We start from the raw sequence: 57,671 nt of genomic DNA on the forward strand, positions 1-57,671 counted from the left end.
AAGTCTTTATCGGTTAAGTTAACCCAGTTAGATGACCAGCATATTGAAATGCTGACGCATGTAATGCGATGATTTAGACTACAGATCGAAATAGCTTGTGCTGTTTGTTTTGTTTTTATATGTAACTTTTAATATAAATGACCATTTAAAATTGAAATGCAGCACATGTAACTTATGCTTTCGGTGTATGGTGATATAAATATTCTTTTTGGGGTAGATCGCTGATCAAAATAGATAAAGCGAAAGATCAACCTATGATCTTCGGTGGTGTGTTGTGGTAATTTAGTGTGTTAATATTGACCAGTATATAGGCTTGCATAAGAACAAGCTGTTCCCACCATATAATTGAAAGCTTTAGTGAATGAAACAACAATTTTTATTAGAAGGTCACCGAGCAGTAAACAGTTTGCTTCGAAAGCTTGCCCTTGGGTTGGATCGCAAAGAATTAAATCGTAAGATCATTCAACTCACCGAGCAGATTTTTGGTCAAAGGATGGCCTCTATCCTATTGCTAAACCCCGAATCGAATACATTACATTTAGAATATGCTCCAAACTTGCCTGATTTTTATAACCAGCAGATAGAAGGGGTGGGGGTTGGTGCCGGAATTGGTTCTTGTGGCGAAGCGGCGGCACTTAAGAAAGCTGTCATGGTCTCCAATATTAATGCACACCCGAATTGGACTCCTTTCTTAGCCTTAACCAATCAGGCCAATCTTCATGCATGTTGGTCAGTGCCAATCATCTCTTCACATGGTCACGTATTAGGTACCTTCGCAATTTACAGTCAGTACATCTCTGAACCTCATGAGTTTGAACTTGAGATCTTAGAGTTATTGGCTTCTCTGTATTCAGTCGCGCTTGAGAAGTATGAGTTAGAGAATCAACTCAACTTTTTTGCCAATCGGGACTCCCTAACACACAGTTTGAATCGCCGAGCATTGCTGAGAGAAGCCGAGCAGGTGTTAACTAACCGCTGTTTTACTGAAAAAGTGATGGCATGCCTGTTTGTTGATGTCGATAAATTTAAGTCAATAAACGATACGTTTGGCCACAGCTTTGGTGATGATGTGTTGTTAGCCGTTGCAAAAGTGCTTGATGAGGCAACGACTGCCTGTGCCAAGATAGGGCGCTATGGGGGCGATGAGTTTGTCGTGTTCTCTTGCTTCGATGATCAAGAAAGTGTGCTGAACTTTTATCTAAGCTTAGAAAGAACCTTGGAACAAGCGCTCTATATCGATGGCACTCAGTTTTCTGTCAGCGTTGGACTTTCTTATGATAAAGATCCTGAGTCATTGGAAGGCTTGATCGCACAAGCTGATAAGAACATGTACCAAATCAAGCAAGCTAAGTCTTAGCAGTAGTAGATTGTAAAAAAAGTAGTGAATTAGGAAATGCTAATGAGTGAAAATATCTGCCCTAAGTGCCAATCAGAGCTAGGTTGGGATGGAAAGTATCACTGTGAAAGTTGTCAGGCACACTTTACTAAGGTTGGGTTTTGCCCTGAGTGCAGCAGCCAACTTGAGAAGCTTCAAGCCTGTGGTGCAGCGAGCTATTTTTGTAATGGTGAGTGTAATGAGCTTAAATCTAAATCGAGAGTAAAGTTCGTATTTCAGCCTGCTGAATAGACTTAAGCCGAATCGCTTAAACGACTATCTGTAATGTTATATCAGAGACTCAATACCAAAGTGTTGGGTCTTTTTTGTATCTAATGAACCTAGAGCTCGCTCTTAGCGACTCTTGTGGTCACTTGCGACTCAATAACACCGTCTTCAACTTGGGTGGTGATCACTTCGCCCACTTCGACGTCGTTAATCGATGACAGGGTCTTGCTCGATGCTGAATGGGTAATACTGTAGCCACGTTTTAGGGTTGCTAATGGACTTACTGTTTCTAACTTCTCGGCAGCCATGGCTAGTTGGTGGCGAGTAGTTAGTAGTGTTTTATCCATTGCATCCAATAGCTTTTGCTCTGAACGTTGCAGATGCAGTTTTTGTTCACCAAGGCGTTTCACTGGTGAGTTCAGCTGAAGCTGGTGCTGTTTGCGCTCAACACGCTGTGCATGCTGCTTTAGGTATTGAGTCATACCACGACGCAAACGCATGTCTAAGTCATCAAGCTGCTGACTCTGCTTTTGCAGTTGGTAGCTCGGGTGTTGTTTCTCTAAGCGGTATTTCAACGTCTGAGTTGATTGCGCTTGTTTGATTAACACATGACGAATCGCACTCACTAAACGAGCACGTTTAGACGCATAAGCTTGCTCTTTATGATTGTTGTCACGGCTAACTAATTCAGCGGCTGCTGATGGCGTTGGAGCACGCATATCTGCGACGAAATCCGCGATAGTGACATCGATTTCATGCCCAACGGCACTGATAATCGGGATCTGGCTTGCTGCAATGGTGCGAGCTACGATCTCATTATTAAAGCACCATAGATCTTCCAAAGAACCGCCGCCTCGGCCAACGATCAATACATCACACTCATTGCGTTCATTGGCACGCCCAATCGCTTGAGCAATTTGAATCGCCGCTTCTTCGCCCTGAACCATGGTTGGGTAAACCACAACAGGCAATGAAGGATCGCGTCTTTTCAGTACATCGAGAATATCGAAGAGGGCTGCGCCTGTTTTAGAGGTGATAACGCCAACGCATTTAGGATGTTCTGGAAGAATTTGTTTACTGGACTGAGCAAATAAACCTTCCGCTGCCAAGTTCATCTTAAGTTTTTCAAACTCTTGCTGAAGCTTGCCGTCACCTTCTGGCTGCATGCTTTCGATGATGAGTTGATAATCACCGCGTGGCTCATAAAGAGATAGGCGCGCTTTAACTAGCACTTGATTACCGTTCTGAGGCTTAAAAGTCACACGACGGTTATTGCCACGAAACATAGCGCACTTAACTTGAGCGCGAGAGTCTTTAAGCGTGAGGTACCAGTGACCAGAGACAGGTGCAGAGAAATTTGAGATTTCACCAACGAGCCAGACTATTCCCATTTCGTTTTCTAATAGGAGACGAACCTCTGAATTGAGGCGAGAAACAGTAAAGATGTTTGGATTGGTCATAGAAGCGCTATCTATCCTTGAAGGAAGGTCTTTCTCTTGGAATCTCACTGGGCGTGAGTATGGAAGATAGCGGCAATATAATACATAGCAAGGGGGTAAATGCAAATTAAAAGTATAAAAATGTGTAGCCAAGCGATTTCGTTGGCCGTATAATCCGTCCGCAATATCTAATCCAAATGCAGCTTGATTTTCCTTAATTGGCTGCCCTCATTAGGCGAAACGATGAGATTGGATTGTTTCTTTTTACTCCTATTATTGTGAGATATTGCAAATGCTAAGAATTGCCAAAGAAGCGCTGACATTCGACGACGTACTGCTAGTGCCAGCACACTCCACCGTTCTCCCTAATACAGCTGATCTTCGCACTCAGTTGACGAAGAATATTTCCCTAAACATCCCAATGATCTCTGCATCGATGGATACTGTGACAGAAGCTCGCCTAGCGATTGCACTGGCGCAAGAAGGCGGAATAGGCTTCATTCATAAGAACATGTCTATTGAACAGCAAGCTGAAATGGTTCGCCAGGTTAAAATTTACGAAGCAGGTGTGGTTTCTCACCCTGTTACTGTAAACCCTGACGCGACAATCGCTGATGTTGTAGCTCTTACTCAAAAACACGGCTTCGCCGGTTTCCCTGTTGTTACTGAAACAAACGAACTTGTTGGTATTATTACTGGCCGTGACGTTCGCTTTGTGACTGACCTTTCTAAGAAAGTTGACGTAGTAATGACGCCTAAAGCTCGCCTTGCTTCTGTTAAAGAAGGTGCAACTCGTGAAGAAGTTCAAGAGAAAATGCACGAAGCGCGTGTTGAAAAAGTTCTTGTTGTAAATGATGACTTCCAACTTACGGGAATGATCACTGCAAAAGATTTCCACAAAGCAGAACGTAAACCAAACGCTTGTAAAGATGAGCGCGGCAGCCTACGTGTAGGTGCAGCTGTTGGTGCTGGTGCTGGTAACGAAGAGCGCGTTGCTGCTCTAGTTGAAGCTGGCGTAGACGTTCTACTTATCGACTCTTCACACGGTCACTCTGAAGGCGTACTTAACCGTATCCGCGATACGCGTGCTGCATACCCTGACCTACAAATTATCGGTGGTAACGTAGCAACTGGCGCTGGCGCTCGTGCTCTTATCGAAGCGGGTGTTAGTGCGGTTAAAGTAGGTATCGGCCCGGGTTCAATCTGTACGACTCGCATCGTTACTGGTGTTGGTGTTCCTCAAGTAACAGCAATTGCAGACGCAGCTGAAGTAGCAAACGAATACGGTATTCCAGTAATCGCAGATGGCGGCATCCGCTTCTCTGGCGATATCTGTAAAGCTATCGTTGCTGGCGCATCTTGTGTGATGGTTGGTTCAATGTTCGCGGGTACTGAAGAAGCACCGGGTGAAGTTATCCTTTACAACGGTCGTTCTTACAAGTCTTACCGTGGTATGGGTTCTCTTGGCGCTATGTCTCAAGGTTCTTCTGACCGTTACTTCCAATCTGATAACGCTGCAGACAAGCTTGTTCCAGAAGGTATTGAAGGTCGTATCGCATACAAAGGTCGTCTAAAAGAGATCGTTCACCAACAGATGGGCGGTTTACGCTCAAGCATGGGCCTAACGGGTTCTGCAACTGTTGAAGACATGCGTACTAAAGCTGAGTTTGTTCGTATCTCTGGTGCGGGCATGAAAGAATCTCACGTACACGATGTTCAAATCACGAAAGAAGCACCTAACTACCGTTTAGGTTAATAATACGTCCAAACGTTTGAATAATGTGCTGATTTAGTCGGCACATTATTTTATCTACCGTCTGTTTTGTTAAAAGTCCGACTTTCTCAAAACACGTGGTTAAAGATAACCAACGAAAACGTTTGCTTTATTTCTTGAAGAGTTAATCAGAGGTGAGTAAACTCGCCTCCGTTTTATCACATAGCCAATAAGACTGCTTACAATGACTAAAAATATTCATGACCAACGTATTCTAATTCTGGACTTCGGTTCTCAATACACACAGCTAGTAGCTCGTCGTATTCGTGAGATCGGTGTTTACTGTGAACTTTGGAGCTGGGACGTAGAAGAAGCGGATATTCGTGAATTCAATCCAGACGGTATCATCCTATCTGGTGGCCCTGAAAGTGTAACGGAAGATAATTCTCCACGTGCACCTCAGTACGTATTTGATTCAGGTGTTCCTGTCTTCGGTATCTGCTACGGCATGCAAACGATGGCTGAGCAACTTGGCGGTAAAGTAGCAACGTCTACTGAGCGTGAGTTCGGCTACGCGGCTGTACAAGTGACGGGTGAATCTGCACTTTTCGCCGACCTTGAGACAACTCAAGATGTTTGGATGAGCCATGGTGACAAAGTGGTTGAAATCCCTGCTGATTTCACAAAAATCGCAGAGACAGATACTTGCCCATACGCTGCAATGGCAAACGAAGAGAAGAAATACTACGGTGTTCAATTCCACCCAGAAGTAACGCACACTAAAAACGGCCTAAAAATGCTTGAGAACTTCGTTCTTAACGCGTGTGGTTGTGAAGGTCTGTGGACTTCAGCATCTATCATTGAAGATGCAGTTGCACGTATTAAAGAGCAAGTAGGTGACGACGAAGTTATCCTTGGCCTTTCTGGTGGTGTTGATTCATCAGTAGTCGCAATGCTTGCTCACCGCGCTATCGGCGACAAACTAACATGTGTATTTGTAGATAACGGCCTTCTTCGTTTAAACGAAGGTGAGCAGGTTATGGAGATGTTTGGTGACCAATTCGGCCTAAACATCATTAAAGTTGATGCGGAAGATCGTTTCCTTGACGCTCTGGAAGGCGAAGCTGAACCAGAAGCGAAACGTAAGATCATCGGTCACGTATTCGTAGATATCTTCGACGAAGAGTCTAAGAAACTGAAGAATGCTAAATGGCTTGCTCAGGGTACTATCTACCCAGACGTAATCGAGTCTGCAGCATCTAAGACAGGTAAAGCACACGTAATCAAATCTCACCACAACGTTGGTGGCCTTCCTGATGATATGGAAATGGGCCTTGTTGAGCCTCTACGTGAGCTGTTTAAAGATGAAGTACGTAAGATCGGCCTAGAGCTTGGTCTTCCATACAACATGCTTTACCGCCACCCATTCCCAGGTCCAGGTCTAGGTGTTCGTGTACTTGGTGAAGTGAAGAAAGAGTACTGTGATTTACTGCGTCGTGCTGATGCTATCTTCATTGAAGAGCTTCACGCTGCTGACCTTTACCACAAAGTATCTCAAGCATTCACGGTATTCCTACCTGTACGTTCAGTTGGCGTAATGGGCGATGGCCGTAAGTACGATTGGGTTGTATCTCTACGTGCAGTAGAAACTATCGACTTCATGACTGCTCACTGGGCACACTTACCATACGACTTCCTAGGTAAGGTATCTAACCGTATTATCAACGAAGTTAACGGCATTTCACGTGTTGTTTACGATATTTCTGGTAAACCACCAGCAACTATCGAGTGGGAATAATCTCTTAGAGATTTAACCAGTTTTGATTAAGATCTTAAGCCTCGAACTCAGTTCGAGGCTTTTTTCTTTCTGACTCAGGGTATTAAAAGCTTATAGCTGACAACTAGACACCAAATCAGTTGGAAACTAGATATCACCTCAAGAAACAATGAGACGTTTTGTTGTGTTGAAGGATACATAAAAGTGTCACTCGCACTTTTTATAAATTCACATGGTAACGACTGGCTCATTTCCCATGCGCCGCATACTCTTTGATGGACTTATTAAGGACAGATAAGAGAATCCATCATGTTAAAAATCAAATATTTGGCGACAGTCGTTGGCTGCACTTTAGCAGCACACAGTTACGCGTCTTTGAACATTCAACCTGATCCGCAAAACCCGAATGGCTACCTTGTTGAAAAGTCTGCACTGCAAGCTGCTGAACAAGCGAAAACATCCGATCCTATGTATGCGATCTGGTCACAAGCATTACAAACTCGTCCCAATAGTATTGTTGAAGCTATTGAACCGGGTTTAGCCTCGAATCCTGAAAATGTGAAACGAGTCGAGCGTGTATTCCCTCAATCTGAATGGGACTTCCTCACTCAGATGGCTGCGGCAGAATACACGTACACTCGCTTCTTACGGGCGATTGGTAAATTCCCAGCCTTCTGTGGAGAGTACACTGATGGCCGAGACTCAGACGCCATCTGTAAAAAATCCATCATCACGGCCTTTGCTCATTTCGCTCAAGAAACAGGCGGGCACATCGCAATAGATAACACCTCTGATAACCCATTAGCTCTAGAAGAGTGGCAGCAAGCGCTGGTGCATGTTCGAGAAATGGGTTGGTCAGAAGGTCAAGAGGGTTACACCACCGGTTGTGGTCAGAACGATTGGCAGAATGCACGTTGGCCTTGTGCGGCAGGGCAGGGTTACTTTGGACGTGGTGCTAAACAGCTTTCTTACCATTTTAACTACGGTGCGTTCTCGGAAGTTATGTTCGATGGTGATGCGACGGTTCTATTGAATAACCCAGGTTTGGTTGCTGATTCATGGTTGAATTTGGCTTCTGCTATCTGGTTCTTCCTTACACCTCAAGCTCCTAAACCTGCCATGCTGCACGTTATTGACCGCACTTGGACACCCTCTCAGCGTGAGTTGGATGCGGGAATTGGCTATGGGTTTGGTACCACAATCAACGTAATTAATGGTGGTATCGAGTGTGGTGAGCAGAACAAAGACAAAGGCCAACCGGTTAACCGAATTCGTTATTGGGAAGGATTAGCTGCGCATTATCTGATCCCTGTAGAAGCGGATGAAGCCAATACATGTTGGCAGCAAACGCCTTATGGAAGCTTGAACTTGAATGGTGCGACTGATGTGTTGTACACCAACTGGGATGGTAACTGGAAATACTACGCAGACCGCCCAGAAGGCTATTCATTTGAGTGTGAGCTTGTTGGTTTCCAAACCGCTTATTCAGCCTTGGTGGCCGGAGATTATGAGAAGTGTGTGACCAATTTTTATGGATCACATGCGAGTTGGCCTGAAGTGAAAGTGGTCGATAAGCTTGATCCGGTTGACCCTGGTACTAATCCCGGTGGCAACGGTTGGAGTGCGACCAAGGTTTACAATGCTGGCGATCAAGTCACTCACAACGGCGCGACTTACCAAGCTAAATGGTGGACTCAAGGGGATGATCCTGCCAATGACGGCCCTTGGAAATTTGTAGCGGGTGAACCAACACCACCCGTAGTGACAGATCCATCGCCAGTTGTCCCTGCACCTGTCGATCCTGCTCCGGTAGACCCAACACCGGTTGAACCACCTGTGACTGAGCCGCCTGTCGTTGTTGATCCATCGGTGTTTATCACATGGCAAGCGGGTGTTAGCCAAGTGAGCAATGGCGACAAGGTGACACATAATGGCAAGTGCTTCGTAGCTAAAAACGGTCCTGGTGTCTGGGAAAGCCCTGTTCAATCGAACTGGTTCTGGGATGAAATTAGCTGTAAATAATTAAACTAAGCAAGCCTCTGTTATAAGAGGCTTGCTTGTTCAGTGACAGTTATACGACACTTCCCTTACTTTCTATTACAGTAGTGCTTTCCATTTATCGATAAACTGTGTTCGTGAATAATTCTATTACAGGGCAATTAAAATGAAGTTAAAGCTATCTATTCTTGCGTTATTGGTAACTGGAGTTACTGGGTGTAACAGTACGCCGCAGTCAGGTCTCGAGCAAAGTTTGGGCTGGGGTAATTATGGCAGTTTGAGTTTTGAAACGAGCTCTGAAGGTATTGTTGCTCAGCGTTATCAAGTATTAAAAAGTCCTGTAGGCCAAATCACGTCTATAGAGGAGCAAGGTAACCAAATTCATGTTATTCAAACACTTGAAGGCGCTTTAATTAAAGGTGTCGATAGTACAGGCATTATGAATTACGAAGGCTGTATGGAGTCTGTTGGGGAAGTTGATGCTGCTGTTAATGCATACCCGTCAATCGTTCAATTCTTATTAAAGCAAGCTGCGCCTCAAGGTCCTAATTCTGTATCAACATCATTACCTTTCACTGTCTCAGAATCAGCCAATAACGCTCAAATTTACATTGGTGAAGCAACTTCTGTAGAAATTGAAGGTGAAAGCTATCCTATCGGTCCTATGATCGAACTTTCTGCGCCGTGGGGGGCATCTGGCCAAATCACATCTGTAGATGCGACAACCTTTGAATTTTCATATTTTACGACCAACGATGGCCACAAAGATACGGTTGATATCCGTGGTGCATGGAGCCAAAGTATGGGCCCGATGGATAAGTTTAACCAAGAACCTTCGGGAGAGTGGTTAGCGTGTGTAAAGCCCGAGGTTCAAGCGGTCTTGATGGAACAAAGCCCTAAACGAGTTGGCGAGATACTTGAAATCATCACGAAAGCCGAACTGGCGAACGATGCAATCTAAGATTGCGATTTAGCGATCTATCTTTTTATGCCGTTCGGATTAAAATTTGCGTACAAATTTTATTAACTTTTTTTAAAGGCGCGCAAAATGTCAACAAAACTGGCGAACCCGGCACCACTTGGCCTAATGGGTTTCGGTATGACTACTATACTTCTTAATATCCATAACGCAGGTTTCTTTCCAATCGATTCAATGATTCTTGCTATGGGTATTTTTTACGGTGGTCTAAGCCAAGTTATCGTGGGCACAATGTGTTTCAAACGTGGTGACACGTTCGGTACAACTGCGTTTACTTCTTACGGTCTATTCTGGTTATCTTTGGTTGGTTTAATCGTAATGCCTTACATGGGCCTACCAGCAAGTCCAGCAGCGTTTATGGGTTGGTACCTACTACTATGGGGCATCTTCACTGGCTTCATGTTCATTGGTTCTCTATGCTACCCAGTAGCGAAACAAGTAGTATTCGGTTCACTTACTATTTTGTTCTTCCTACTTGCCGCTCGTGATTTCACAGGCAGCGAACTGATCGGTACTATCGCTGGTTTTGAAGGTATCTTCTGTGGTGCGTCAGCTATCTACTTTGCAATGGCACAAGTAATCAACAACGAATATGGCCGCACAGTACTGCCAATCGGTGAGAAAAAAGCGCCTCAAATGGCAACACAAGAAATCGCTGCTTAATGCTCTAACTTGGGAACAGTTAGTTTGTTATAAGCCGTTTATTGGTTATGAACAAAACAAAAGGGGTTAGCCGAAATGGCTAACCCCTTTTTTATGCGTTATTAATAGCGCGAGTTAAAGCTATCTATTTATTAAAGCAATCTGTTTGCTAAGGTAAGCTTAAGCTGAAGGTTGCTCTACAGGTTTACTGTCTGCAACTTCAGATTCAGGAGACTTACCTGTTTTACGCTTGTACTTCTCTTCCCAGTAAGTTGCCCCTTTAATGCCTAGTTTTACAGGGTTGAATGTGTACTCAGTCACACCTTGTTTCTGTTGTTCTTCGTAGTCTGCTAAAGCCTTAAGCGCAGGCTTAGACATGAAGAAGATGATCAGAATACCAACGATGTTTAACCATGCCATCAAACCAACACCCACATCACCCATTGCCCATGCAAGGTTTGCTGTTTTAACGGTGCCATAGAAAACGGCACTAATAAGAACAAGCTTAAGTACGAACATCATGCCAGGGATCTTGATGGTACGACGTAGGTAAGCAATATTTGTTTCTGCGATGTAGTAGTAAGCAAGAATCGTTGTAAATGCGAAGAAGAACAGAGCAAATGCGATGAATGGCTTGCCAATGCCTGGCAGTGCACTTTCAATAGCAAGCTGTGTAAATACGGGACCATTCGCACCGATGTTTGCTGCTAGGTTCTGAACAAGGAAGACACCTTCAGCGCCGCCGTGAACGTTGTAAGCACCAGTGATGATGATCATGAACGCTGTAGCAGAACATACTAGAAGAGTATCAATGTAGATAGAGAACGCTTGAACCAAACCTTGCTGAGCTGGGTGATCAACACTTGCCGCAGCTGCCGCGTGAGGACCAGTACCTTGACCCGCTTCGTTTGAGTAAACACCACGTTTAACACCCCAACCGATTGCAGCACCAAAGCCTGCCATAGGAGTGAATGCATCACCCAGAATCATTCCGAAAACAACAGGAACTTGGCTGATGTTTAGTAGGATGATAACGAATGCGATGATGATGTAAGCCAACGCCATGAATGGAACGACAATTTGTGTGAAGTTCGCGATACGTTTAACACCACCAAAGATGATGAAAGCAAGGATGATAGCAACAACAGTACCAGTGAAAATTTTAGCGAAACTGAATGTACCGATAGCTGTTTCAATCATATCACCTGAGCCAAATGCAGCTTCTACAGCATTACCTATACTGTTTGACTGAACACCTGGAAGCAAAATGCCACATGCAAAAATAGTCGCGATAGCGAAGATCCATGCGTACCACTTCTGACCCATTGCTTTTTCAATGTAGTAAGCCGGACCACCACGGAACTGGCCTTCATCTTCTTCTTTATAGATTTGCGCCAGCGTAGATTCTGCGTAAGCAGTCGCCGCGCCAAAGAAAGCTACCACCCACATCCAGAATACGGCACCTGGGCCACCGAAACCGATAGCGGCAGCAACACCTGCAATGTTACCTGTACCTACACGGCCAGACAGCGAAACGGCAAGAGCTTGGAAAGACGAGATGCCTTTTGATGAGCTTTTACCCGAAAGTAGCAAGCGCCACATTTCAAAGAAGTGACGGATTTGAACAAATCGAGTCATGATGGAGTAGAACAAACCTGCACCTAAACATAGGTAGATAAGTACTGGGCTCCAGATTATTCCATTCAAAAAATCAACGAACGACTGCATGAGTATTTTCCCTGTTAGTTTTGCTTATGATTGTTTTTCGAACAACACAATACTTCACTTGTAACCCGAGTGTTAAATTATTTAACTGCGCATTGGGATTACTGTGACATAAAGCAAGTTATAGAGGGTGTTTGTTAATGCTTAGTGCTAATTCGATAATCGTTCCATTTAACTTGTTATGCAACAGATTGTTGCGGCTGGTGTTTTGCAAAGTGAATAAATAGTGATTAATACAAAAGGGTGGGGAGGTGCGCAGAAGAAGGGTAGGTGTGCACAAGAGACGAAATTGCGTAAAACAGCGGTTAAAGCCACTTAGCATGAACGGCTGATATATGAGTGGTGAGATGGATTTGATTGGAATATATCACCTGCATCGAGTGATCTCGCAGGCCTAAGAAACTGTGCCTTTGAAGGCTCGATAATTCTGGCCTTCATGTTTACTGAGTGAAAGTAGCTAGTTTGATGCCTGTTTCAAACAACCACGAACCCTCGCGCCTGTAATTCTTTAGCGAACTCAGACTGAGTATTTGGCTCACCGTGAATCAAATGCACCTCTTTTGGTGGAGTCGCTATGCCCTCTATAAATCGATTGAGATCCTCTTTATCGGCATGAGCAGAATAGCCAGATATGCCATGAATTTGAGCATTAACCTCAACGTCTTTGTTATCAATAGAAACCTGCATTTCGCCTTGTTGCAGCTCTCGTCCGAGCGTTCCGTGTGCTTGATAGCCCGCTAAAATCACATCCGTCCGTTTATCTGGAAGCAAAGCCGATAAGTAGTTCATGATCCTGCCGCCCTGACACATCCCAGAAGCTGCAACCACAATCGCGGGTTCACCTGTCGACTTGAGACGGTTAACGATTTTCTTGTGCATTCTATGTCCATCAACCGTAATGCACTGCTCAAAAGCGAGTGGGTGACGTTTCAGTTCAAGACGCTGCTTTGCTTCTTGCCCCCATAACTCTTTAAAGCGTCGGTATGAACGCGTCACTTTTTGAGCCATCGGAGAATCGAGAATAATAGGAATATCGCTACTGAGTTGATGCTCAAAGATCAGGTGTTCGATATCAAACAGCAATTCCTGAGTTCTGCCGATACTAAAAGCCGGGATTAGAATAACGCCGCCATCGAGTAACGAACGATCAATGATTGATTTGAGGCGTTCAGAGCGTGAAGCAATATCGTCGTGCGTGCTAGTGCCGTAAGTCGACTCAATAAACAGATAGTCGGCTTGTTGTGGTGGTTTAGGATCCGGCAGCAGTGGCGTGTTACTAGGGCCCAAGTCACCTGAAAAGACCACTACCTCTTGGTTGGGTAACTTAATCTCTATATAGGCCGAACCTAAGATATGCCCTGCAGGTTGAAAACGGGCATACAGAGTATTTGGCCTATGATGATCCTTTCCGTTGTTTTGCTGTTTAGACGTGATTGGAAACCATTCCACGTAAGGCTTGGGAGCAATTAACGAATGAATCTTTTTGAGTATCAGCTTCGACTGTTTATTGCTGAGCCCTTGCAGTTTTAAGCCATCTTCAATCATTAAAGGAGCGAGCTCTGCGGTGGCTTGCGTGCAATAAATTGGCTGGTTAAATCCACTGGCGAGTAACCAAGGTAATCGGCCAATATGATCAATGTGAGTATGAGTCAGCAGCAGAGCGTTAAGGTGGGACGTTTCAAATTCAATATCAAGAGGGCGGGTGTCTTCTCCTTGAAAAAGGCCACAATCGATGAGAACCGCTTGGCCTGAATCTCTTAATTCGTGACAAGATCCTGTAACGGTATGTTTGCCGCCATGGTGAATCACTTCCATCGTTTACTCCCATTACTCTATAAAGCCATTAACGCCTGTTTTTATTGTGCGGATAAGCGCCAGCAAGTAAAACAAGAACAATGAGAGTTGCGATCGTTGAGTGTCTTTTTAAGTAACTGAGCAATGACTCTGTGGGTTCGTTGCGAGTTAGTTCTTGTTCCTTCTGTAACTACCTTGTTAGCGCGCGGAAGAACCGTCTGAATCCAGTTCTGGGTTTTTCTGTGCCTCTATACGAGCCACTTCGGCATCAAGCTCTGCTATTTTTTCAGCCATAATTGCGTGACAGCGATTGGCCAGCTCTCTAGCGTCGCTGATCTTGTATCCAGACACATCGATAGGTTTGAGCATCTCGGTGATCACAATGCCATTATTAACTCGGTTGAGGTCAATCTTATTGTGTGTGGTGCTGGTACACATCGGGGTGATAGGTACGCCAGCTTCAATCGCCATTCGAAAAGCGCCCGTTTTGAATGGCAGTAGTCCACGCCCTTTACTGCGCGTTCCTTCAGGGTAAACCCAAACAGACAGATCTCGCTGGTGAATCGCTTCCGCCACTTGCTTGATGGTATCGCGTGCTTTGGACTTGTCTTCGCGGTTAATTAAAATATTACCGGTGATCCAATACAGCAGGCCAAAGAAGGGCACGTACAACAAATCGCGTTTGCCTAAAGAAACCGTGCGAGGCCTTAACATCCCTGGGGCGGTCACAAAGTCCAACACGCTTTGGTGGTTAGATATGTAGACGCTCTTTTCTGGTGTCGGCGCATTATCTAGGCCTCTCTGTAGGATCTTTACCCCAACGAGTTTTTGTAATTGGTTGAACCAACGGCAAAAAACGTACACATGCTTTGGGTTTTTGGGGCTAAACAAGCAGTAACCAAAAGCACATAGAGTGGTGAAAATAATAAACACCGTCGCCAAAATAATACGAAGAACAGCAAGCACAATTCACTCCTTACTCACGACAAGATTGCAGTGATTAAATAGTTTTAGATGCTTGAAGTTTTCACTCTATTTAACCGAATTGCAACAATTAACTGTTTTAGGGGGCTGTTTTTAGATCTTTATATAAAACAAGGACTAACGATGGGTGTTTGACGCAGTTATCGAGCTTACACGTGTTCACCAGTAGGTAGGCATGTTCACCAATACTGTTTATTTGGATCCGACTTTTCTACCCATTCAGGATCTTGGCGTGATTCTAAATAGAGCTGTAGGCCGTTATAAGACATGAAAGCAGCAGGGCCACCAAGATGTTCGAAATAGTCAAAATAATCATCTTCGAGTGCGCAAAGGTGAGCTAAATCTATAACGTTATTCATCATTGCCCATTGAATAGCGAAAACCGGAGCCGTCGAACCTGAAATGCTGACCTCTTCGACATTTGGGTTGAACAGTGAATTGGCTTGCTCAAGCTGTATCTCTTCTTGTTCAGACTCTTGCTGTAACACCTCTTCGATGATCTCTGAACGTTTGGTATTAGAGACATTCTTGTTCAGCTTGGCGATTCGAAGTGCGTAGCTAAAACGGTCTGTTGAAACAATGTCGACAAGCTGCGACAACAGCTCTTTGTCTACGCCCGCAGCCTTGGTGAAATAGTCGATACATGAATTGATTGATGCGTAACGAGTACCGTCAAACTCAAAGCCACTGGTTTCGTCGTATACCTCAAGTGGGATGTCATCAACCGACAAAGGCCAGCCTCTATAATCGACTCGTTGTTTGGCTATTTGATACATTTTCCAAGCACTACGGCCAAATCCGCCAAGCGTCGAGCCTGAAAAATCAGAATCAATAAGCTCTTGTTCCGTCCAGTTTTCACCGATGCCTAGGTGCTTTGCGTACTTATCGATGAGTGCGTGTTTTATCTGATCGCGCACCGCCCAAATTGAAGTCAGACTCTTGGAATAGTTAATTCTCGCACACTCCTTGCAAGCCGGCAGTGCTATCGGTGAATAGTCTATCTTGGCAATAGCTTGTGCAGTCTTAGGGAATTCAACAACATCATTGGAAGGTTCACCACAAAACCAACAGGTGTGGCGCAGGTTGAACGGGGTATCTATGTGTGAGTATGTGGTCATTAGTCTTTATCAGCTAGGTACTTGAGGCGAGTTAATCATCTTCAAACAATTATCTCTGTTCGCACGTCAGCTTGCACCTTGTTTGTTTTTGTTTTGCTGACGAAACTGATTCGTGATGTGACTCGCCTGACGATCTCATTAGGTGGATATTGATATAAAACAGTCACTAACGATAAATATTGATTGGTGTGGCTGAACTTACATGACTTGCTAGCAATCGCCTAAGCTCCCCATTACTATTGAGATAGACTCCTAACCCCAATAGCGCATATGTCCTCATCGATTCCTTTTTACGATAAAAATGCTCACACACTTTGTGAACAGTACAACTCAGTGACGTTCGAGACGGTACATAAAAGCTGGCAAGCTTATTGGCCTTTAGAGGGCGATAAAGTACTAGATGTTGGTGCAGGAAGTGGTCGTGATGCGCTATGGATGCACAAAGCCGGAGCTGATGTTATTGCGATAGAACCAAGTGCTTCATTACGCGAACAAGGCTCGAAATATACAAGCCCAAGTGTTAGCTGGATTGATGATTCACTTCCCTCGCTTAGCCGCACTGAAAACCTCGGAATACGTTTTGATTTGATATTGGTGAGCGCGGTTTGGATGCATCTTGCTCCGTCTCATCGAGAGCGTGCATTTAGAAAGTTGTCTAACTTGCTGGCTCCAAATGGCAAGTTGGTGATTACTTTGCGTCATGGGGAGTTTAAAGACAGTCGACAAGGCTATGAAGTCTCAGTTGAAGAGCTCGAGCGTTTATCAAAAAACAGCGCCTTGTTGGTTCGTCATGTTGATGATAGCCAAGATACATTGAACCGCAGTGAAGTGTGGTGGCAAACCGTGGTGATGACATTACCAGATGATGGCTCCGGCGACTTGAACAAGGTGCGCCACATTATTGTGAATGACAACAAGTCGGCCACATACAAGCTGGCCTTATTAAGAACTTTACTGAGAATTGCGGATGCTCATTCAGGCGCTGTGATTGATCGAACGGATGGGAAAATTTCTCTACCAGTGGGCTTAGTTGCTCTGTATTGGGTAAGGCAGTTTAAGCGTTTGATTGATATCGATATAGAAGGCGCTGGGATTCAGCAAAATAGCAACACGAGTAAAGGCCTCGGATTTGTAAAAGAGGATGGTTGGAATAAACTCAAACACCTCAGTGCTGATGATCTAGCGATAGGCACTATGTTTCTCGGCGATGAAGCCAAGGCACTACAGAAGCTGTTTTCACAAACGATCAGCACCATTAAATCAGGGCCTGTGACTTTTATTTATCAAGGCTCGAAAGACAACCGACTATTCGATATATACCCACCTCAGAAACGACGGAAGAGCCGAGAATCACTGGTCATTGATAGTGAGTTCTTAGAAAGCTTTGGCTATTTCACTCTCGATGAAAGCCTGTGGGAGTGCTTTAGAATCTACCACTCTTGGATTGAACCGCTGGTGGTGAATCAATGGGTCATGGAGATGCAGCGTTTCGAGTTGAACCGACAGCGAAGTATCTCACTACAGACGTATCACGACTGCTTGGTATGGATCGATCAAAACCACGATACTCGCGATGTGCGTAAACGTGTCGAACAACTTAGATCTGAACGTGCCGATATTGTCAGTGTCTGGAGTGGAAAATCATTAAAAAATGAGTATCACGTTGATCACTGCTTGCCTTTTGCTTATTGGCCGAATAACGACAAGTGGAACCTCTTTCCGACCACAAGCAAAGAGAACCTAAGCAAAAGTGACAAAGTTCCTACGGCTGAAAAACTTCGAGCGTCTAAGTTTCGTATTCTCGAATGGTGGCAATTGGCGTGGAACGATTCGGCTCATTTTGAACAACAATTCTTTTCTGAAGCAGCACTTTCTCTACCCAATATTCCACCACAGTGTCGAGACTTCGAAGAGGTGTTCGATGCAATGGGTTTACAGGTACGTGGCGTGAAAAGCAGACTGTTAATTAATGAGTGGCACTGATCATTAAGTGGCTAGTTATCCCAAATAGCCCTCAACAAACTAATCATCGAGAACACAATGAAATACATCGGAATTGATGGCTGCAAGGCAGGTTGGATCGCTTGGATTGTCTCTGGCAATGAGCCACCTGAGTTCAAGGTGGTAAAGACCCTAGATGAGTTGCTTGACGATCTTACGGGAGCAACAACGTTAATCGATATGCCTATTGGTTTTAGCGATTCACAGACTCCGGATAGATTATGCGATAAAGCAGCAAGGCGCTTTCTCACCAGTAAGCGTGGCTCTTCCGTTTTTCCTGTTCCGTGCCGAGAGGCGGTTTACCAAACCGATTACATTGCGGGATGTAATGCCAATGTGGAGCAGCTTGATAAGAAGTTTTCTAAACAGACTTGGGGAATTGTGCCCAAGATCCGCGAGCTTGATGAGCTCATTGAAACTCATCCCAATCTTTCTATCAGGGAATCACATCCTGAAGTTGTGTTTGCAGCATTGAAAGGTGAACCGCTGACGTTTTCAAAACGAACACAAGAAGGCAAAGAGGAAAGGCTTTCTATTATTCAGCAACTTGCCCCTCAGTGGTGTGACGGCTTGTCGTTGTCCATTTCAAATACCAAGCGTAAAGACGTCGCGATAGATGATATTTACGATGCTTTTGTACTGATGTTGATCGCCTATTACGCTCCGCAATTATCGACCTTACCTGAACTTTCTGATGTTGGTGGAGAAGCTGACAAGGATCAGAACGGACGAGTTCGAGAGATTGTCTATTGGGACAAAACGCACTAACAAAGCGTGCGCTCAACTTGGCCTAATATGCTATTTTCCAACTTCTGCTACTTTTCACTCTTACTATTTTTGAGTCTTTTATATGAAACGTTTTATTGTCGGCTGGCTGGCCACTGTGCTCAGTGCTGCGAGTTATGCCCAGGTTGCCTCTATATCTCAATGGCAATGCGACATGATGAAAAAGAACAATGTCTTGAGTAGTGGTGCGCCCGTTGGTTGTGAGCGGCTATCCAAAGTGGATTTCGCTTTCATTAATTTCAAAGGGGAAACGCAACAGGGCAATATGATCGTGCTTGATGTTATTGCGCCAGCTGTTGAACAAATCTTTTCAGAGCTTAAACAGCGCAATTTTCCTCTTCATTCCGCTCGCCTAATGCGTGAGTTTAAAGGTGACGATAGCGCCTCAATGGACGCGAACAACAGTAGCGCGTTTAACGCTCGTCCTATTACAGGCGGAGGAGGTTGGTCGAAACATGCCTATGGTGTGGCAATCGACATCAACCCAGTTCAAAATCCTTTCTTAGAGTTCGATAGCAAGGGACGAATCACGGTAAAGCCTTCACAATCAGCGGCTCGCTATGTGAACCGTACTCGTTTTCGCGCGCGTGATGAAATTGAACGCCGAGGCATGGCAGAAGATGTGATTGAGCTGTTTGCTCATCACGGATTTATGATCTGGGGAGGGGATTGGAATAGCCCAATCGATACTCAGCATTTTGAGGTCGGCTCAAGAAAGTTCGTTAACCAACTGCTCTCTAAACCACAACCTGAAGCCAAAGTGTTATTTGAGCGCTACGTCGAATCTTATCGACAGTGCTCTATCAAAAATAAAGGCGAGAACGCAGAAAAAGCTCGAGCTATCTGTGCAAAGAAAACAGTCGGCACTTTTTAGTGCTATGTTTATCTAGAACCGTTTGTGTTTTAGCAAGTTAAACTCGCTTCAGGTGTGTTTTGAATCGCTAAGGTCAGCGCTTGTCGTTGGCCTTTTTGGTATTTATTTTTTCAATAGAACACCACATATTGAAAAGGTTATCGGGTATCCAATGGTCAATAATCGATAAGCGAATGCTGCGCAAAGTCATCGGTTTGTCATCGAAAAACTCATAGCGTTAACGTTATGTGAGAACCATTGCTGGTGGGGGAACTATTTGCCGAATCGCCAGTATTATTAGTGAACTGATCACAACGGACCAACTAATGAAAAAGATACCTTTGGCTCTAACTCTTTTAAGCACTCTACTTTTTTCACAATATTCTTTGGCTACAGACACTTCACACACCACTCAAAATCCGACCTACGAACTCGATGGTAAGGCGGTATTAGGGCGTACAGAGAATGTATACCTATCTAGCGTTCAAGGGCTAAAAGACGTTCCTTTCATTGGTAAAATCGATACCGGTGCAGAAACCACTTCTATGCATGCGGAAGACATTCATGTGAAGAGCTCTAATGCCGACTACAAAAACCTCAAAGACAAAGAGTTGATGGCGGCGTTAACCGAAGACCTGTTGAACAATTCCGATGTTGATTACGATGATTGGGATGGCAGTACCTTTGCAAAATATGAAGCTGTGGTCTCTTTCAAGGTTCAAAACCCACGTACGGGTGACATGGTATTAATTAAAGCACCTTTAGAGCGTGTCAGCATAATACGCAGCCGCACCAGCAGCACGCCTTTGCTTCGCCCTACTGTCAAAATGTCGCTGACCATTGCGGATCAAGAGTTAAAAACAGACGTTAACCTGACGGACAGAAGTCACTTCTCTGCGCCAGTATTGATCGGCAAAACCTTCCTTGCGGATAACGCACTGGTGTTTGCTGGTTACGACTATTTGCAGGAGCAGGAAAACGCGACGGTTGTTGGCCGAAAAGAGGTGATGTCTATCTCGGGAATGGCGATGAACGTGACCTTCTCATTAAAAAATCGCTACAGCATTCTTCATGCGAAAGACATCGATGTAGATAAGAAGAACAGTGAAGTGACGTTTGATATGTTCGACAACGATGGTGAGCAGAAAGAGATGACACTGCCATTAGTTCGTATGTTAAGTGTAGGTGGTAAAAAAAGACCTTTGGTGTATGTGCCGGTTCAACTCGATGAAAACACAACCAAAGACGTTCTGGTGTACCTGCGCGACCGTTCGAATAGCAGCTCACAGCTCAGATTGGGCACTGATACAGCAAGTGAGCTTTTTATGATTGACACCAGTGCTGAGAATATTCTTTCTGAAGGATCTGAGAATTTCAGCGAGGTCGCGAAGAAGACTGAGCCACTGATTATCTCACCGGAAGAAGATATCACATTAGATGGTTTCCCTATGAAGGCTGTTGCTTCATTTACTGTCAACACGCCTTTGTTGAAGGTCGACAGTTTTGAAATGACAGGTAAAGGCAAAGAGGCTTCTGTTGAATTTTATCTTACAGATGTAAATGGTGAGAAGCAGAAGATAACAAAGCCAATTATTAAGAAGCTTAAGGTCGGTGATGATACTCGCCCGGTGGTAAGTGGTGAGTTTTTGGGAGCTGGTAAAGTTCGCCAACAAGAGTTTGCTATCGATGTGCTTAACAGCAATGAAAAAGAAGCGTACTTCATTCTAGGTAAGAAGATGGCGAAAGATGGGGTATATGTGAATACTCGATCTGATTATCTTTTGAAATCGGAACCTTTGTTTAAAGTTGGGCATATAGAAGTTGTTGAAGTCAACGGCATGACATTCCCTGCCAAGTTGGATACAGGCGCAGATGTAAGCTCAATGAACGCAGTCAACATCAAACGATTTAAGAAAGACGGCCAAGACATGGTGAGCTTTACCTATCAAAACAACCAAGGCGATAAGCAAGACTTCACTAAGCCTGTGATTGATGTAATGCGCATTAAAGCTAAGAAAGGCGAGAAGGTGAACATTCGCCCAGTGGTAGAAATGAAGGTGAAGTTGGGTGACCTAGAGAAAGAGGTGAGGGTAAACCTTCAAGATCGCTCTCGCTTTGAATACAGCATGATCCTAGGTAAGAACTTCTTAAAGCACGGCGCAGTAGTGAGTAGCGATGAAGATTACTTACTGGGCGATATGGAGTAACACCTAAATTTATCTAATTTCTATCGGTTCAACTTCTTCATCAGTAACTGAACTGGCTGCGTTAATTATCAAGTAGGTAACACAAAGAGCTTTTGCTCTTTGTGCTTTCTATATTCTGATTAGATAGCTTATCTATAAGTTAAAGCTCAATTTCAGTGATGAGTGGTGATTGTTTAAGGAAGTGCTTACATCTAGCCACAACGATTTCACGGTATCGGTTTAAATAAGGTAATTGTGAATCAGAAGTAGGAGTGACGAGAGATATAGCATCATCAATGTTGTTTATAATGTCATTTGCGATCTTTACTAGGCTCTGTTGAAGCAATTTTGGTGAAATACCACAATCGTCAGCAAACTCTACAAGTTGGTAGGCATTAATAGAATCTGAGTCAAATTCATCCCCAATTGCCATCGCAAGATCCTGCTCAAATTCAGGGTACATCCTTACATTGACTAGATCGTAAAGTGGCGTTGGTGTTAAGCCCGATTTTTGGACAAAGAAACTGAAGTTTTTGCCATGTGCATCTGCGTTATAAATGCAGAGATTGAACATTGCCCACTTTAGGATCGCTAGTTTTGCCGCTAATGGGTTTTCACATTGCTCTGTTACCGAAAAAAGTCGGGTGAAGCTGACACCATCACGAATATGACTGACATCTCTTTGTTTACCTAAGTTTCGTTCATACTTTCTATCGACACCTAGGTTACAAGCTTGACAGGCATCGATCATATGCCTTCGTTTCACACTTGTTGAGCTAAATAGCTTTCGATCAAATCTCTCTACAATTAAGGCTGGAAATTGGTCAAAATACCGCAACTCAACATCAGCAACATCTAGTTCAACTAGCTTCGCTAACTTCATCGTCACAAATTCATTTATGACAAGGTGTTGTTGGTCATTTTTTTCGAACTTCACAATATGAGTTGAGCATAGTTCACCCTCTCCAAACCCTAAGTTTCCATCGATAGATAAAACGTTTAGCTTAGATTGAACCCCCGCTACTGATAGTCTTGGTTTTCCTTCCCATATTTCTAAATACCAAAGCTCAGGGTCAGATAGTTTCTTAATTAATTCACTATCGTTGATTGGGTTGAAAGAGGTTTCAGTTTGAACTGGAGAAACACCTTCAGATAAGAACATCATTGCACCTGATGTATCTGTTCCAATACCACCAACTTGTGCAAATACGTTTGAACGTGATACGCCAAGAAAGTCGATCAAATAATCTAACCCTTTATTTTCAGGGAGCAAATTCTGTAAGAACCTCCTGATATTGACTGATGGTATATCAGAGTTAAATGGAAGGTGTGGCGATATGGGAAACCCATTATCAATCCAATCTTGCTTGTAGATTACAGATAGAGCATCACTTTCTTTACTCAGTGATAGTTTGCCTATGACTTGCTGGCTATAGACTATATCGAGGATGTATTGATTAGACCCAGACGTCATTACCTTTCTCCTGTGATGAGACTGAAGCATCTAAGTCTTGCCATGGTTGTATCGATATCTTTATTCCTAGAGCAGACACAACTTTCATTAAAGAGGTTAGTTTAATATCGGAGCTGCCTTGTTCAATTTTTATGTAGGTTTGTTTTGAAACACCAGAAAGCAATGCTGCATCTTGCTGAGTGATTTTACTTTGAGTTCTTTTTGCTTTGATCGCCTCACCAAGTAGTGATGGTGTGAACACCTGGTTTAGATCTGGTGACTCAGTTGCTTTTACTTTCTTAACCATAGAACCTCCATATAGCATGATGCAATAAAGTATGTCTTAGTAGACTTTTAAGTTATTTATACGTAGATTTTAAATAAAAGTCTATTAAAGTTCACTTTTATGGTGAATACATTGAGTTATCACATAAAAGTCTACAGTAGTGAGCTTTTATGATTACAAACTTGGCGATCTTATTAAAAGTCTAATGTGATTTACTTTATGTAATGAAAGAACAATAGAAAACTCAAAGCCATGGGGCTTTGAGATACCTAAAGTATGGCTAACTCTCTATCGGAACCTTAAGGTGGTCGTTCAAGTATTGTGTGTAATATAAAGGCATTACACATTGTCTTGCTCTCACTTCTTGTTTCAACCTTTACTGTCAGGTCTAAGGCTTGAATGATTTTAAACATGGTAGAGAGCGTGGCTTTATCTGGTCTAGTTTCAAAGTTAGAAATGGTAGCTTGCTTTATGCGACTCTCTTTGCCACTTCGAACTGAGTCCATTTATTTTTTTGCGTATTAGCAATAAAGTATTGGCTAATTGTTGTGGGCTATAAATCACAAGTTGTCACTTCATATTATGAGGCTTGACCCCCATTAGAGGATATTGGCCGTGCTATCCCAACAAAGGGATATATATAACTTTATACCTTTCAGGGGATAATCAAAGCCTTTAGCTTAAAGAGGTATTGCAAGAAGGTGGATACCAGCCTTTATTAGACTTGTCGCTAAGTTTTTCTGCGATTGGCGATTATCCATGCGGGTAAGGTGAGGTGATGGTTACACGTAAGTAGATCAAATATGCCACATAAAAGTTAATTAGAAATACTGACTTTGAAGCGCATGAGATGGTTCGAAACTAAAGTCATGGGAATCAAAAGCACTTTACACCGTGCGTCACCCTGTGAGTGAAAGGTAGCGCGTTTAGTACCGACAGCATAATTGATGATTATAAAATACAAAAAGGGCCAACTCTTTCGAGTTGGCCCTTTCCAAACGTTTGGTGGAGCTGGCGGGAAGTGCTGTGACCGTCAGACCATCATAACAAAGGCTTATATAATAATAAGTTACGTTGAATATAGCATTATGTGGATCAGTATGTGTAGCACTTTGTGGATCAGTAGATTTAGCAATAAATGCGTAGTAGGGAACTGAACCCGCGTCTTAAAAAGTCAGGCTGGCTGATAAAAAAATGGTCAAAAGTTTTCGATGGGTGGGGTAAGAAATAGGGTTTTTGGCTGATTTTAGGGTATGGGGGGCTTCGGGCTGGTATTCGCTTTTATAGGTTTAATACTATTGTTCGCCTTTTACTTATTTTTAAAAAGCGAACCAATAAGAATCTTGCATTAAACGTCGATGATGAAGCTGTTGTCCGTTGTATGTCCTGTTGTATTACTTATTCCAGTGACGCTTTACTGTAGCGATTCCAAGGCTTGTAGCGGCAGCAGTTTTGGACTGTGATAATCCTTGTGCCTTGTAATACTGAACCTGCTTAGTGGTTTCTTGTGCTTCTGGTCTACCTAATTTCTTCCCTTGCTGCTTTGCACGTTCAAGCCCTTCTTTCGTTCTTTCACTGATGCGATTGCGTTCAAATTCAGCAAAAGCACTGAACATTTGAAGCATCAACTTGCCTTGTGAAGATGAAAGGTCGGGTGTTGGTAGGTCTAAACAAACAACATGAATTCCTTTCTGAATTAGCAATTCAACTGTTTGCTGTACATCTATATTGTCACGCCCAAGACGATCAAGCTTCAACACAATCAACGTATCGTTTGGTTCAAGTTTGTGATCAACCAGTGCTTTGAAATTTGGACGTAGCATTGCTGACGTTGCACCGGATACCGTTTCAGATATCACGCGACTGTCGTCAACGCTGTAGCCAGAATTTCTAATAGCAACAATTTGGTTTTCGGTTGTTTGTTCCGTTGTTGAAACTCGGCAGTAAGCAAATGTTCGCATTAGTATCCGTTTAGTTTTAATTGGTATCATCTATGGGTGGTATCATTACTCTGTGGTATCACAAAGTCAATAGGTATGATTTATGATACTGAAATAGCATATTAGAAATGGTATCAGCTAACGGTCAATTTTTGATGCTACTTTATTTGTGCATATAAACCACCAGCAAATGTGCGCGGTGTTTAGACCGAACTCTGTCACGTTGTAATGACGTTATTGCTCAAAGCCAATTGCTGAATACTGGATTCTGATTTACTTCTTCTTTATAACCTTCATCATCACTGATGTATTGCTGCATTAAGTGTTCATGAATCTCAAACGTTTCGTACTCATTAACATGATACATTCCGCCGTTATTAGTAATGTTCACAACAAAGCGTTCTGGTTTTTGCATTGTTGATATACTTACTGTGTATCTGATCGACAGGTCTTCTATATCTAATATGTATTCAAGCCATGCATCTTGCATTATGAATTTATAATCATCTTGATCTGTTTCATGAAACATGTCGGGTACTAAATGTATTCCGCTTCTTTTGAAGTAATCACATGTAATGCAAATACATGTGTTTCTTTGTGCGTTTGTTATATCTCTCATTGCATCTCCTGACTCAAAAGAAGAACTACTTCCTTTAGAACACATGGATCTGTTTCATCTGGATTACGCATGATTTTTTGTATTTTCATTGTGTCTTTGTTGTTCATGTAAATTCCTTTTTTGACGGCTTCAAATAGCCGTTTTCTTTGGCAAACGAAGTGCGCAGTCACGCCCAAGTAGTAGCGGAACGAAGTGCAGCGATGCCATAGTATTTAAAGGAAGAAATAGGAAGTGCATGAAGTAATTACAAAGAAACCGATTGCAAGCAATCGCTTTGCGTCCATCAAACTGAAGCGCTGATCGCGCATCATTTTTGATGATCCGCATGTCTTTTAATTGAATAAGAAACAATCATCTTTAACGAAAACACCAAAGTGTTTTCAAGACACATTAGGTAGTTGGTAGAAGCAATATTTTATTTCCCCCCGCCAGTGTTTACACACTGGACAAGGGTCTTAGTCTAGCAGTACATCGCTAACATTTGCTTACACCTAAAACCACAGGCGGTAGTGCTATACCTGTGTCAGTGCGTCCTTTCTTCACTACGGTCAGGGCGTTAACCCCACCACCATCACAACAAAGCAAACTATTGTGATAGCCCGAAATCTGATCAAGATATCAGATTTACATCATTTCCATTTATGTTCACCCAATCAACTACGATTGGCACATAAGTCCGTCTTTCTTTATCCTTGCGCGTGTATCGATGTGTAGTCCTTCCGTTTGGGCACATCAATAGTTCTTCAAGTCGCAGGGGAAGCCCTGCCTTCATATGTGCAACACACGGTCTGTTAAGATACCTATGAAGCCCTACACACGTGGTAGTTACGTCTTACTACCATTTATCTTCCCTGTAATTTTCATCAGGCATAAAAAAAGCCCAATGCTTTTACACATCGGGCTATGTTTTCAAAAACCTGATGTGTTGAACTTTTAGGCGGTGAAACACATCTGATTTTCTACTAATTTTGTCTGTATCGCCTAAGCCATACATAGGAATTTGTTAATCGTTATACTTCACCGCCTATAGATCAGTATAAGGTAATCATCTGATTACAATAGTATTTATAACTTTATCTTCGTTATGCTTTATTATGACATGACTTCTGAAAGTGCCTAAAAAAAACACTGTGGCTAATGTAATATGTAAATGGTGAAACTCAGAAGGATAGTGCTGTTTTCATGAACGTGTAATGCATATGTGTGCATTGCATCATTGTTGTGCCGTTCAAGTGAAGATAGAATGACCGTATAATTTTCAAGGAATTGCGGAACCAAAGTAGATGGCTGAAACTAAAAATATCGATGAAATGGCAGCGATCATTTCAGATAAAATTTTCACTGAAATGAAATGGAAGTTGAATTTAGATTACATCGATATCAACTGGGATTGCTGTGATAAGTTGCATGGTAAGAATACCCATCCTACAGACTTGGTATTTTCGTATATCGATCCTTATACGGAACTTACACAGTATATTCAGACAGATCTTAAATCCTATCAAAAATCATCGATAAGCCCACAGAAAGTTGGTAACGCCATTAAAAGCCTTGCTATGCAGGTGAAATGCGCTCGTGAAAGTAAAGAATGGGCTGACTTTTACCGTGAAGGTGAAAATAAGTACGGTTTACATGGAATGTTGTTCATCTATAACAACGATGATCAATATGATAGGGATTTGCTTGATGTTATCGAAAGTAAGGCTGCGCATGACTACGTTATGCCAAAAGGCTCGACGCTAAACATTTATTCACCAAAGTTAATTCGCTTCTTGATGACTGTGGTTGAAAACATCAAAGATCGTCGAAATATCGAAGATGATGAATCGGCTGAAAGTGTTTGGAAAATGATACCTAAGCGCAGCCATTGCGGTTTCTACTATCCAGATAAGCATAATAAGTGTTCTTCCGATTCTCCGAACCATCCCGCAACGAATGAAATGATTACGTCGGGTATGCTGCTATACGCATACGAACATCCGGTTCACCAGAAGAAGGTTCTTAATATTTTCTGGGATGAAGATATCGATTCGGAAAACTATTTTATCTATTTGTTTGAATTCATATTTAACTATCAGATGCTCAACTTGTTCGAAAAAGTCTATGTTGTGACACCTTTTTCACCTAAAGCATTGATGCACTTTAAAAAAGCGCAAAAAATCTATAAAGCCCAATATGCCATTACTGAAACACAAAGGGATAAACTGGGTAAGATTGACTTGATTAGTATGGATACAGTGAAAACGTCATTGTTTCCGTATCCAATCCTTAGTAATGGGATAAGCCGTCATTTGGTGAAGGGGGACGCGTAATGCTTAAATATAAATCTACAATTTTCTCAGACGAAAATGACATATACATCGCACTGCAATCGAATCGGGCTAAATTATCAACGAATGCTCTACGTAAATTAGCGTTTAAGCGCGGCATTTTATATCCATCAACGTTGGATCGTGATGAACTGATTGGTCAGATTTCAGACTTGCCATTTTCTTATTCTCAGTTGCAGGAACTAACCAACAAATTGACACCTAAGATCAACCGTGATCAGTATTCTGTTAAGCGAATTACAGGTAAATTTGATTTATCACAAATGAATGATGTGGTCGACAAAGTTATTGAAGGTCGCCCGCGTTTTGTTGGTGCTGAAACCATAACCCATTACAAGTCTATCCAGTCGTACTATATCGAAATTGACTACACTGAATTTGATTTCACACGTGGAAAGTATCAGCAGAAAAAACGTCATGGTGGATATATTCAATTCCTTGAAAAAGATGGCTATATATCTATCCAGTTTACGTATACAAAGCGTATTCAAGATATTTTGGATGAAGTAATTCAGATGTATCGTGATACCGTGAATAATGACATATTAATACAAAATGTTGATCTGTCTGCTGTTGTAGATGCTGAATTGCGTAACAAATTCATGGTCAACCTTTATGATACCGCCAAGCCTTTCTTATTTCTTGAATTGGAAAAAGTGCGGGTAAGTAAGGTGCGTTCGATTTTGGATTCATCAATGGACGAATCCAAGCCATCGGCTGATTTAGACGATGATCTTCTTGATGATGAAGAACAAAATGATGACCTATTACAAGATGCTGATGATCGTGAATACAGCATTGATAATGCCCAATTTGATGGTAAGTCTTTGAATGATGCAGATGAAGTGAATGAACTTTGTAATAGCAACTTTTACCGTAGTCGCATTAAATGGAAATCAAAAGCAATATCGTTAACAGACAGACCAATTATCACTTTTGAACTGGCGTTTGATGATAAGTACCAAGCCAAAGACCTGAAATTTAGGATTCTTGGTAAAGAACCTGTAGATGGTAAAGGCGGTAAGGAAGCAGTAGATGGGGCAGACTTCAACGTGGTAATGCGTGAATTGGAAGATGTCATTTTCAACGCCTTAGATGAAGTTCTAACAGAACATGGAAGTGCAGAACCCGCCAAAAAGGAGGTTAGCAATGCTTAAAGTGAAGCTCTATCAAGTGGGAACGCCCGCTTCGAAGGGGCTAATATACGATAATCTTAGTAATCATCTGTATTCTGATGAAATAGGCTTTGGCTTTGAACTGGTTGACGATAGTGAAGATAACTTGATTTTACAGTTCATTGAACGTGTAATTAGTAAGCAAGAATTTGAACTACCAGATGGTGAAGTTTCAGAAATAGAAACCGTTTCCTACATCAAAGTGAAGTTCGGTGTTCGGTTCGGAACTAAACATGCATTGTATGTGATAAATCCACCACGTAGCATGAAATACCCATTTGAAATGATACGAACGTTGTTTGGTTCAAATAGTGGATTAAAACCCGTGGAACTTGATTTGAAGAAGCTATTGGATGTATTTGATACTAAGTATGACCATGTAATCAAATCTATGTCGTTGTCTAACATACAGTGCGATCCGAATACTGTTGCTAAGACAAAGATCGCTAGTTCTAAAGACTTGAACCCGTTCTACTTGGAACATTACAGTGAAACTCCTGCTGTGATCGATACCGTTCACATGGTCTTGAATGGGATTGATACAGAATTGTCTCGGACAGGGCGTTTTCGCGTCCATGAAGCAAATCTACAGACTTTTATGCTAATGATTGACCATTCGTTTCAGTAAAACCTTAAAGCCGTTAGAAGCATTTTTGACGGCTTTTTCATTTTTGGGTTATCAGACAGTATTGTTACATTACATAGTACATCTATATGTATACGCGTAACACGCGTTGACCAATCTGTCTAAAAATAGTTCATGCCTTACTTCCACGGCTTTACGTTCTTCAATACGTCTGTGAAATCTAATACTTGAACGGTTTTATTCATTAATCGAATATTCAGATCTTTACCATAACGTGCATATGTAATTGTCTGATCTTTATGCCCAAGTAATGAAGACGCTTGTTGTGCTGGTACTTGATTTTGCTTTAATTCATCAGCAACAGTATGTCTGAAACTATGGAAGTCTACATGTGAAAGGTTATTCTGCTTACGTAAGCGGTTGAACCACTTTGAAGCGTTATGTGAAAAGCCATCACGTGGTAAATCACCATTATTTGTAAGTAAACCATCAAATAACCATTCTTTACCTTGCCGTTGTTTTAGGTATTCATCAAAACCAAGTTCAATTAGGTGTGGATGCACTGGAATTAGACGTTTAGAACTGGTGTTTTTCAGTTTCTGACCTTCATCTTCATCTGTGATTTGAAAGCATTGAATATTATCTGCATGTATAACGTTATCTGGTTTCATTTGGGCAAGTTCATTTAAACGTGCGCCTGTATATAAGGATAACAAGGGCAACCAATAGTAATAGGCATGTTTAATATTCTTATGTTCTGACCAGATCGGCATACTGAACAGTTTATGTAGATCTTCTTTGTACCAACGATCACGTTGTTCGCTTTCTTTACGGTTATCTTTTGGCATTGGCATCTTGTAGAAGTAGTTCTGATCTACGTAGTCTGCTTTTGTTGCCCATTGGAAAAACGTTGAACACTTTTGAATAGTCCCTTTAACAGTCGCTATCGCTTGTGGTTTCAAATTCATATCTACTATTTCAGATAACGATTTACCTTTTAACTTCTTGTTTTTTGAACGATTAGGTGGAAGTTTTAATAGTAAATTACGAAATTCTTCTGCTTGTTCAAGTCGGATAGTGCGGATACTTGTATCTGCACCAAAGAAGTCTAGCAGTAAGGTTAAATGTGCTTTATTTGCTTCTAGTCCTTTGTCTTGAATTGTTCCTGATGCAGTTTTGGATGCCATAAAGCGTTCTACTACGTCAGATAATGTGTTAATTGGTTCTTTTAGGGATGTTGATGTAGAAGTAGGGGCTTGTTGTGCAGTTAATATTTCAAGTGAACAGTGATCCGCTGCTATTTCTTCACTTGTTTGTCCTTCATGGTGAACTTCTGTTACTTGTTCTGTAGTTCCGTCTGGATGATTGATAAGACGCACTGATATCCATTCATTTGTATTTGGGTTTATTGTTTTAGGCTTTGTACCATGCATAATTGCATAGATGGTTTCAGTTAGATCTTCATTCGTCATTGTATTCATCTTCTTTCTTGTATTTGAAAAAAGTAAGTCTGTTTGACTTACAAGTGATGATGACATGCAAAGGGCTGTTGCCCATTTTGTTGTTTTTAATGACGTGTAGAAGTGTGATTTATTGAAGATACAGCGTAGATCGGCAGGGATGCGTTTTTTGAAGTAGTAAGTATTATTTCTGGTTGTTAGATAGGTGGCATTTGTCATATGTGGATCACATTGTGCAGCACTTTGTGGATCACATAAACCTTGTAGATACAAAAAGGGCTTGTAAATCATTGATCTACAAGCCCTTTCAAATCGATTTGGTGGAGCTGGCGGGAGTTGAACCCGCGTCCAAAAATCATTCATCATTGGTACTACATGCTTAGTCGATCTTTAATTTCACCAGCAACCTGCGAACCGACACGCTAGTTAAAGGCTAACCTGAATTGTTATTCGCGCTTTTCCTCTCAGGTGGGAGAATCCGCGCTAGCTAGTTTGGGTTTGATCTCTTATTGGTCCCCGTCTTACGAGCGGAAGCTAGGGTAAGAGAGCTCTGAGCAGGTTATTAAGCTGCTAGTGCGTAGTTTTCGTCGTTTGCGACTATTTTTTTGCGGCTTTTAACGTGGCCAACCGCCCCACGGCATGCACCTCAGACTTCAAAATTCCTGTCGAATCCTAAATCAGCCCCAAGTGTTATTTGCATAGTACCAGAAAAGCTTTGCCTGTCTAGCACTGTGCGTTTAAGTGCTTAAAATTAACGCAAATTACTCTTCATAATTCGTGCTTTATCTCTCGCCCAATCTTTTTCTTTCATATCAGTACGTTTATCGTGCAGCTTTTTACCTTTCGCTACGCCAACTTTAATCTTCGCCCAAGAGCGAGACCAGTAAAGCGCGGTTGCGACAAGTGTCATGCCTTCACGGTTAATACGACCGATAAGGTTGTCGAGTTCTTTTCTCGACATTAGTAGTTTACGGATGCGTGTTGGGTTCGCCACGATATGAGTACTCGCTTGAGTGAGCGGAGTGATCGTCATACCACTGATGAATGCTTCGCCGTCTCTGATGTAGACGTAGCTTTCTGCGATATTGGTTTTGCCTTCACGTAGGGATTTTACTTCCCAGCCTTGTAGCTCAAGCCCCGCTTCTATCTCATCATCGATGAAATATTCGTGGCGAGCTTTCTTATTAAGCGCAATGGTATTACTACCGGCTTTTGATTTTGATTTATTCTTTGCCATAATGGCCTCATTATACGGATTGCACCCTAGTTGGGGAATCCTTTTTATTTGCGCTCTGGCCCAATACAATTAAAATTGCAGTTTGTGTTAATGTAACGCTGTCTTTAACAGGAGTCTATATGCCAAAGGTTACTCGTTCAGCATTAGTGTCGTTTAGTGCCGACCAGATGTTCAGCTTGGTCAATGATGTTGCTCGTTATCACGAGTTTTTGCCAGGGTGTTCTGGTTCACGTGTGATCGAATCTTCAGATTCAACTATGGTAGCTTCAGTTGATGTCTCTAAAGCGGGTATCAGCAAAACATTTACCACATCGAACCGCTTAGCGGATGGCGCTGAGATCTTGATGGAGCTGGTGGACGGCCCGTTTAAAAAGCTGCAGGGTGGTTGGTATTTTACTCCGCTCGATGAGCAAGCGTGTAAGGTTGAGCTTAAGTTAGAGTTTGAATTCTCTAGCCGAATGATTGAAATGGCATTTGGTAAGGTTTTCAATGAGCTGACGAGTAATATGGTCAGTGCTTTTACTCAACGCGCGAAACAGGTCTACTAAGCCATGACTATTGAATCGGATATGATCCACGTAGAGGTTGTGTTTGCACTTCCGCATGAACAGCGTGTGTTTACTTTAGTAGTAAACAAGCACGCGACCGTTGAAGAGATCATTGCGCAGTCTGGCGTTTTGGAATTGTACCCAGAGATCGACTTAGCAAAAAACAAGGTTGGCGTATTCAGCCGCAACGTTAAGGTAGATGCGACGGTTCGCGATAAAGATCGTATCGAAATCTACCGAGCACTGTTAGCCGATCCAAAAGAGATCCGCCGTAAGCGTGCTGAGCAAGCGAAAGCAGCCGCAGCTAAATCGTAGTGCTAAAAAAATTCGACTAAGAAGAGAGCTCGCAATGTTGGCGAGCTTTTTTGTGCCTGTTGGTTAGACACGCAGCTAATTTGTTAGCAGATATTAAAAAGCCTGCTCATGTGAGCAGGCTTTTGCGATTCATACCTTGTCGACTGATAGTTTTGTCGACCGGAAAGCTTTATCAGCTGAGAGCTTTGTTGACTGAAAGCTAGCGAAGGCTTTCGAAGAACTCATCACTGGCTTCAAAATCACCATTGATCGTTACTAGAGTGCCAGTGGCATCAAAGTTCACGACAAGGTTTTTCTGGATAGGGTCGTTATGGCCTTTTTGGTGGTGGTAAATGTAGTACCACGTATCTGGGTAGCCATTTTCGATAAGCATAGGTGAGCCCATAACGTAACGAACTTGTGTTTTTGTCATGCCAAACTTGAGCTGATCGACAGCTTCTTGTTCAACATAGTTACCCTGATTGATGTCAATTCGATAAACCAACTTCTCTAGTAGAGAGCAACCGGTCAACATTGTTAGTGCAAGTGGAACTGCAACTAACCACTTTTTAATTCGCATAGTTTGAGATCTTTCTTCGCTAAAATACTGCCTGATAATAAACAAGCTCCAGCAAGAAGTAAAAAGCTCCTTGCGCTTTGAGCTTGTTATGACTGGCAATTTTGAATTAAGTTGCAAAATTGCCAAGAATTTTCGGTAAATTATCAGAAAGTTGCTGAATATGTAACCTATGCTGCGATTAATAACTCTTTTGCATTGGCAAGCGTCGATTCGGTAATTTGGCTGCCACCAAGCAGTCGAGCAAGCTCTGAAACGCGTTGTTGTTCATCAAGCGTGTGCATTTGAGTCTCGGTTTTACCTGATTTCGTGTTCTTTGCAACGAACAGTTGTTGATGTCCACAACCTGCCACTTGAGGTAAGTGCGTTACACACATAACTTGCGTAGATTCGCCCAGCTTACGTAGCATTTTTCCGACAACCGCAGCGGTTGGTCCACTGATACCCACATCGACTTCATCGAAAATCAGGCTTGGTGTATCCACTTTTTGCGCTGTGATCACCTGAATCGCTAGTGAGATTCGTGATAACTCGCCCCCAGAAGCCACTTTAGCAATGGGCTGCATTGGTTGACCTGGGTTGGTCGAAACAATGAAGGTCACGTTATCCATACCTAATGGAGAAGGGTGTGTGTTGGTGTTGTTTACTTCAATGGCAAACTGCGCTTTTTCCATGCTCAGTTCATGCATGCTTTGCGTGATCAGCTTGTTGAGTTCTTTTGCGTAACGAGTTCGAGATTTATGAAGCTTCTCTGATTTAGCCACGAACGACTGGTATTGGTTTTCTACCTCGTTTGCCAATTCTTCCAATTTTTCATCAGAGCAATCAAGCGCTTCAACTTGTTGTAGTAAGTCTTGATGGTGCTTATACAGTTCTTCAGGTAATACGTGGTGTTTACGAGACATCGACATCACTTTAGAGAAACGCTCCTCAACGTAAGCCATACGACCGGGATCAACATCAATGCTGTCTAGGTATGTTCTTAACTCGTTGTTGGTTTCTTCAATCTGAATAATGGCTTCAGACAATAAGTTTGGTAACTCAGCCAATCTTTCATCTAGCTCCGCTAACTGAATTAAGGAGTTATTGGCCGATTGCAGAATACCAAGCGCATTAACTTCTTCACCTTCATAAATAAGCTCGATAGCTTGTTGGCAGGTTGTGGCCAGTTCTCCGCTATTGGAGAGGCGCTTATGCTCTTGTTCGAGGTCTTCATATTCTTCCTCCCCAATAGACAGCTCATTTAACTCTTTGATTTGGTATTCAAGAAGTTGTTTTTGAGCTTGGTTTTGCTGGCTATTTTCACGTAACTCTTTCAAGTGGTTATCGGCTTGTCGCCAGGCTTGGTAAGCATTACGTGTCGATTTCAATAGGTTCAAGTGACCTGCGTATTGATCAAGCATGGCCATTTGGTAATCGCTTTTCATCAACTGATGGTGCGCGTGTTGACCATGAATGTTGATCAACAGCTGTCCAAGCGATTTTAATTGTGAAAGAGGCACGGGACTGCCGTTGATGAATGCGCGAGAACGACCTTCTTTAGAGATGGTTCTGCGTAGGATGCATTCACCGCCATCAAGCAGTTCATTGTCTTCTAACCAGCGGGTAGCATGCAGATTGTTCTCAAGTAAAAAAGCGGCACTGACTTCGGTTTTTTCTTCACCTTGTCGAACCATTCCTGCATCAGATCTTCCTCCAAGACACAAGCCTAAAGCGTCGATAGCGATAGATTTACCCGCACCAGTTTCTCCGGTGATTGTTGTCATGCCTTTAGAGAGTTCTAGCTGTAAAGACTTAACAATAGCGAAATTATTAACACTTAGATGAGCCAGCATTTTTATTTACCTGTATAACTGAACAATACTGTATATAAGCTCAGTATATACTGTTTCTTTATACAGTAAAGTCGACAGGTAAAAATTTTTTGTGACCGATCTCAGAATTGAGCGCGTCCGTAGATCACTGAAACCGCAGTAGATTCCCAATTCAGTTGTTCCTCCCTGTCGGGAGTGGAGGTATAAGGAATTGCAGAGAAGCGAGAGCCGACGGGCTTTCTATGGGCAATAAAAAAGGCTGACGAACGTCGTCAGCCTTTCATAATTCGGTTACTTCTGGAGCTTTTATTCTTTTAGAACAACTTACTCGACCAGCCTAGTTTGTTACGCAGAACATGGTAGTAGTTGTAGTCTTTAGGGTGGATCAGCTTGAGCACATTCGGACTTTGGTAAATGTGGATCTCATCGCCAGGAGAAACTGGTAGCGAGATTTGACCATCGCAGCTCACTTCCTGTGTACCGCGGTTATCTGGCGATACGATCAGCTTGATACGACGCTTTCCATCCACCACAAGTGGTCGGCTTGAAAGGGTGTGTGGGAACATTGGTACTAATGAAATTGCATTTAAGCTTGATGACAGGATAGGACCACCGCCAGAAAGCGAATAAGCGGTAGAACCTGTCGGTGTTGAGACGATCAAGCCATCAGAACGCTGTGAGAAGGCGAAGCTGTCATCGATATACACTTCGAACTCGATCATATGTGCGACTTGACCGGGGTGAAGTACTGCTTCGTTGAGTGCGGCGTTGTGGCTTTTTATTTGGCCATGACGATGAATTTCAGTTTCAAGTAAGAAGCGCTCTTCTTCCATGAATTCACCCTTGAGTACATCAGTAAGCGCACTCTGGAAGTTTTCAGGATTAAGATCGGTAAGGAAACCTAGGTTACCTCGGTTTACGCCAATCACTGAAATATCGAAACGTGACAAGATTCTAGCGGCACCGAGCATATTTCCGTCACCACCCACCACAATGGCGAGATCGGCGCGTTTACCTAATTCAATTAGGCTAGAAAAATGTTCTTGTGGGATATCGTCTAAAATTGTAGCGAGTCTGTCATCCACAAACACTTGATAACCCTCAGTACTTAACCACTGATAGAGCTCTCTATGAGTCTGAATTGCTTGCTGATCTCGAGGTTTACCAATAATGGCGATGACTTCAAATGGCTTTTTCATAACGTTTCCAAACGAATTAGGCTTGAATCAAAATTCTTCATCCCCATAATAAAGGCAAGTTGAACGTCTATGCGAGTGTTTTATATCAATTTGGGGTGCAAACACACCTGTCACTTGCATTGAAAACGAATTCTGGAGAGATCATGAGCAACGAAGAAAACAAAGTAACGGAAGAAGAGCTAGATCAAATCATTGCTGAAGCTGAGAAAGTTGAAGAAGCTGAGCTAAATGAAGAGTCTGTTGATGAGCAAGAAGCAAAAATCGCTCAACTAGAAGCTGCACTACTTTCTAGCGAATCTAAAGTGAAAGAGCAGCAAGATTCTGTTCTTCGCGCAAAAGCTGAAGTTGAAAACATGCGTCGCCGTAGCGAGCAAGAAATTGATAAGGCGCGTAAATTCGCTTTGAACAAGTTTGCTGAAGGTCTACTTCCTGTCATCGACAACCTAGAGCGTGCAATGCAAGCGGCAGATGCTGAAAACGAAGTGGTTAAGCCACTGTTTGAAGGTGTTGAGCTAACGCACAAAACGTTCGTAGACACAGTTGCTAAGTTTGGTCTTAAAGAGATCAACCCTGAAGGTGAAGTGTTCAACCCTGAATTCCACCAAGCGATGTCTATCCAAGAAAGTCCAGATCACGAATCAAACACGGTTATGTTCGTAATGCAAAAAGGTTACGAGTTAAACGGTCGTGTGGTTCGCCCTGCGATGGTTATGGTTGCTAAGTAATGACGTGTTACGCTGCCAAGTGATTGAGTCGCGCATTGACTGAGTAGTCGCGGCGAAAAAATAAATCACTGGTTTACGTAAAATGGAAAGAGAGGCATATGCCTCTCTTTTTTTGTGCCTATAACTTGAGACCCCACGTAAATAGTCACCAAAAACGCATTAAGAATGTTGTTCCTTTTATATTACCCAGAACAATGATTTAGAGTTTTATATTATGAAACCAGTTGTTAATGAAGAAATGTTTTGACGTCACACTTGTAATGTTTTTGTAAATAAATGCTTTTAATTGTTATCTTTGTATGTAAAATCCACTGCGATATAGCGATTTAACTCGCATATATAACTATAAAAGTACAAATTTCAAACACAACAAACTGGAGAAGAACGATGGATAAATCGCTCTCAAGTAAGATTTTTGTAGGCTTGTTTGCCGGCCTACTTATTGGTACTGCTATTCAGTACCTATTCAACGGTATTGCAGTATTTGATACTTACCTGCTAGGTCTAGCAGAAGGTGTCGGTGGTATGTTTGTCTCTTTGATCAAACTATTGGTTGTTCCACTGGTATACGTATCTATCGTTTGCGGAATTGTTGAATTGAAAGACATCCGTTCTTTCGGTCGCCTAGGTGGTAAAACTTTTGCTCTTTACATTATCAACACCATCATCGCGATTTCTGCAGCCCTAACTGTTGGCCTTATTTTCCAACCGGGTGCTGGTGCAGATTTAGCCGGAACGATCTCTGAGACAGTTCAACTAACAACAACTGAAACTCCAGATATCTTCTCTCTTGTTGTGAACATCGTTCCTAGCAACCCAGTTCAGGCGTTTGCAAGCGGCGACATGCTACAGATCATCTTCATGGCAATTTTGACTGGTCTTGCTATTCAGGCTCTTGATTCACGTGGCGGTCCAGCGATCAAAACGTTCAAGATGGCTAACGAAATCATGATGAAGCTTATCGGCCTAGTAATGAGCTTGGCGCCATTTGGTGTATTCGCTCTGATGATTCAACTAGGTGCGACACTGAACGCTGAGACACTTATGTCTGTAGCTGGCTATGTAGCGCTTGTTGTTGCGATGCTAGTGTTCTGGATTTTCTTCTTCTACCCAATGATGGTTGGTATCGCGACAGGTATTACGCCTAAGCAATTCCTACGTGCAACTCGCGAGCAAATCCTTTTCTCACTATCGACGGCAAGTTCGAATGCGACTATCCCAGTAACAATGCGCACTCTAACTGAAAAGCTTGGTGTATCAAGATCTGTGGCAGGCTTCGGTGTACCACTGGGTGCGACAATGAACATGTCTGGTGTTTCTATCTACATCGCACTAGCGACAATGTTCGTAGCAAACGCATTCGGTCAACCAATCAACACGGCTGACATCTTTACTCTGGGTCTAACTATCTTGCTACTGTCTATCGGTGCTGGTGGTGTTCCTGGTGGTGGTGTTGTAATGGTAGGTGTTCTATTGCACCAACTAGGTTTACCACCAGAAGGTCTAGCTATCATTGCTGCGGTAGACCGTATCAACGATATGTTCTGTACTTCTTCTAACGTAGTAGGTGATACAGCGGTTAACACTATCGTTGCTAAGTCTGAAGGCGAAATCGGCGTTGAAACAAACGAAGAAGCTGAGCTAAAGAAAGCAGAAGCGTAATCAGAGATTTTCCTCTATCTAATAGATGAAATCTAAGTGGAAAGACTGAATAGACAAACGGAGCCTAAGTGGCTCCGTTTTTTATTGGGTGATAAACCCAGTTACTAGGCTTATGTGAAGGTAATGATATGTATTCGTGTCTAACCATTCCTTTTATCAAAATAAATGTGAAAAAATCCAGTATCCCCCTTGAAAAGGATTCGTGAGCCCTTATCTATGGTGCATACGAAAGCAAATTACATTTGCACTTAAATTTGTGTATTAGGGTTGAATCCCTGATTACTACCCCCCACATAGTGGGTATAGCAAAAAACTAAATAGAATTTATTCGGAGAAAGCCTGATGGGTCGAATCATTGGTATTGATTTAGGTACTACTAACTCTTGTGTTGCTGTTCTTGACGGTGACAAACCACGCGTATTAGAAAATGCTGAAGGCGAACGCACAACAGCATCGGTAATCGCATACACTGAAGGCGAGACGCTAGTTGGTCAACCTGCGAAACGTCAAGCTGTTACTAACCCTCAAAACACGCTATACGCGATTAAGCGTCTAATCGGCCGTCGTTTTGAAGATGAAGAAGTTCAACGCGATATCGAAATCATGCCTTTTAACATTGTTAAAGCTGATAACGGTGATGCATGGGTTGAAGCGCAAGGCCAAAAAATGGCTGCTCCTCAAGTATCTGCTGAAGTTCTTAAGAAAATGAAGAAAACAGCTGAAGACTTCCTAGGCGAAGAAGTAACTGGCGCAGTAGTAACTGTTCCTGCTTACTTCAACGATGCTCAACGTCAAGCAACGAAAGATGCTGGCCGTATCGCTGGTCTAGATGTTAAACGTATTATCAACGAACCTACTGCTGCTGCTCTGGCTTACGGCCTAGACAAGCAAGGTGGTGACCGCACTATCGCTGTATACGACCTTGGTGGTGGTACATTCGATATCTCTATCATCGAAATCGATGAAGTAGAAGGCGAGAAGACTTTCGAAGTTCTTTCAACTAACGGTGATACTCACCTTGGTGGTGAAGATTTCGATAACCGCATGATCAACTACCTAGTAGATGAGTTCAAGAAAGAGCAAGGTATCGACCTTAAAGCTGATCCACTAGCAATGCAGCGTGTTAAAGAAGCAGCAGAAAAAGCGAAAATCGAGCTTTCTTCTACTACTCAAACTGACGTAAACCTACCTTACGTTACTGCAGATGCGACTGGTCCTAAGCACATGAACATCAAAGTGACTCGCGCGAAGCTTGAGTCTCTAGTTGAAGACCTAGTTCAACGTTCTCTTGAGCCACTAAAAGTTGCTCTAGCAGATGCTGACCTATCTGTAGGCGAAATCACTGACGTTATCCTAGTTGGTGGTCAGACTCGTATGCCTATGGTTCAAGCTAAAGTAACTGAATTCTTCGGTAAAGAGCCACGTAAAGACGTGAACCCTGACGAAGCTGTTGCAATGGGTGCTGCTGTTCAAGGTGGTGTACTAGCTGGTGAAGTTAAAGACGTTCTTCTTCTAGACGTTACTCCTCTATCTTTCGGTATCGAAACGATGGGCGGCGTAATGACTAAGCTTATCGAGAAAAACACAACTATCCCTACTAAAGCGGATCAAGTGTTCTCTACAGCTGAAGATAACCAAAGCGCAGTAACTATCCACGTTCTTCAAGGTGAGCGTAAGCAAGCGACTTACAACAAGTCTCTTGGTCAGTTCAACCTAGAAGGTATCCAACCAGCACCACGTGGCATGCCACAAGTTGAAGTAACATTCGACCTAGATGCTGATGGTATCCTGAACGTATCTGCTAAAGATAAAGCGACAGGTAAAGAGCAGAAGATCACTATCCAAGCATCAGGCGGTTTGTCTGAGGAAGAGATCGAAGCAATGGTTCAAGAAGCAGAAGCTAACAAAGAAGCTGACAAGAAGTTCGAAGAGCTAGTAACTGCACGTAACCAAGCTGACCAAATGATTCACGGCACTAAGAAGCAAGTAGAAGAAGCTGGTGAAGCTCTACCTTCAGACGAGAAAGCTAAAATCGAAGCAGCTATCGAAGCTCTAGAATCAGTTAAGTCTGGTGACGACAAAGAAGCTATCGACGCTAAAGTTCAAGAACTTATGCAAGCAGCTCAAAAGCTAATGGAAATTGCTCAACAGAAAGCTCAAGCTGAACAAGCTGGTGCTGACGCTGGTGAACAACCTAAGCAAGACGACGACGTGGTAGACGCGGAGTTTGAAGAAGTTAAAGACGACAAAAAGTAATTTTTCGTCGCTATAACACGTGATTTCTACGTCGAAGGTACTCACTTACATCCGTAAGCTCCGTGCCTTCTCCTTGAACTAACGTGTTTTAGCTTAGAAAAGTCGTTTTTCGATTTCTAAATATACGGGCGTCAGAGGTAACTCTCACGCCCGTAAATTTGTATTTAGACTTGTCGATCTAGATAATAGCTTTATTCGGCGTTTCAGCCGACAGAACTTTTATCTAGATTGATACACAGACTGCTGAAGTGATCATTCGGCAGTAGCAATTATTTTGGTGACCTAGAACATGTCAAAACGTGATTTTTACGAAGTATTAGGCGTAAGCCGCGATGCATCAGAGCGCGATATTAAAAAAGCGTACAAACGCTTAGCGATGAAATTCCACCCGGACCGTAATCAGGGTGATGACAGCGCAGCAGACAAATTTAAAGAAGTAAAAGTAGCGTACGAGATCCTAACCGATGCTCAAAAGAAAGCAGCTTACGACCAATACGGCCACGCAGCTTTTGAACAAGGTGGCATGGGTGGCGGCGGTTACGGCGGCGGTGGCCAAGGTGACTTCGGCGATATCTTCGGTGACGTATTTGGCGATATCTTCGGCGGCGGTCGTCGTGGTGGTGGTCAAGCGCGTGCACAACGTGGTTCTGATTTGCGTTACAACATGGAGCTTTCTCTAGAAGAAGCCGTTCGTGGTGTATCTAAAGAGATTGAAGTACCAACACTTGTTGAATGTGACATTTGTGATGGTAGCGGTGCTAAAGCGGGTTCTTCTGCACAAACGTGTGGTACTTGTCATGGCCACGGCCAGGTACAAATGCGCCAAGGTTTCTTTGCGGTTCAACAGACTTGTCCTACTTGTAATGGTAAAGGCAAGATCATCAAAGACCCATGTAACTCATGTCATGGCCAAGGTCGCAAACAGAAGACGAAAACGCTTAACGTTAAGATCCCAGCAGGTGTTGATACTGGTGATCGCATTCGTCTATCTGGCGAAGGCGAAGCAGGGGAACACGGCGCTCCAGCTGGCGACTTGTACGTACAAGTACACGTAAAAGAGCACAATATCTTTGAGCGTGACGGCAACAACCTTTACTGCGAAGTGCCAGTAAGCTTCTCTATGGCTGCTTTAGGTGGTGAAGTTGAAGTTCCAACACTCGATGGCCGTGTAAACCTTAAAGTGCCAGAAGAGACACAAACGGGCCGTATGTTCCGTATGCGTGGCAAAGGCGTGAAAGGCGTTCGTGGCGGCGGTGTGGGTGACCTAATCGTTAAGCTAGTGGTTGAAACACCGGTTAAGCTAAGCTCTCGTCAAAAAGAACTACTGCGTGAATTTGAAGAAACATGTTGTGGTGAAGCGGCAAGCAAGCACAAGCCAAAATCTGAAGGTTTCTTCAGCGGCGTGAAAAACTTCTTTGATGACCTAACTAAGTAATCAACTGATTAGATAAATAGGTTATTGACACGTTAAGTTGTTGATATTTAAATTATTGATACTTCAATTTAATGATAAAAGTAGAAAAGCCTGCTCATGTAGCAGGCTTTTTTGTGTCTATAGATTTGTGTTTTTTGATTGGTATAAAAGAAGCTCATAGCAAAAATAATCGAAATTTTTCAGATCACCCCCTAGAGGCTTTAGTGTCTCCTCTTGTTACTTCCAACACGCTTGAGGCTCTGAAACACCTGAGTGATGTAGCTCCAGAATATCAGTCGGTGAGTCTAAGCAGTCATCATTTGTCTGTGGTGCGTGTGGTTCAGCTTGAATGGAGTATGAGGTGCTGCTAGCCGAAATTGTTAGTGTGTACCTGCTTGTATCGGTATCGCAAAACGAGCACGTCCCTCCAGAAACTATGTTTCCAGCAGCCGTGGCATAATTTCCGGCGTAAGCACTCTCAAGTTCAAGTTGAATTTTTGCCATATCTCCTATCGCTGTCATTCGATGCGATTTTAAAACATGGCTTGTGTAGCTTGGATAAGCTATTGCACTGAGTACTCCTACAATGGCAACAGCGATCAATAATTCGATCAGTGTCATTCCTTTCATACTTAAATTGTTGTTGTTACATCTTTTTATTCGAATCTTCACGAGTAGTTTCCTTTCATAACCCTGTCCATTTTTCTCGGGTGGTAGCATCGGTGCAAGATTAAATATGATTACGCACCTGATTACATAGGGATTTGGGAAATGACTCGCGGGTTTACTTTATTAGAGCTGTTAATAACGGTGTCTATACTGTCGATATTGGTAGCGACGGCTGCTCCGAGTTTTAGTTCAGTCACCCAAACAGTCAAGATACAGCGCCTTGCTGGGGAGTTGAATGGTTTCTTAGTACAGGCAAAGTCTGAGTCTGTGAAAAGAAATCAAAAACTCTGGGTACATTTCTCGACGGCTAAAAATGAAGAGCAATCTACGGGGGAGTGGACAGTATGGTTGAAGCCTACGGAAGATCTGTCTGGTGATACATTGCTGATGTTGTCGGGAGAACCGTTTCGAGATTTATCGTTTTCTCATAACTATACAGGCTCAAAAATCAGCTTTGAAAGTGTAAGAGGAAGGCCTGCCAGAGGTACGATTTACTTGGCTCCTAAAAGAGCTTCAACCGACCGGCTTTTGATTAAACTATCTAGCCCTCCGGGGCGAATTAAAGTGTGCGGCGAATCAGGCGCTCAGTATGGTTACTATGCTTGCTAAGGCCCGCAGCAGAAGCTTGCGAAAGCAAAAGGGCGCATCTCTCATTGAACTGATGGTCACCTCCGTTATTGGTGTATTCGCGATTGCTATTATCGGCAGTGTATTTATGACGGGGCACAGAATAGCCAAAGATAAAGGCATTGAGCTATTGCTGCTGCAAAACCTTACGAGCACGATGCAGGTAATGAAAGAAGATATTCAACGAGCAGGCTACGATGGTTCAAATGGTGAATCCCTGAAGCTATTAGATGCCGTTAATACGATTCATGTTAGCGGTGGTGTTGAGGTGGGGTTCGTCTATTTGAAAGAGGGAGCAACTGACGGAAAAAATTACAGGAATATCGTGTATAAAAAGGAGGGGACTCGATTGAAAGTTTGTGAAAAGGGCGTTCTTACTCCAGGGAACATTTTAGCCCATGATCAAGTTACCTCATGCTACTCACTTTTCGACGATAGCATTATTTCCGTCGACGATTTATCAATATCCTCACAAGTGTTGAGCAAAAATGGGGTGAGCACTACGCTCACTGATTTGAATATTGTTGCGTCAATTCCGAGTGCTGGGATCTCTAAAGGCGTCGCTATAACCGTTAAGCAAAGGAATTGGCAATGACCTCGGTAAAGCAGCAAGCTGGAGTAGCTACGTTGTTAATCACATCTGTTTTAGTGTTGAGTGCTTTAATTGTTACTTTGGGCACCTATCGCAGTGTTTTTCATCAAATTAAGGTCGCGCAGAATGAAGTTCAAGTTCGCAAAGCTCATTGGAACGCCGAGGCTGGGTTGGAGTGTGGTTTTACCTATATAGCTGAAAATGATCTCACGGCAATTCCCAATGATTTAATGAATCACTGTCAGCAGTCGAAAGTCCTTACGTTGAAATCAGATAACCTAACACCGAATATATTGGTGTCGAGTGCTCACTATTTATCTCTGAACAAAGAGATAAGTTTTAACAATTCGTCGGGGCTAGGGGCGATGCAAACCAATTCGAGTTTGGAGTTTATTTCTGATCACAATATCGATATTACCCCAGATATTAGTCTTACTGCGGTCGGTGGTATTAACGAATGTGTGTCTGTTCGGTTCTTAGATAGTGTGATCTATAAAAACCAAGGCGGCGGGCGTTTAAAGACAATCACACCTACGGGCGGCCTCCCTCCTTTTCCTACCTTTGAGTCTTGCCAACCGACAACCGATATTAGCCGCAATGCAACCATTGATTCAGTTGGGTCATTGCCTTCAAATGCTTTTCAATCAGATTTCAAATTTGACCCAGCCATCGATACTTTCTCTAATTACTTTGGGGTATCTAAAACGCCAGAAAATATTGACCAGATTAAGCGTGATTATCATGTGATTGACCTCATTGACAGGACTGTATCTCCCCCCAAGCACATTGATTTAGTCAATGGGAAGTATCAAGGTAATAAGTGTAGCCAAGCGATTAATAACGCCTTTACTAGTGGCAAAGATAAGGTGTGGGTGATAGGTGATTGCGTGGTCTATCACCCACCAATTAATGTGGTAGAACCTATCCCCGGTGTTATTACTCCACGTTCATTAGTGATTCAAGATGGCATCGTTGCGAACGGTAATGCAAGTGTGTTTGATGGTTCCTTTTATCACCTAAATGATATGATCATATACGACGAACCAGCCTCACCTGATGTTGATACGGACCTATTGAGCGGCTTATGGGCCAAAGTTCCAAATACGATACCTATCGCCGGCTTAGTGCAGAGCAATTCGGTTTATATTGGATTTGCTTCTTTTTTTCCCAAGGGAGGGATGTTCTTTGATTCAGTAGGCGGGTTATCGACAATTCAAGGTTCGATTAACTTAGATTACACAGGCGAATACAACCCCCATAGTGTTCCTTTGAAAGCCAAATGGAAAAAGGGATCATGGAATGACTTATAAACATTCAGGTTTTAGCTTGATAGAGGTCCTGATCTCTTTTCTATTGATCGGTATCGCTTCGCTAGGGTTGGTTAAGCTACAGGTCTATGCAGAACAAAAATCGGATTACGCGCTGCACAGTGTAGAAGCGCTTCACTTTGCTGAAAGGCAGATGGAGTATTATCGAACTCGTGTATCGGATGTGGGGGGAGCTGTAGGGTTAATCCTTTTTACGGATCTCAATCAAGCGGACTACTGTCGCAATGCGACAAGTTCGGATCCTTTATCTGGTTTGTCGGGCTCTGGGTATACGATGAGCTGTGAGGTGACAAATGCCAGTGGTGCCTTGTCTCACGCTTTGAAAAACATTACGGTGACTGTTGCATGGCAAGATCGCATGAACCGTGCGCAAAGCATTCGCCTCGAAACTATGCTCTCCAAATACAGTGAATTTGATTGATCTATTAAGCAAACGTTTACTGCATGCCAAGCCCTACGCTTCTCCTTTACTGATAGTTTTCACTCCTCGGACATTGTTTACGTGCCAGTTAAAACTCTGTATATGGAATGGTGTTTTTTGTGTTTTTATATTGTTGCTGTTGTACAGTATTTTTGCAAAATATGTCTCCATTTATGGAAAATGATGTGGAACCTTGTGCTTTTTAACAGCGACTTTAATAGAATATGTGCTGTACCAATAGGCCATGGTCAAAACTTATATTAGGCCTAAACAAACAACATCACATATGGAGTTACCATGAGTAACCAAGCCGTAAAAAAAGCACCATCGACTGAGAAGATCAGTGGTATGGACCGCTTTCTAAACTTCATTGAACGCGCCGGCAACAAAATTCCAGATCCAGCAATTTTGTTCTTCTGGGCTCTAGTTATTGTATGGGTAGCATCTGCACTTTTGTCGAACCTTTCATTCGACCTAATCAACCCTCAAACGGGTGCTGCTCTAGAAGTAAACAACCTACTTACTGGTGAAGCGCTTGCTAGCTTCCTAGCGAATATGGTTACCACGTTCACAGGCTTTGCACCGCTAGGTATCGTACTTGTTGCTATGCTAGGTGTTGGCGTTGCTGACTCTTCAGGCTTCATTACGACTGGCCTTAAGAAGATGCTGAATTTCACGCCAGCTAAGTTGCTAACGCCAATGCTAATCCTTGTTGCTATCGTGTCTCACACAGCAGCAGATGCAGGTTACGTTCTAGTAATCCCTCTTGGCGGTATCATCTTCCACGCTGCGGGTCGTCACCCTCTAGCGGGTATTGCAGCAGCGTTTGCTGGTGTATCCGGTGGTTTCTCAGCGAACTTCATTCCTTCGGGTATTGATCCGCTACTAGCAGGTTTCACTCAAACAGCGGCAAACGTTCTTGACCCTGCATATGTGATCAACCCTCTAGCGAACATCTTCTTTACTGGTTTGTCTTCAATTCTAATTGTGGCAATTGGTTGGTACGTTACAGAGAAAATCATCGAGCCTCGTCTTGCTAATACGCCTGTCGATGAAGATGCAGAACAAGCACCTGATCTAGGTACATTTACAGCCATTGAATCTAAAGCATTCAAATTCGCTGGTTGGGCAATGGTTGCCGGTATTGGTCTGCTTATCGCGGCTCTAATGCCTGAAAACTCAGCACTTCGTTCACCAGAAGGCGAACTAACGGCGTTCTCAGCACCAGTAATGAAGTCTATCGTTCCTCTGATTTTCATCCTGTTTATTATTCCGGGTATCGTCTACGGCCGTGTAGCGGGTACATTCAAGAATAGTAATGATGTTATCAAAGCAATGTCTGAGACGATGGCAACGATGGGCGCATACATTGTAATGTCGTTCTTCTGTGCTCAGTTCCTATCAGCATTTGCTCAATCAAACATCGGAACTATGTTGGCGCTTTACGGTGCTGAAGGCTTGAAAGCAATGGATCTTCCTGGTGAAGCAACGGTTGTTGGTATGATTCTACTAACGGCTTCAGTTAACCTTCTTGTAGGTTCAGCTTCAGCTAAGTGGGCACTGATTGGTCCTATCTTAGTTCCTATGTTAATGGTTGTGGGTATCTCTCCTGAGCTATCTCAAGCGGCTTACCGTGTAGGCGATTCAGTGTCTAACATCATCTCTCCACTGATGGTGTTCTTCCCACTGGTTGTTGTTTACTGTCAACGTTACGTTAAGTCGACAGGTATCGGTACTCTAGCTTCTCTAATGATGCCATTCTCGATTGCTATGCTAATCGGTTGGTCTATCTTCTTGCTAGGTTACTGGGCTCTTGGTATCCCGCTAGGTATCCAAGCTCCTTACACTTACACAATGTAAGATTGAACTAAGCAAAATTAAGCTTTATTCATTGCTAAGCCCGCACCGAAATGTGCGGGCTTTTTTTTGCTATTTTTTTCTGTTTTTTTTATCCAAGATTTTTATAGCCAAGACTTTTTATATCCCAAACTTTCTATATCCAAAACTTTTTATATTCAAAATAAAGGCACTCAGCTTATACTCCGGATTACGGCTAATTGTTGGCCGGTAAATTTAGGAAATCCAAGCCACATGAAGATTCTGCTTTTAGTAGGGTTAATTGTTTTAAATGGTCTGTTTGCCATGTCAGAGATTGCACTGGTAGCAGCAAAGAATAGTCGGCTGAAACGCTTAGCCGAAAAACATCGCTCCGCTCAGGTTGCTCTTGAGCTCAAAGAAAATCCAACCCGCTTCCTTTCAACCATTCAAATCGGTATTACGGTAATCGGCCTACTCAGCGGTATTGTGGGTGAGGCGACGCTTTCTGCTCCACTGGCCGTTCAACTTGAACTGTGGGGACTCGATCCAACACAAGCGAATATCCTGTCTACCACGGTAGTCGTTGTGGGTATTACTTACTTCGCGATTGTTGTAGGTGAGCTAGTGCCAAAACGTTTTGCTCAATCTCAAGCTGAAAACATTGCTGTGCTAGTCGCGCTGCCTGTCTTCTGGTTATCTAAAATTGCGACGCCGTTTGTGTTTGCGTTGTCTGCTTCTACGGAAGGTATTCTCAAGTTAATGGGACGTGGTGGCGAAGAAGACAGTGTGACGGAAGATGATATTCATGCACTCGTGAAAGAAGGCTCGGAATCTGGTGTGATTGAACGTGGCGAGCAAGAGATGATTCGCAATATCTTACAGCTTGATGACCGTTTGGTGAGCTCGTTGATGACGCCACGTCGAGACGTCGACTTTCTGGATATTAGCCAACCGGTTGAGCAGATATTTAAAAAGCTGCGCAGTTCAAAGCATAGTGTGTTTCCATTGTGCCAAGACCACCTCAATAAAGTGGTCGGTACGGTGTCAGCCAAAGCCTTATTGAATCAGGCGGGCAATTTAAACATTCAAGTGATCATGGGGCTATCTCGCTCTCCGATCTATGTTCCTGAATCGATGAAGGCTTTACGTCTACTTGGCTATTTTAAAGAGTCGGGTACAGAGATGGCATTCATTGTTGATGAATATGGCGATGTTCAAGGCCTTGTGACTCATTACGATATCCTAGAGGCGATTGCTGGTGAGTTATCGAACAACCCTAAAGATCTTTGGACAGAGCAAGTGGAAGATGGATTGCTGGTGGATGGATTGATTCCTATCAGTGAACTGAAAAACCGCTTAGAGCTGTCGGATTTTGAGGGTGAAAGCGAGAGCTTCCAAACGTTGAATGGCCTAGTGACTTGGTTAATAGGGCGCTTACCTGATGCCGGTGAAGTTGTTCAATACCAGCAGTGGCAGTTTGAAGTTATCTCTGTTGAGAACAATCGAATTGTGAGTATCAAAGCGACGCAAATAGCCGATGACATAGAAGGCGCCAATAGCTAGCGATCCGCCTAATCAGTAAGCGGCGATTGTTCATTGCCTCTTATCTCTTTATTGTTCATTATCACGAAGATTAGGTATGCTTCACCGCATACCTATTTTCGTTTTTATCCTTTGTTTTCTGGAGCTCCCTTTGTCAGACTACCAATTCAGCCCTCAAGATGAAATCTTCATGCGACGCGCCATCGAGGTAGCTAAGCAAGCAGAAAAAGAGGGAGAGGTTCCCGTTGGTGCTGTTCTAGTGAAAGATGGGGAGGTTATCTCTGAAGGATGGAACCGCTCGATTGGCTGCCACGATGCAACCGCACATGCAGAAATCGAAACCTTGCGTAAAGCAGGTCAAGCCTTGGAAAACTATCGCTTACTTGATACCACCTTGTATGTCACCTTAGAACCTTGCCCAATGTGCGCGGGTGCCTTATTACACAGCCGAGTAAAGCGCATTGTGTTTGGTGCTCCAGACTTAAAAGCGGGTGCGGCGGGTACGGTATTGAATCTCTTTGAAAGCCAAGCCTCATACCACTATGCCGATGTTGAGCATGGTTTGTTAGAGGAAGAGTGTCGTGAACAATTACAGGCGTTTTTTAAGCGCCGTAGAAAAGAGATCAAAGAGAAGCGAAAGCTTGAGCGTTTGCAGGAAGAGCAGCGTTTAGAATCTGACAAGGCAAGTAATAAGAATAAGGTCAGTAACAAGAACAAGGTCTGTAACAAAAAATAGCAGCGATCTTTCGGCACTCTCAATCATAAGAGTGCCAAGCAAACTTAGTTGGTCATTACTTTTACTCAGCAATCATCTGCATGAAAGCACGGTTGCGCCAAATGATCTTCTTCTTATTATTTGAAAGCATACGCTTACGACGGTTGGCAGCAACGGTCTTATCAAGGCGTTTCGATTTCAGTTTGTTCTTCATCATTTCAACGATTTCCTATTTGTCGTCTGGCTTTGTAAGTATGACTTCAGTTTTAATTATAGTGGTTATTTGCTTATAAGCTTTGCCACGAACTTAGCGTTGGCTTTCTGAACCACTATCGTGATGGCTAAGAGCTGAATGCAACAGAGCATTATGTCGCTTATGGTGTGACGTTATAAAGTTCGATTGTTACTGCAATATGACACTCTGGATATCGCAGGCGTTTTGTTTGTTTTGGTCATTTATCGTGATGCAATAAAAAAGAGCAATGCTAAATGGCATTGCTCTTTTTCTTTTATTTGGAAGACTCAGCGTCGTTCACTGCGGATTCAGTTTCACTGATTGTTGATTCAGCATCTGATACCTCTAGAGGTGGGATAACGACCAAACCTTCAAGGCTCGCTTCTTCCTCTTTATTACGCTTATTTACATGGCCAATAATGCTCTGATAATAACGGCGAATGTTCTCAACGTAATTCCTTGCTTCATCACCACGCGCATACCCGTAACGAGTTTTGCTGTAGTACTTCTTCTGTCTTAGCAGAGGAAGCCTGTCTTTCACATCACCCCAAGCATCAGGATCACCGCCTTGTGCTTTGGTTAAGCGACGAGCATCCATCATGTGCCCGTAACCTACGTTATATGAGGCAAGCGCAAACCAGATCTTCTCGTGTTGGGTGATTGAATCTGGTACTCGATTCACGATACGACGCAGGTATTCAACACCGCCTTGTACCGACTGTTTCGGATCGAGACGATTGGTTACACCAACGCTCTTCGCGGTTGGTAGCGTCAACATCATCATGCCTCGAACACCGGTTGGAGAGCGTGCGACAGGATTCCAGTGTGACTCTTGGTATGCTAAAGCGGCAATCAAGCGCCAGTCAAATTCTTGAGAATATTTCTGAAATAGCGGCGACCATTTTGGCAGCTTGCTATCCAATGCACGGATAAATGCACGAGTATCAACGTAATCAAAAGTGCCGATATGGCCGATGTACTTCTCTTCCAGTGAAGCCAGTTCACCAGACTGTTTTAGGTTACCAAAGAACTCAATCAGTAATGCATAAAGGCTTTCATCTTCAGATTTCTGTAAATACCAAGAGATAGGTTGATCTTCTGTCAGTTCAAAAGCTAAGGCTACGTCTGGGTATAAACGTTGTGCGAGTGACAGCTCAATCGAGTCCGCAACAGTAAACAAGCGTTCACCAGTCGACACTTCTTTTAGCAGGTCATTGATGTCAGCATTACCTATTGCATCGTAGATAAAGTCATCGTGCTTGTTCTGGATCTGTTTTAGCGTTGGCTCAAAATGTGAGTCCTTCACTACCACCAAAGATGGCGTCAATGTTTCGGTAGATGCCGTTTCTTCTGATTCAGTTTGTGCTTTTACGAAATCAGCTTGACGCTTATTCTCGAACTTGATCAGTTGTTGAAGGTTTCTTGGGCGCCACTGTCCTTTTTTATACACCACTTGCTGGCTTACATAGTAATAGGCGGGCGCGGCGCGATAAGCGCGTGTCAGGTTATTGTTTTGCGTTAACCCTGTCGCGATAAGATCGATCTCGCCTTTCTTTAAGGCTGGAAAGAGGCCGGATAAACGGTAAGCGGGTTTAATCTCAAGCTGTACACCAAGCTCCTGCGCAAATTCACGAGCTAACTCGTAATCCAAACCAGCAGGGCCATCGGGACCAATGTAATAAGAGAGTTGGTTATTTAGGGTGCCGACGCGAAGAACGCCTCGCTCTCGTATCTGCTCAAGGACACTTTTAGGTTCTGACTCAATCTGGCATCCAGCCAACCCAACTAGGGCAATGGCAAGCAGAAGGAACTTAGACGAAAAGATGAGCGTAAATTTAGGCATCAAAATGAAATCTCGAAAAGTGGAAGCCCCTTTATACCAAACCCCGCAAGGCTGGCAAAGCAGGTTTATTTAAACAGTTGTAAAAGTGCTGATAAATGCAGCAAAAGTACCATTTACGCATAAAGATAAAAAAAATCACGCAAACGGTTGCTTTTGGTGTTACGTCACAAAAAGAAATGCTTTATAATGCGCTCGCATTGAAGAGGTGGAATCGGCATAGGTTTGGCAACCTTCGGGAATAGCTTCGAAGAAAACAGTTAGGTTGTTCCTATAACCCACTGAATTTATTCCAATACTACCTTAATCAACTGCATAAGAGACCTAAGCACATGAGAATTTTGCGTGGCTCCCCAGCTCTATCTGAGTTTCGTGTTAACAAGCTTTTAGAGCTTTGTCGTGAATTAAGCTTACCTGTAACAGGTATTTACGCTGAGTTTGCCCACTTTGCTGATCTAACGGCAGACCTAGATGAGTCTGAAGTTGAGAAGCTAGAAAAGCTACTGACTTACGGTCCAACGATTGAAGAGCATGAACCTGAAGGTTTACTGCTGCTTGCAACGCCACGCCCGGGCACTATCTCGCCTTGGTCTTCAAAATCAACAGATATCGCACACAACTGTGGACTGGCTAAAGTGTCACGTCTAGAGCGCGGTACTGCTTTCTACATTGAAACCTCTGCTGAACTTTCTGAGCTTCAACTTGTTGAGCTGAAAGCAATCCTGCACGACCGTATGATGGAAGTGGTTTTCACTGACTTCGAGTCAGCGGCGGCACTATTTAGCGTGGCTGAGCCTGCTCCTTATGCGGAAGTTGACCTATTAACTGGCGGACGTAAAGCGCTTGAAAAAGCAAACGTTACCCTAGGTCTTGCACTTGCAGAAGATGAGATCGATTACCTTCTTGAAAGCTTCACCGAGAAGCTAGGTCGTAACCCGACTGACATCGAACTAATGATGTTTGCACAAGCGAACTCAGAGCACTGTCGTCACAAGATCTTTAACGCTGATTGGACTATCGATGGCGTTAAGCAAGAAAAATCATTGTTCAAGATGATTAAGAACACCTTTGAAACGACACCAGAGCACGTTCTGTCTGCTTATAAAGATAACGCAGCGGTAATGACAGGTTCTGAAGTGGGTCGTTTCTTCCCAGATCCAGAAACTCGCCAGTACAACTACCACCAAGAAAAAACACATATCTTGATGAAAGTTGAAACGCACAACCACCCTACAGCAATCTCTCCATGGCCGGGTGCATCAACAGGTTCAGGCGGTGAAATCCGCGATGAAGGCGCAACTGGTATTGGCGGTAAGCCAAAAGCAGGTCTGGTTGCTTTCTCTGTATCTAACCTTAAGATCCCGAACTTCGTTCAACCTTGGGAAACAGACTTTGGTAAGCCGAGCCGTATCGTTACTGCTTTGGATATCATGCTTGAAGGCCCTCTTGGTGGTGCAGCATTCAACAACGAATTTGGTCGTCCAAACCTATTAGGTTACTTCCGTACTTACGAAGAGAAAGTAAACTCTCACGCAGGTGAAGAAGTACGTGGTTACCACAAGCCAATCATGCTCGCTGGTGGTCTAGGTAACATTCGTGATGATCATGTTCAGAAGAAAGAGATCCCAGTAGGTGCAAGCCTGATCGTTCTTGGCGGTCCTGCAATGAACATCGGCCTTGGTGGCGGTGCTGCATCTTCAATGGATTCTGGTTCTTCTTCTGAAGACTTAGATTTTGCTTCTGTACAACGTGAAAACCCAGAGATGGAGCGTCGTTGTCAGGAAGTTATCGACCGTTGTTGGCAGCTTGGTGATGCGAACCCAATCGCATTTATCCACGATGTGGGCGCGGGTGGTATCTCGAATGCACTTCCTGAGCTAGTCGACGATGGCGAGCGTGGCGGTATCTTTAACCTACGTGACGTGCCAAATGATGAGCCGGGCATGAGCCCACTTGAGATCTGGTGTAACGAATCTCAAGAGCGTTATGTAATGGCGGTTGCTGATAAAGACATGGCAACGTTCGATGCGATTTGTAAGCGTGAACGTGCACCGTACGCAGTGGTTGGTAAAGCAACTGAAGAACGTGATCTTAAATTAGAAGATTCACACTTCGACAACACGCCAATCGATATGCCAATGGACATCCTATTAGGTAAAACGCCTAAGATGCACCGTGACGCGAAAACGCTAAAAGCAAACAACCCAGCGATTGACCGTTCTGGTATCGAACTAAACGAAGCGGTTGACCGTATTCTTCGCCTACCAACAGTGGCAGAGAAAACATTCCTTATCACTATCGGTGACCGCTCGGTAACCGGCCTTGTGGCTCGTGACCAAATGGTTGGCCCATGGCAGGTTCCTGTAGCAAACTGCGCAGTAACAGCAGCAAGCTACGACTCTTACCATGGTGAGGCGATGTCTCTTGGTGAGCGTACGCCAGTAGCTCTTCTAGACTTTGGCGCGTCAGCTCGTCTAGCGGTTGGTGAAGCAATCACTAACATCGCAGCGACGAACATCGGCGATATCAAACACATTAAATTGTCAGCTAACTGGATGTCTCCAGCTGGTCACCCAGGTGAAGATGCAGGTCTTTACGAAGCGGTTAAAGCCGTGGGTGAAGAGCTATGTCCGGCACTGGGTCTAACTATCCCTGTGGGTAAAGACTCAATGTCGATGAAGACTAAGTGGGAAGAGAATGGCGAGCAGAAAGAAGTAACGTCTCCGCTATCTCTTGTTATCACTGCGTTTGCGCGTGTTGAAGATGTTCGTAAGACGATTACGCCTCAGCTTCGCACTGACAAAGGTGATACTTCACTAGTTCTTATCGACCTAGGTAACGGCAAAAACCGTCTAGGTGCAACGGCACTGGCGCAAGTTTACAAGCAGCTTGGTGACAAGCCAGCAGACGTAGACAACGCAGCGCAACTAAAAGGTTTCTACGAAGGTGTTCAAGCTCTTGTGGCTAACGACCAAGTTGTGGCTTACCACGATAAAGGCGACGGTGGTCTATTCGTAACTCTTGCTGAAATGGCATTCGCAGGTCACTGTGGTGTTAATGCAAACATTGAAGCTTTAGGCAAAGACACACTAGCAGCACTATTCAATGAAGAGTTAGGTGCGGTAATCCAAGTTCGCAACGACGACCTAGACGCTGTTCTTTCTACTCTTGCAGCAAACGGTCTAGAAGCGTGTTCACACGTAATTGGTTCTGTTGAGGCATCTGATGAGCTAGTGATTAAGTCTGGTGAGTCGGTTGTGATTGAGCGTAACCGTACTGAACTACGTACTATTTGGGCTGAAACTACGCACAAGATGCAAGGTCTACGTGATAACCCAATCTGTGCAGACCAAGAGCACGAAGCGAAGAAAGACAACTCAGACCCAGGTCTGAACGTGAAACTAAGCTTCGACGTAAATGAAGACATTGCTGCTCCTTACATCAACACGGGCGCTAAGCCTAAAATGGCGATTCTACGTGAGCAGGGTGTTAACTCTCACGTTGAAATGGCAGCCGCATTTGACCGTGCAGGCTTCGAAGTAACTGATATTCACATGAGCGACATCCTAACGGGTCAAGCGGTACTAGAAGAGTACAACGGCCTTGTGGCTTGTGGTGGCTTCTCTTACGGTGATGTACTAGGCGCTGGTGAAGGTTGGGCTAAGTCGGTTCTGTTTAACGACTCTACTCGTGACCAGTTTGAAAACTTCTTCAAGCGTGAAGATACCTTCTCTCTAGGTGTGTGTAACGGTTGTCAGATGCTGTCTAACCTGCGCGAGCTAATCCCTGGTGCTGAGTACTGGCCACGTTTCGTTCGCAACGAATCTGAGCGTTTTGAAGCACGTTTCAGCCTAGTTGAAGTTCAGAAGTCAGATTCTGTATTCTTCAACGGTATGGAAGGCTCTCGTATGCCAATCGCTGTTTCTCATGGTGAAGGCCGCGTAGAAGTGCGTGATAACGACCACCTAAACGCGATTGAAAACTCAGGTACAGTTGCCCTACGTTACGTTGACAACAACGGTAACCAAACGCAGCAATACCCGAACAACCCGAACGGTTCGCCAAATGCTATCACTGGTCTAACAACGACGGATGGCCGTGTGACTATCATGATGCCTCACCCAGAGCGTGTATTCCGTACGGTTGCTAACTCTTGGTCTCCAGAAGGTTGGGGCGAGAATGGCGCTTGGATGCGTATGTTCCAAAACGCACGTAAGAATGTGGGTTAATCTGGTTCACAAAACCGAATAGTTTTAAAAACTAATAAAAGCGCAGACTGAAAGGTCTGCGCTTTTTTATTGGCAACTCTTTAGGAACCAGAGCGAAACAATTAACGTTTGCAGTTTGCTGTTCTAAAAAACTCCACTACGCTAAATGTTATGGAATCAATTTGTTAGGCCATGAATTTCTGTACGTGAACAGGAAGACTGCTGTTTGGCTATGCAAAAACCGAATCAATCATTGTGGCATAAGAGGGATCTATGAAAACAACAATCACAAAAGCAGTTGCAGTGGCAGCGATTGTCATGTCGTTAGCTGGGTGTGTCGGTAGTAATGCCGTTACTGGGAAATTAATGAAGTTCAACGTTGAGGTTGTAGATAACCGTTACGCTCGTGCTGGGGTCAACTTCTTGCTTGCTCCCGTTTACGCTTTAACATTCGCAGCCGATTACATCGTGTTTAACTCGATCGAATTCTGGGCGGGGAAAA

Annotated in this window: 47 protein-coding genes and 1 other RNA gene (2 of these 48 cut by a window edge); 30 read left to right on the top strand and 18 right to left on the bottom strand. The window is 43.4% G+C overall.

Annotated elements, in window-relative coordinates; all coding sequences use genetic code 11:
• The 3 genes from ACED59_RS08700 to ACED59_RS08710 all read left to right on the top strand — a co-directional run.
• Nucleotides 1-72 carry the final stretch of a metal-dependent hydrolase gene (locus ACED59_RS08700; RefSeq protein ID WP_017098068.1) on the top strand. The gene continues 849 nt to the left of window position 1, outside the view, so only the last 72 of its 921 coding nucleotides appear in the window; its start codon lies off the left edge, out of view; the stop codon is at nt 70-72.
• A gap of 289 nt (nt 73-361) precedes the next feature.
• A complete protein-coding gene (locus tag ACED59_RS08705) occupies nt 362-1,357 on the top strand; it encodes a sensor domain-containing diguanylate cyclase (protein ID WP_017098067.1) in 996 nt (331 codons plus the stop codon).
• A 42-nt stretch (nt 1,358-1,399) separates the two neighbouring features.
• On the top strand, nt 1,400-1,627 hold the full coding sequence (locus tag ACED59_RS08710) for a zinc ribbon domain-containing protein (protein ID WP_009848301.1): 228 nt from the start codon (nt 1,400-1,402) through the stop codon (nt 1,625-1,627).
• Between the two features lie 89 nt (nt 1,628-1,716).
• Here the strand turns inward: ACED59_RS08710 and xseA are convergent, their stop codons facing one another.
• Entirely contained in the window at nt 1,717-3,063 is a 1,347-nt protein-coding gene (gene xseA, locus ACED59_RS08715; protein WP_029223958.1) for an exodeoxyribonuclease VII large subunit, read from the bottom strand.
• Between the two features lie 271 nt (nt 3,064-3,334).
• Between xseA and guaB the strand changes: the two genes are divergently transcribed.
• The 5 genes from guaB (at nt 3,335) to ACED59_RS08740 (ending at nt 10,173) form a co-directional block, all read left to right on the top strand.
• Nucleotides 3,335-4,798: an IMP dehydrogenase gene (guaB, locus tag ACED59_RS08720; RefSeq protein WP_004735127.1), complete on the top strand. Its 1,464-nt coding sequence runs from the start codon at nt 3,335-3,337 to the stop codon at nt 4,796-4,798.
• Nucleotides 4,799-5,000: 202 nt separating this feature from the next.
• Entirely contained in the window at nt 5,001-6,554 is a 1,554-nt protein-coding gene (gene guaA / locus ACED59_RS08725; protein ID WP_017098065.1) for a glutamine-hydrolyzing GMP synthase, read from the top strand.
• 288 nt (nt 6,555-6,842) lie between these two features.
• Nucleotides 6,843-8,555 carry a chitinase gene (locus ACED59_RS08730; RefSeq protein ID WP_017098064.1) on the top strand — a complete coding sequence of 571 codons (1,713 nt, stop codon included), beginning with the start codon at nt 6,843-6,845 and terminating at the stop codon, nt 8,553-8,555.
• 142 nt (nt 8,556-8,697) lie between these two features.
• On the top strand, nt 8,698-9,492 hold the full coding sequence (locus ACED59_RS08735) for a hypothetical protein (protein ID WP_017098063.1): 795 nt from the start codon (nt 8,698-8,700) through the stop codon (nt 9,490-9,492).
• An 87-nt stretch (nt 9,493-9,579) separates the two neighbouring features.
• A complete protein-coding gene (locus ACED59_RS08740; RefSeq protein WP_010440610.1) occupies nt 9,580-10,173 on the top strand; it encodes a GPR1/FUN34/YaaH family transporter in 594 nt (197 codons plus the stop codon).
• 159 nt (nt 10,174-10,332) lie between these two features.
• On the opposite strand, the gene ACED59_RS08745 is transcribed toward ACED59_RS08740, so the two are convergent.
• From ACED59_RS08745 to ACED59_RS08760, 4 genes are all read right to left on the bottom strand, one after another.
• Nucleotides 10,333-11,880 carry a sodium:alanine symporter family protein gene (locus ACED59_RS08745; RefSeq protein ID WP_009848307.1) on the bottom strand — a complete coding sequence of 516 codons (1,548 nt, stop codon included), beginning with the start codon at nt 11,878-11,880 and terminating at the stop codon, nt 10,333-10,335.
• Nucleotides 11,881-12,351: 471 nt separating this feature from the next.
• The gene (locus ACED59_RS08750; protein WP_371704885.1) at nt 12,352-13,692 is read right to left on the bottom strand and encodes an MBL fold metallo-hydrolase; all 1,341 of its coding nucleotides are present in this window, start codon (nt 13,690-13,692) and stop codon (nt 12,352-12,354) included.
• Nucleotides 13,693-13,869: 177 nt separating this feature from the next.
• Nucleotides 13,870-14,637 (bottom strand): 1-acylglycerol-3-phosphate O-acyltransferase, encoded by a 768-nt coding sequence (locus tag ACED59_RS08755; protein WP_017098061.1) that lies wholly within the window; start codon nt 14,635-14,637, stop codon nt 13,870-13,872.
• Nucleotides 14,638-14,834: 197 nt separating this feature from the next.
• Complete coding sequence (locus ACED59_RS08760; protein ID WP_017098060.1) at nt 14,835-15,773, bottom strand: hypothetical protein; 939 nt, start codon at nt 15,771-15,773, stop codon at nt 14,835-14,837.
• 270 nt (nt 15,774-16,043) lie between these two features.
• Between ACED59_RS08760 and ACED59_RS08765 the strand changes: the two genes are divergently transcribed.
• The 4 genes from ACED59_RS08765 (at nt 16,044) to ACED59_RS08780 (ending at nt 21,620) form a co-directional block, all read left to right on the top strand.
• Complete coding sequence (locus ACED59_RS08765) at nt 16,044-17,756, top strand: bifunctional 2-polyprenyl-6-hydroxyphenol methylase/3-demethylubiquinol 3-O-methyltransferase UbiG (protein WP_017098059.1); 1,713 nt, start codon at nt 16,044-16,046, stop codon at nt 17,754-17,756.
• Between the two features lie 57 nt (nt 17,757-17,813).
• Entirely contained in the window at nt 17,814-18,542 is a 729-nt protein-coding gene (locus ACED59_RS08770) for a DUF429 domain-containing protein (RefSeq protein WP_017098058.1), read from the top strand.
• An 82-nt stretch (nt 18,543-18,624) separates the two neighbouring features.
• Nucleotides 18,625-19,434, top strand: a complete 810-nt coding sequence (locus ACED59_RS08775) for a M15 family metallopeptidase (protein WP_017098057.1) — start codon at nt 18,625-18,627, stop codon at nt 19,432-19,434.
• 305 nt (nt 19,435-19,739) lie between these two features.
• Complete coding sequence (locus ACED59_RS08780; RefSeq protein ID WP_017098056.1) at nt 19,740-21,620, top strand: RimK/LysX family protein; 1,881 nt, start codon at nt 19,740-19,742, stop codon at nt 21,618-21,620.
• Nucleotides 21,621-21,759: 139 nt separating this feature from the next.
• On the opposite strand, the gene ACED59_RS08785 is transcribed toward ACED59_RS08780, so the two are convergent.
• The 4 genes from ACED59_RS08785 to ACED59_RS08800 all read right to left on the bottom strand — a co-directional run bounded on the left by ACED59_RS08785 (nt 21,760) and on the right by ACED59_RS08800 (nt 25,897).
• Nucleotides 21,760-23,073 (bottom strand): HipA domain-containing protein, encoded by a 1,314-nt coding sequence (locus ACED59_RS08785; protein ID WP_017098055.1) that lies wholly within the window; start codon nt 23,071-23,073, stop codon nt 21,760-21,762.
• Complete coding sequence (locus ACED59_RS08790; RefSeq protein ID WP_017098054.1) at nt 23,057-23,359, bottom strand: helix-turn-helix transcriptional regulator; 303 nt, start codon at nt 23,357-23,359, stop codon at nt 23,057-23,059. The genes ACED59_RS08785 and ACED59_RS08790 overlap by 17 nt, the downstream gene beginning before the upstream one ends.
• A 1,373-nt stretch (nt 23,360-24,732) precedes the next feature.
• The gene (locus tag ACED59_RS08795) at nt 24,733-25,299 is read right to left on the bottom strand and encodes a recombinase family protein (protein WP_017098053.1); all 567 of its coding nucleotides are present in this window, start codon (nt 25,297-25,299) and stop codon (nt 24,733-24,735) included.
• Nucleotides 25,300-25,519: 220 nt separating this feature from the next.
• On the bottom strand, nt 25,520-25,897 hold the full coding sequence (locus ACED59_RS08800; RefSeq protein WP_139137254.1) for a hypothetical protein: 378 nt from the start codon (nt 25,895-25,897) through the stop codon (nt 25,520-25,522).
• Between the two features lie 1,283 nt (nt 25,898-27,180).
• On the opposite strand from ACED59_RS08800, the gene ACED59_RS08805 reads away from it, so the two are divergent.
• The 3 genes from ACED59_RS08805 to ACED59_RS08815 are packed head-to-tail and all read left to right on the top strand — an operon-like array spanning nt 27,181 to nt 30,030.
• Complete coding sequence (locus ACED59_RS08805) at nt 27,181-28,209, top strand: hypothetical protein (RefSeq protein WP_017098050.1); 1,029 nt, start codon at nt 27,181-27,183, stop codon at nt 28,207-28,209.
• Nucleotides 28,209-29,384, top strand: a complete 1,176-nt coding sequence (locus ACED59_RS08810; protein ID WP_017098049.1) for a hypothetical protein — start codon at nt 28,209-28,211, stop codon at nt 29,382-29,384. Before ACED59_RS08805 ends, ACED59_RS08810 begins: the two co-directional genes overlap by 1 nt.
• The gene (locus ACED59_RS08815) at nt 29,377-30,030 is read left to right on the top strand and encodes a hypothetical protein (RefSeq protein ID WP_017098048.1); all 654 of its coding nucleotides are present in this window, start codon (nt 29,377-29,379) and stop codon (nt 30,028-30,030) included. The genes ACED59_RS08810 and ACED59_RS08815 overlap by 8 nt, the downstream gene beginning before the upstream one ends.
• 137 nt (nt 30,031-30,167) lie before the next feature.
• On the opposite strand, the gene ACED59_RS08820 is transcribed toward ACED59_RS08815, so the two are convergent.
• The 3 genes from ACED59_RS08820 to smpB form a co-directional block, all read right to left on the bottom strand.
• Nucleotides 30,168-31,739 carry a site-specific integrase gene (locus ACED59_RS08820; protein WP_080967379.1) on the bottom strand — a complete coding sequence of 524 codons (1,572 nt, stop codon included), beginning with the start codon at nt 31,737-31,739 and terminating at the stop codon, nt 30,168-30,170.
• A gap of 27 nt (nt 31,740-31,766) precedes the next feature.
• Nucleotides 31,767-32,133, bottom strand: a transfer-messenger RNA (tmRNA) gene (gene ssrA, locus ACED59_RS08825).
• A gap of 66 nt (nt 32,134-32,199) precedes the next feature.
• Nucleotides 32,200-32,685 (bottom strand): SsrA-binding protein SmpB, encoded by a 486-nt coding sequence (gene smpB, locus ACED59_RS08830; RefSeq protein WP_004735156.1) that lies wholly within the window; start codon nt 32,683-32,685, stop codon nt 32,200-32,202.
• A gap of 119 nt (nt 32,686-32,804) precedes the next feature.
• Here smpB and ACED59_RS08835 point away from each other — a divergent pair, with 119 nt between their 5' ends.
• Nucleotides 32,805-33,233 carry an SRPBCC family protein gene (locus ACED59_RS08835; RefSeq protein WP_004735157.1) on the top strand — a complete coding sequence of 143 codons (429 nt, stop codon included), beginning with the start codon at nt 32,805-32,807 and terminating at the stop codon, nt 33,231-33,233.
• A gap of 3 nt (nt 33,234-33,236) precedes the next feature.
• Nucleotides 33,237-33,548, top strand: a complete 312-nt coding sequence (locus ACED59_RS08840) for an RnfH family protein (protein ID WP_017098046.1) — start codon at nt 33,237-33,239, stop codon at nt 33,546-33,548.
• 199 nt (nt 33,549-33,747) lie between these two features.
• On the opposite strand, the gene bamE is transcribed toward ACED59_RS08840, so the two are convergent.
• From bamE to nadK, 3 genes are all read right to left on the bottom strand, one after another.
• A complete protein-coding gene (gene bamE, locus ACED59_RS08845) occupies nt 33,748-34,107 on the bottom strand; it encodes an outer membrane protein assembly factor BamE (protein ID WP_009848326.1) in 360 nt (119 codons plus the stop codon).
• Between the two features lie 167 nt (nt 34,108-34,274).
• Nucleotides 34,275-35,939, bottom strand: coding sequence for a DNA repair protein RecN (gene recN / locus ACED59_RS08850; RefSeq protein WP_017098044.1), 1,665 nt, complete (start codon nt 35,937-35,939; stop codon nt 34,275-34,277).
• Between the two features lie 293 nt (nt 35,940-36,232).
• Entirely contained in the window at nt 36,233-37,117 is an 885-nt protein-coding gene (gene nadK / locus ACED59_RS08855; RefSeq protein ID WP_009848328.1) for an NAD(+) kinase, read from the bottom strand.
• A 143-nt stretch (nt 37,118-37,260) separates the two neighbouring features.
• On the opposite strand from nadK, the gene grpE reads away from it, so the two are divergent.
• The 4 genes from grpE (at nt 37,261) to dnaJ (ending at nt 43,195) form a co-directional block, all read left to right on the top strand.
• On the top strand, nt 37,261-37,842 hold the full coding sequence (gene grpE / locus ACED59_RS08860; RefSeq protein ID WP_009848329.1) for a nucleotide exchange factor GrpE: 582 nt from the start codon (nt 37,261-37,263) through the stop codon (nt 37,840-37,842).
• 387 nt (nt 37,843-38,229) lie between these two features.
• The gene (locus tag ACED59_RS08865) at nt 38,230-39,504 is read left to right on the top strand and encodes a dicarboxylate/amino acid:cation symporter (RefSeq protein WP_009848330.1); all 1,275 of its coding nucleotides are present in this window, start codon (nt 38,230-38,232) and stop codon (nt 39,502-39,504) included.
• Between the two features lie 342 nt (nt 39,505-39,846).
• Nucleotides 39,847-41,760 carry a molecular chaperone DnaK gene (gene dnaK, locus ACED59_RS08870; RefSeq protein ID WP_371704886.1) on the top strand — a complete coding sequence of 638 codons (1,914 nt, stop codon included), beginning with the start codon at nt 39,847-39,849 and terminating at the stop codon, nt 41,758-41,760.
• A 289-nt stretch (nt 41,761-42,049) separates the two neighbouring features.
• Complete coding sequence (dnaJ, locus tag ACED59_RS08875; protein WP_009848332.1) at nt 42,050-43,195, top strand: molecular chaperone DnaJ; 1,146 nt, start codon at nt 42,050-42,052, stop codon at nt 43,193-43,195.
• Nucleotides 43,196-43,411: 216 nt separating this feature from the next.
• Here the strand turns inward: dnaJ and ACED59_RS08880 are convergent, their stop codons facing one another.
• Entirely contained in the window at nt 43,412-43,894 is a 483-nt protein-coding gene (locus tag ACED59_RS08880; protein ID WP_009848333.1) for a type IV pilin protein, read from the bottom strand.
• Between the two features lie 51 nt (nt 43,895-43,945).
• Between ACED59_RS08880 and ACED59_RS08885 the strand changes: the two genes are divergently transcribed.
• From ACED59_RS08885 to tadA, 7 genes are all read left to right on the top strand, one after another.
• Nucleotides 43,946-44,452, top strand: a complete 507-nt coding sequence (locus ACED59_RS08885; RefSeq protein WP_017098042.1) for a GspH/FimT family pseudopilin — start codon at nt 43,946-43,948, stop codon at nt 44,450-44,452.
• Nucleotides 44,433-45,065, top strand: coding sequence for a PilW family protein (locus tag ACED59_RS08890; RefSeq protein ID WP_017098041.1), 633 nt, complete (start codon nt 44,433-44,435; stop codon nt 45,063-45,065). The genes ACED59_RS08885 and ACED59_RS08890 overlap by 20 nt, the downstream gene beginning before the upstream one ends.
• Nucleotides 45,062-46,372: a hypothetical protein gene (locus ACED59_RS08895; RefSeq protein WP_017098040.1), complete on the top strand. Its 1,311-nt coding sequence runs from the start codon at nt 45,062-45,064 to the stop codon at nt 46,370-46,372. The genes ACED59_RS08890 and ACED59_RS08895 overlap by 4 nt, the downstream gene beginning before the upstream one ends.
• Entirely contained in the window at nt 46,362-46,811 is a 450-nt protein-coding gene (locus ACED59_RS08900) for a prepilin-type N-terminal cleavage/methylation domain-containing protein (protein ID WP_017098039.1), read from the top strand. The genes ACED59_RS08895 and ACED59_RS08900 overlap by 11 nt, the downstream gene beginning before the upstream one ends.
• Nucleotides 46,812-47,108: 297 nt before the next feature.
• Entirely contained in the window at nt 47,109-48,671 is a 1,563-nt protein-coding gene (locus ACED59_RS08905) for an AbgT family transporter (protein WP_012603342.1), read from the top strand.
• 231 nt (nt 48,672-48,902) lie between these two features.
• On the top strand, nt 48,903-50,192 hold the full coding sequence (locus tag ACED59_RS08910) for a hemolysin family protein (protein ID WP_017098038.1): 1,290 nt from the start codon (nt 48,903-48,905) through the stop codon (nt 50,190-50,192).
• A 76-nt stretch (nt 50,193-50,268) separates the two neighbouring features.
• Complete coding sequence (gene tadA, locus ACED59_RS08915) at nt 50,269-50,907, top strand: tRNA adenosine(34) deaminase TadA (protein ID WP_017098037.1); 639 nt, start codon at nt 50,269-50,271, stop codon at nt 50,905-50,907.
• A 61-nt stretch (nt 50,908-50,968) separates the two neighbouring features.
• Here tadA and ACED59_RS08920 read toward each other — a convergent pair whose 3' ends face one another.
• Both ACED59_RS08920 and mltF read right to left on the bottom strand, forming a co-directional pair.
• Nucleotides 50,969-51,103: a hypothetical protein gene (locus ACED59_RS08920; RefSeq protein ID WP_010438952.1), complete on the bottom strand. Its 135-nt coding sequence runs from the start codon at nt 51,101-51,103 to the stop codon at nt 50,969-50,971.
• Between the two features lie 292 nt (nt 51,104-51,395).
• Nucleotides 51,396-52,964 carry a membrane-bound lytic murein transglycosylase MltF gene (mltF, locus tag ACED59_RS08925; RefSeq protein ID WP_032499857.1) on the bottom strand — a complete coding sequence of 523 codons (1,569 nt, stop codon included), beginning with the start codon at nt 52,962-52,964 and terminating at the stop codon, nt 51,396-51,398.
• Nucleotides 52,965-53,293: 329 nt separating this feature from the next.
• On the opposite strand from mltF, the gene purL reads away from it, so the two are divergent.
• Together purL and ACED59_RS08935 are read left to right on the top strand one after the other, a co-directional pair.
• Nucleotides 53,294-57,190 carry a phosphoribosylformylglycinamidine synthase gene (purL, locus tag ACED59_RS08930; RefSeq protein ID WP_017098034.1) on the top strand — a complete coding sequence of 1,299 codons (3,897 nt, stop codon included), beginning with the start codon at nt 53,294-53,296 and terminating at the stop codon, nt 57,188-57,190.
• A 252-nt stretch (nt 57,191-57,442) separates the two neighbouring features.
• Nucleotides 57,443-57,671, top strand: the start of a protein-coding gene (locus ACED59_RS08935) for a DUF3332 domain-containing protein (RefSeq protein ID WP_017098033.1). The gene runs 305 nt beyond the window's last position; 229 of the gene's 534 nt are visible here — the first part of the coding sequence; its start codon is at nt 57,443-57,445; the stop codon falls past the right edge of the window.

The organism is Vibrio sp. FF266, assembly GCF_041439695.1.
GTDB lineage: Bacteria > Pseudomonadota > Gammaproteobacteria > Enterobacterales > Vibrionaceae > Vibrio > Vibrio tasmaniensis_A.

Bases quoted from the DNA above. Each gene is read 5' to 3' on its own strand.
- guaA (WP_017098065.1), top strand. From the start codon at position 5,001: ATGACTAAAAATATTCATGACCAACGTATTCTAATTCTGGACTTCGGT.
- ACED59_RS08865 (WP_009848330.1), top strand. From the start codon at position 38,230: ATGGATAAATCGCTCTCAAGTAAGATTTTTGTAGGCTTGTTTGCCGGC.
- ACED59_RS08735 (WP_017098063.1), top strand. From the start codon at position 8,698: ATGAAGTTAAAGCTATCTATTCTTGCGTTATTGGTAACTGGAGTTACT.
- ACED59_RS08910 (WP_017098038.1), top strand. From the start codon at position 48,903: ATGAAGATTCTGCTTTTAGTAGGGTTAATTGTTTTAAATGGTCTGTTT.
- ACED59_RS08775 (WP_017098057.1), top strand. From the start codon at position 18,625: ATGAAACGTTTTATTGTCGGCTGGCTGGCCACTGTGCTCAGTGCTGCG.
- xseA (WP_029223958.1), bottom strand. From the start codon at position 3,063: ATGACCAATCCAAACATCTTTACTGTTTCTCGCCTCAATTCAGAGGTT.
- smpB (WP_004735156.1), bottom strand. From the start codon at position 32,685: ATGGCAAAGAATAAATCAAAATCAAAAGCCGGTAGTAATACCATTGCG.
- ACED59_RS08740 (WP_010440610.1), top strand. From the start codon at position 9,580: ATGTCAACAAAACTGGCGAACCCGGCACCACTTGGCCTAATGGGTTTC.
- ACED59_RS08745 (WP_009848307.1), bottom strand. From the start codon at position 11,880: ATGCAGTCGTTCGTTGATTTTTTGAATGGAATAATCTGGAGCCCAGTA.
- dnaK (WP_371704886.1), top strand. From the start codon at position 39,847: ATGGGTCGAATCATTGGTATTGATTTAGGTACTACTAACTCTTGTGTT.
- ACED59_RS08750 (WP_371704885.1), bottom strand. From the start codon at position 13,692: ATGGAAGTGATTCACCATGGCGGCAAACATACCGTTACAGGATCTTGT.
- guaB (WP_004735127.1), top strand. From the start codon at position 3,335: ATGCTAAGAATTGCCAAAGAAGCGCTGACATTCGACGACGTACTGCTA.
- ACED59_RS08760 (WP_017098060.1), bottom strand. From the start codon at position 15,773: ATGACCACATACTCACACATAGATACCCCGTTCAACCTGCGCCACACC.
- ACED59_RS08790 (WP_017098054.1), bottom strand. From the start codon at position 23,359: ATGGTTAAGAAAGTAAAAGCAACTGAGTCACCAGATCTAAACCAGGTG.
- ACED59_RS08785 (WP_017098055.1), bottom strand. From the start codon at position 23,073: ATGACGTCTGGGTCTAATCAATACATCCTCGATATAGTCTATAGCCAG.
- ACED59_RS08815 (WP_017098048.1), top strand. From the start codon at position 29,377: ATGCTTAAAGTGAAGCTCTATCAAGTGGGAACGCCCGCTTCGAAGGGG.
- ACED59_RS08880 (WP_009848333.1), bottom strand. From the start codon at position 43,894: ATGCTACCACCCGAGAAAAATGGACAGGGTTATGAAAGGAAACTACTC.
- ACED59_RS08795 (WP_017098053.1), bottom strand. From the start codon at position 25,299: ATGCGAACATTTGCTTACTGCCGAGTTTCAACAACGGAACAAACAACC.
- ACED59_RS08895 (WP_017098040.1), top strand. From the start codon at position 45,062: ATGACCTCGGTAAAGCAGCAAGCTGGAGTAGCTACGTTGTTAATCACA.
- ACED59_RS08765 (WP_017098059.1), top strand. From the start codon at position 16,044: ATGTCCTCATCGATTCCTTTTTACGATAAAAATGCTCACACACTTTGT.
- nadK (WP_009848328.1), bottom strand. From the start codon at position 37,117: ATGAAAAAGCCATTTGAAGTCATCGCCATTATTGGTAAACCTCGAGAT.
- ACED59_RS08900 (WP_017098039.1), top strand. From the start codon at position 46,362: ATGACTTATAAACATTCAGGTTTTAGCTTGATAGAGGTCCTGATCTCT.
- ACED59_RS08710 (WP_009848301.1), top strand. From the start codon at position 1,400: ATGAGTGAAAATATCTGCCCTAAGTGCCAATCAGAGCTAGGTTGGGAT.
- purL (WP_017098034.1), top strand. From the start codon at position 53,294: ATGAGAATTTTGCGTGGCTCCCCAGCTCTATCTGAGTTTCGTGTTAAC.
- ACED59_RS08800 (WP_139137254.1), bottom strand. From the start codon at position 25,897: ATGAGAGATATAACAAACGCACAAAGAAACACATGTATTTGCATTACA.
- ACED59_RS08840 (WP_017098046.1), top strand. From the start codon at position 33,237: ATGACTATTGAATCGGATATGATCCACGTAGAGGTTGTGTTTGCACTT.
- ACED59_RS08780 (WP_017098056.1), top strand. From the start codon at position 19,740: ATGAAAAAGATACCTTTGGCTCTAACTCTTTTAAGCACTCTACTTTTT.
- ACED59_RS08770 (WP_017098058.1), top strand. From the start codon at position 17,814: ATGAAATACATCGGAATTGATGGCTGCAAGGCAGGTTGGATCGCTTGG.
- recN (WP_017098044.1), bottom strand. From the start codon at position 35,939: ATGCTGGCTCATCTAAGTGTTAATAATTTCGCTATTGTTAAGTCTTTA.
- ACED59_RS08730 (WP_017098064.1), top strand. From the start codon at position 6,843: ATGTTAAAAATCAAATATTTGGCGACAGTCGTTGGCTGCACTTTAGCA.
- ACED59_RS08835 (WP_004735157.1), top strand. From the start codon at position 32,805: ATGCCAAAGGTTACTCGTTCAGCATTAGTGTCGTTTAGTGCCGACCAG.
- ACED59_RS08810 (WP_017098049.1), top strand. From the start codon at position 28,209: ATGCTTAAATATAAATCTACAATTTTCTCAGACGAAAATGACATATAC.
- ACED59_RS08920 (WP_010438952.1), bottom strand. From the start codon at position 51,103: ATGATGAAGAACAAACTGAAATCGAAACGCCTTGATAAGACCGTTGCT.
- bamE (WP_009848326.1), bottom strand. From the start codon at position 34,107: ATGCGAATTAAAAAGTGGTTAGTTGCAGTTCCACTTGCACTAACAATG.
- dnaJ (WP_009848332.1), top strand. From the start codon at position 42,050: ATGTCAAAACGTGATTTTTACGAAGTATTAGGCGTAAGCCGCGATGCA.
- tadA (WP_017098037.1), top strand. From the start codon at position 50,269: ATGCTTCACCGCATACCTATTTTCGTTTTTATCCTTTGTTTTCTGGAG.
- ACED59_RS08905 (WP_012603342.1), top strand. From the start codon at position 47,109: ATGAGTAACCAAGCCGTAAAAAAAGCACCATCGACTGAGAAGATCAGT.
- grpE (WP_009848329.1), top strand. From the start codon at position 37,261: ATGAGCAACGAAGAAAACAAAGTAACGGAAGAAGAGCTAGATCAAATC.
- ACED59_RS08885 (WP_017098042.1), top strand. From the start codon at position 43,946: ATGACTCGCGGGTTTACTTTATTAGAGCTGTTAATAACGGTGTCTATA.
- ACED59_RS08805 (WP_017098050.1), top strand. From the start codon at position 27,181: ATGGCTGAAACTAAAAATATCGATGAAATGGCAGCGATCATTTCAGAT.
- ACED59_RS08820 (WP_080967379.1), bottom strand. From the start codon at position 31,739: ATGATTTACAAGCCCTTTTTGTATCTACAAGGTTTATGTGATCCACAA.
- ACED59_RS08890 (WP_017098041.1), top strand. From the start codon at position 44,433: ATGGTTACTATGCTTGCTAAGGCCCGCAGCAGAAGCTTGCGAAAGCAA.
- ACED59_RS08705 (WP_017098067.1), top strand. From the start codon at position 362: ATGAAACAACAATTTTTATTAGAAGGTCACCGAGCAGTAAACAGTTTG.
- mltF (WP_032499857.1), bottom strand. From the start codon at position 52,964: ATGCCTAAATTTACGCTCATCTTTTCGTCTAAGTTCCTTCTGCTTGCC.